The following is a 55,009-nucleotide window of genomic DNA, read 5'->3' as shown; positions in this document are numbered from 1 at the left end:
GAGCATCACCGGCCGCTCGCATTCGGCGACGACCTCGCGCATGATGTGGATGCTCTCCGCCTCCAGCCGATCCAAATGGCCGAGGGGCTTTGCCGCCAGCGCGTTCATTGCGAGCTCTCCGGCGCCGCGCCGCGCGTCAGCCTTCCGTCCGGCCCGACATGCAGGCCGCATTCTTTCTTCTCGTCCTCTTCCCACCACCAGCGGCCGGCGCGCTCGCTCTCGCCGGGCTCCAGCGCGCGCGTGCAGGGCGCGCAGCCGATGGAGAGAAAGCCCTTCTCGTGCAGCTCGTTCACCGGCACGCTGAATTCCTCCGTCGCGGCGACGATGGCCTCGCGCGTGTAATCGGCGAGCGGATTGAGCTTGACCAGCCGACGCTCGGCGTCGCTCTCGATGAGATGCACGCCCTCGCGCGCCTGCGATTGATCGGCGCGCAGGCCCGTCACCCAGGCGGAGGCGCCGGCGAGCAGGCGCGACAGCGGCTCCACCTTGCGAATATGGCAGCAGCCCTTGCGATTCTCGACCGAGCGATAGAAGCCGTTGACGCCATGCTCGGCGACATAATCGGCGAGCGGCAGCGCCTGCGGATAGGCGGCGTGAATGCGCCGCGCATAGCGCGCCTCGGTCTTCTCCCAAAGCGCGATCGTCTCCTCGAAGAGACGGCCCGTGTCGATCGTCACCACATCGATCTCGAGGCCTTGGGTGAAGATGGAATGGGTGACGAGCTGATCCTCTATGCCGAAGCTCGTCGTGAAGACGATGCGGCCGGGAATGACCTCGCGCGTGAGCTTCAGGCGATGATCGAGATCGAGCGGCGCGAGGCGCGGCGCGAGCGTTTCGACGATCGACGTCTTCATGCCACGCCCTTTCGCCGGCGTTCGAGTATAGATGCGCCGCCCGCGACGCCGCGCTGATAGGAGAGGCTGCGCGCCTGACGCGCCTTGGCCCAATTGGCCTCGCCGTGATGCGCGGCGAGTTCGTCGGGAATCTCGATCGTGTTGAAGCCGCCGCCGATCGCGTGCAAATATTGATCCGGCGTCAGCCGGCCGCTCGCCCGCAATTCGCCCGCGAAACCTTCGCGGCGCAGCAGCCGCGCGAGCGAGAAGCCGCGCCCATCGGTGAAGGCCGGAAAGGCGATGTCGATGAGCGCGAGACGCGCGAAATGAGGCGCGAGCGCCTTGGGATCCGTCGTATTGGCGACATAGACGCCGAGCGCCGTCAGCCGCGCATCTTCCAGCGCGGCGGGCAGCCGCTCGAGCGACACGATCACCTTGCCGGAGCCGGGCAGGGATTCCTCATCGGCGAGCCGGCGCCACTCGTCCGCGATGAAAGCGCCGTCAGATACCAGAGCCATCCTCGCCCTCCCGGCGCGCAGATTCCTTGAAACGCTTATGGCCCAAGCGCCGCCATGTGTCGATGAAAGCCTCGCCGTCGCGCCGCTCGGCGAGATAGAATTGCACCAGGCTCTCGATCACGTCGGGAACCTCTTCCGCCGACACGCCGGGACCGAGCAATTCGCCGATCGAGGCCGAGAGCGTCGGATCGCCGCCGAGCGTGATCTGATAGGATTCGACGCCTTTCTTCTCGAGGCCGAGAATGCCGATCGCGCCGATGTGATGATGTCCGCAGGCGTTGATGCAGCCGGAAATCTTGATCCCCAGCTTGCCGATGAGGCGCTGACGCTCGAGATCGGCGAAACGCTCCGAGATCGCCTGAGCGATCGGAATGGAGCGCGCCGTCGCGAGCGAGCAATAGTCGAGCCCCGGGCAGGAGATGATGTCGCTGATGAGCCCGGCGTTGGCGGTCGAAAGGCCCGCCGCCGAGAGATCGCGCCACAGAGCGAGGAGATCATCCTGCTTCACATGCGGAAGAATGATGTTCTGCTCATGGCTGACGCGCAACTCGCCGAAACCATATGTGTCCGCCGCATCGGCCAGCGCGCGCATCTGCGCAGAGGTGGCGTCGCCGGGAATGCCGCCGATCGGCTTCAGCGAGACAGTGACGATGGCGTAGCCGGGAGCCTTGTGCGACGCGACATTCACCGCGGCGAAGGCGGCGAATTCGGCGTTCTCCGCCTGGGCCTTTTCAAAGCCGTCCGAATGCGCCGGCAAGGTCTCGTAATCCGGCGGCGCGAAAGCGGCGACGACGCGCTCCAGCTCCTGCGCGTCATAGGCGAAAGGCGCGCGATCCATGGCGGAATATTCCGCCTCCACCTGAGCGCGAATTTCGTCGAGCCCGGTCTCGTGCACGAGAATTTTGATGCGCGCTTTGTATTTGTTGTCGCGACGGCCGAAGCGATTATAGACGCGCAGAATCGCCTCGAGATAGGCGAGCAGATCGGCGCGCGGCAGAAACTCCCGCAGCAGCTTGCCGACGAAAGGCGTGCGGCCGAGACCGCCGCCGACGATCACCTCATAGCCGATCGCGCCTTCCGCATTCTTCACGATGCGCAGGCCGATATCGTGAATCTTGATCGCGGCGCGGTCATGCTCGGCGCCGCTCACCGCGATCTTGAACTTGCGCGGCAGGAAGCTGAATTCGGCATGGGCGCTCGACCATTGGCGCAGAAACTCGGCCGTTGGCCGCGGGTCCTCCAGCTCATCGGCGGCGACGCCGGCGAAATGATCGGCGGTCACATTGCGAATGCAATTGCCGGAGGTCTGAATGGCGTGCATGTCGACGTCGGCGAGCGCCTCGAGAATATCCGGCACATCGACGAGCTTGGGCCAATTATATTGCAGGTTCTGCCGCGTGGTGAAATGGCCGTAGCCCTTGTCCCATTTGTCGGCGATATAGGCGAGCTGGCGCATTTGCCGCGAGGTGAGCGAGCCATAGGGAATGGCGACGCGCAGCATATAGGCGTGCAGCTGCAGATAGAGCCCGTTCATCAGGCGGAACGGACGGAATTCCTCCTCCGTCAGCGCGCCGGCGAGGCGCCGCTCCACCTGCCCACGGAATTCCGCCACGCGCTCGCGCACGAAGGCGCGGTCATATTCGTCATAGGCGTAGATCGTCGGCGCGGAATTGGGGCGCGGCGGCAGGGCCGGATCATGCGCAGTCATCTGTTCCCCGCTCCTTGCAGCCATGCCTGCTTGCCGAGATCGCGCCGCACGCTCGGGCCGGCGGCGCGGAACTTCTCGCGAAAATGCGACGGCGTCGGCGCGCCGGCGGCATCCACCGAAACATCGACCAGATAGGCGTCGACGACGCGATTGGCGGCGACCGCCGCCTTGCCCGCCGCGTCCAGCGTCGCCGCCGCGGCTTCGTCATAAGCAATTTTCGCGCGCAGGAGATCGCGCTCCCAGCCGTCCGGCCCCCAGAACACGACGTCGCCCTCGGCGAGATCGGAGGCGAGCAGAATCTTGGGCGAGAATTTCGGATCGACGGCCCGCGTCATGTCGGCTCCTTGACCAGAGTGATCTTCAGCCCGTCGAGCTCGTCCGACCAGATGATCTGGCAGGATAGCCGCGAGGTCTCGTGCAGGAAGGGCAGCTCGTCGAGCTTGTCGATCTCGTCCTCGCGCGGCGGCGCGACCTTGTCGGCCCATTCGGGATCGAGCACGATATGGCAGGAGGCGCAGGCGACCGCGCCGCCGCATGTGCCCTCCATGCCCATCCCATAATCCCGCAGAATCTCCATCAATCGCCAGCCTTCCACAGGCTCCAGCTCGTGGGTGACGCCGTCTGCGTCCTCGACACGGATCACGCTCATCCTTTTCTCCGAACAGGCCCCTTCGCCGCAGAGGCGCCCTTCCTTCGGCTTTCGGCCCGGCGCGAGCGTCTCGCGCCGGACGATGTGGCCACGCCGATCGCCGTATCATCCGGCGACAGCGTGAAAAACCGCAAATCTTCGAAAATGTGCGACCTAATTATTCGACGTCGCGAGAATGTCAATTCACTATAATAGGCAGCGCCTTTCGGATAAACTACAAACGAGTTTCGTGGTATTATCCGGAATGGTTTCGATCGCGCCCGCCGCGGCGAGAAAATTCTCGGCGTGCGCAATGCATAAATGGTAAGGGATTTAGGTTCCTGCCGCCCGAACGCGGGCGCGAGCGATATAGGTGCTAGGCCATGGCTCAAAGACCGACCAAAGAAACCAAGCAGAGTTCGGCTCGCGAGGAGCGGCCGCCGGTCGTGCGGGAGAAAGCTCCTGCGCTCGCGCCTCAGAGAGGTCGGCCGACGCTCATTCTGGTGGGCGCCGACAAGGGCGGCGTGGGCAAGACGACGATCGCCCGCGTGCTGCTCGACTATCTCGCCGCCAATAATGTCTTGACCCGGGCCTTCGATACGGAGACCCCGCGCGGCACGCTCTATCGCTTTCATCCCGATCAGACCAGCGTCGTCGATTTGACCTCGACTTCGGATCAAATGAAGATCATCGACACTCTGGCCACGGCTCAGGTGAGGGTCAGCGTCGTCGACGTCCGCGCCGGCGGGCTGGAGCCCGCCTTGCAGGCGCTGCAGGACACCGGCTTTCTCGACGCCGTGGCGGAAGGGGAAGTCGGCTTCATCCTGTTCCATGTGCTCGGCTCGTCGATCGCCTCGCTGGACGAGATCGCCGAAGTCGCCCCTTATGTCGATGACGCCGATTATTTCCTCGTCAAGAACCATGTCAACGACACCACATTTTTCGAGTGGGACCCTGTGACGAACCGCAAATATTTCGAGAAGGTGGAGACGGCGGGCGAGATCACCATCCCCAAGCTCAACGAATTGTCCTATGAACAGGTGGAGATCGCCGGCGCGCCTTTTTCCACCTTCGTCGCCAATCGGACGGCGGAAGGGGAGCCGGCGGACCATTCCTTCGTCCTTCGCGGCTATGTCCGCACCTGGCAGAACAGGATCGCCGACGAATTCGATCGCATCCGTCTGCTGGATCGCATCGCCGGCAGGGAGGGCGCATAGCGCCGAGCTCGTGTGGTTGGTGGCAGAGCGAGCCTCGGGCGGCGCCGAGAGAGTGAAAAATGAGTCGACGCACTTTGGTGTTCGTCGCCTGTTCCCCGCATCCGCGATCGGGCGTTTCGACGACCGCGCGGCTGCTGACGGACTTCTATCTCTCGCGCCTCGCCGACGTCGAAGGCTTCGACACCGATCCTCACGCGCCGCGCTATCACGAATTGTTTCCCGATCGCACGCAGGTCATCGACATCGCCGCCATACGCGGCCAGATTTCCTTGTTCGACAGGCTGCTGGTCGACGACGGCGTTCCCAAGATCGTCGATGTCTGGCAGCGCAGCTACGACCGCTTCTTCAAGACGGTGAAAGAAATCGGCTTTGTTGAGGAAGCGCATTTGCGCGGCGTCGAGCCGATCGTCCTCTTCCATGCGGACTCGTCGGAATCGGCGCTGGCCAGCGCGCAATCGCTCAGCGCGTCATGGCGCGATCTTCCCATGGTGGTGGTGCAGAACGAAGGCGCCGCGCCGCTCGGGGCCTATGCGCATGAGACGCTCGGCCATTATCCATCGACGCGCCGATTTGTCATCGGCCCGCTGGACGGCGCCGTCGCGAAAACGCTGGAACAGCCGGATGTTTCGCTGAGCCGGCTGCTGGTGGCGCCGCCGCCGGAAATGTCGATCGTCATTCGAGCGGCGCTGAAAGCGTGGATCGCGCCCATCTTCACGCAATTCCACAGTTTCGAGCTGCGGCGCCGGCTGGAAGGCGCGCAATTCCTGAAATGAGCCGCGGCTCGTGCGCTCGCGCAGCCACGCCGTCGCCGGAGTGCGGCGCCGGGCCGCGCCCCTGTTCGGAACCTTTCTCAGCGGGGCGGATTAGCGCTGTGCCGAGTCCCACACAGGAGACTGCTATGCACTGCGGAGATTGCCGTTTTTGGCACCAACCGGCCGCTCAATGCCGGCGCAACGCCCCGCTGCCGATGCGCGGCGCGGGTCAGCAGGGAAACACAGACACTGCATGGCCGGCCGTCGCCGCCGATGAATGGTGCGGCGAATATCAGCCGGGCTATATCGACCGCACCAGCCTGCCGGCGGGAGCTCAGTCGCACGCCCGCAGTCGGGCCGGCCGTCAGGAATCCGCCCAGCATTGAGCGCGCTTTCGAGCCTTTCCGCCGAAACGGTGTGCGCTTCGGCCGGAAACGCTCTCGTGAGCTGCTTCATCGCAGCCGAAGATTTTTGAGCGCGCCCAAAGGCTCGCGGTCCAGGGGCGCGCCGACCCACGGGCGCGCCGGTCCGAGCCGCGCCCAGAAACAGAGCGAGCGCTATCCGATCCAATAGGATCGGATAGCGCTCGCTTTTCTTTGCGGCATATGATCGGAGAGCCTTCGGCGGAGAGGCTCTGGAACCGTGAGACGACGCGTCTTTTACAGAGCGAGAGCCGTCTTCAGCTCCTGCAGCTGAGCGAGCTTTTCGGCCGCGATGCGGCGCGCCTCGTCGCCCTTGGCGTCGGCGACATCCTCGCTCGCATTTTTGATGTCCGCGTCGAGCTTGGCGGCGTCGAGCTCGGCGACCGGAATGGCGTATTCGGCCAGAATGGTGAAGCCGCCGAGGCCGACATCGGCGAAGCCGCCGCGCACGAACAGCTTTTCTTTCTTGCCGCCCTCGTCGATCTCGACGACGCCCGGCTTCAGCACCGTCATCACCGGCGCATGGTCTTTGAGAACGGTGAACACGCCCTCGGCGCCGGGAGCGACGACGGCGTCCACTTCTCCCGAGAACAGAAGCTTCTCGGGAGAGACGAGTTCGAAGTGGAAAGCGGTCATTTTCGTCTACCTCTAAAAGCTCGGTTCAGCATTTGCGCGATCTGGCCGCCCGCCACGCACAGCATGACTCCGGCCATCATTCCGACGACCGCCCCGACCCGCTGCTCGCCATCGCAACGAAGCTCCGGACAGGCCTTGGGACCATAGGGAAGCGTGTAAAAGCAGTCGAAAGCGCAACGCGCTCCGCCCACCGCCACGCCCAGATAGACGCAAAGCGAGACGATCGCGCCCCAGGCCACATAAATGGCGAGGCGCGACATGTGTCGTTACGCCGCTTCCTTGGCGAGCTTGGCGGCCTTCTCGACCGCTTCCTCGATCGTGCCGACCATGTAGAAGGCGGCCTCGGGGAGATGGTCGTATTGGCCTTCGACGAGGCCCTTGAAGCCCTTGATCGTGTCGGCGAGCGCGACGAGCTTGCCCGGCGCGCCGGTGAACACTTCGGCGACGTGGAAAGGCTGCGACAGGAAGCGCTCGATCTTGCGGGCGCGCGCCACGGTCAGCTTGTCCTCTTCCGAGAGCTCGTCCATGCCCAGGATCGCGATGATGTCCTGCAGCGACTTATAGCGCTGCAGCGTCGACTGCACCTTGCGGGCGACCTCGTAATGCTCTTCGCCGACGATCGCCGGGGACAGCATACGTGAGGTCGAGTCGAGCGGATCGACGGCCGGATAGATGCCCTTTTCCGCGATCGAGCGGTTGAGCACGGTCGTCGCGTCGAGATGGGCGAAGGAGGCGGCCGGGGCCGGATCGGTCAGATCGTCGGCCGGCACGTAAATGGCCTGCACCGAGGTGATCGAGCCCTTGGTCGTCGTGGTGATGCGCTCCTGCAGCGCGCCCATGTCGGTGGCGAGCGTCGGCTGATAGCCCACCGCCGAAGGAATGCGGCCGAGCAGAGCCGACACTTCCGAGCCCGCCTGGGTGAAGCGGAAGATGTTGTCGACGAAGAAGAGCACGTCCTGGCCCTTGTCGCGGAAGTCCTCGGCGACGGTGAGGCCGGTCAGCGCGACGCGGGCGCGGGCTCCCGGGGGCTCGTTCATCTGGCCATAGACCAGCGCGGCCTTGGAGCCGGCGGCGGAGCCGTTCTCGGGCTTCTTGTTGACGCCGCCCTCGATCATCTCGTGATAGAGGTCGTTGCCCTCACGGGTGCGCTCGCCGACGCCGGCGAAGACCGAATAGCCGCCGTGCGCCTTGGCGATATTGTTGATGAGCTCCATGATGATGACGGTCTTGCCGACGCCCGCGCCGCCGAACAGTCCGACCTTGCCGCCCTTGGCGTAGGGCGCGAGCAGGTCGACGACCTTGATGCCCGTCTCGAGGATCTGCGCCTCGGTCGCTTGCTCGGCGTAGGACGGAGCCGGCTGGTGAATGGCGCGCTTGGTCGCCGTCACGATGGGGCCGGCCTCGTCGACCGGCTCGCCGATGACATTGATGATGCGGCCGAGCATCTCGTCGCCGACCGGCACCGAGATGGGGGCGCCCGTGTCGGTCACGGGCGTGCCGCGCACGAGGCCTTCCGTCGAGTCCATGGCGATGGTGCGCACGGAATTCTCGCCGAGATGCTGCGCAACTTCGAGGACGAGGCGCGCGCCCTGATTGCTGGTCTCCAGCGCGTTCAGGATTTCCGGCAAATGATCGTCGAACTTCACGTCGACGACAGCGCCGATCACCTGCGTGATGTGACCCGTGGTCGTGGGGGTAGCCATTGTCTCGTCCTCTCGGCTGTTGTTCTGGTCAGAGCGCCTCGGCGCCCGAGATGATTTCGATGAGTTCCTTGGTGATGATCGCCTGACGTGACCGATTGTAGAGCGTCGTCTGCTTCTTGATCATGTCGCCGGCGTTGCGCGTGGCGTTGTCCATCGCGCTCATGCGCGCGCCCTGCTCGGAAGCGGCGTTCTCGAGCAATGCGCGGAAAATCTGCACCGATATGTTGCGGGGCAGCAGCGTGGCCAGAATCTCGTCCTGGCCGGGCTCATATTCATAGATCGCCAGGGCGCCGCCCGCGGCCGCCTCGTTCTCATTGGCGGAAATCTGCGCCGGAATGAGCTGCAGCGCCGTCGGAAACTGCTGAATCACAGATTTGAAGCGCGAGAAGAACAGCGTCGCCACATCGAACTCGCCACGCTCGAACAGATCGATGACCTTGCGGCCGATCGCGTCGCCCTGATCGAAGCCGATCTGGCGCACGCCGCGAAGCTCGACGAGCTCGATGATGTTCTTCTCGTAATTGCGGCGGAGCTGGTCGTAGCCCTTCTTGCCGACGCAGAGAATCTTGACCGTCTTGCCCTGGCCCTGCAGGCGCTGGATGTGCTCGCGGGCGAGCCGGACGATCGAAGAATTGAAGGCGCCGCAGAGGCCGCGCTCGGCGGTCGCCACGACGAGAAGATGCGTCTCGTCCCGGCCATTGCCAGAGAGCAGCACGGGCGCGCCGGTGGAGACGCCCCCGGCGAGATTGGCGAGCACTTTCTCGATGCGCTCGGCATAGGGACGCGCCGCCTCGGCCGCCGCCTGGGCGCGGCGCAGCTTGGCCGCCGCGACCATCTGCATGGCCTTGGTGATCTTCTGCGTCGCCTTGACGGAAGATATGCGGTTTCGAAGATCCTTCAACGAGGGCATGAGAGAACCCGTCTCATTGCGACCGGAGCCGGCCTGTCGTCATTGCGAGAAGCGAAGCCGCGATGCGATCGCAGAGCCGCCGAGCGGCTCTGGATCGTTTCGCTGCGCTCGCAATGACGGGCCATTGCTTCCGATCCTTGGTTGCGCGCGTCAGGCGAAGGATTTCGTGAAGGCGTCGAGGACGCCCTTCAGCTCGGCGGCCGTCGCATCCGGCAGATCCTTGGTCGTGCGGATCGTCTCGAGGATGTTCGGATGCTGCGTGCGCAGCAGCGCCAGCAGACCGTCCTCGAAAGCGCGCACACGGTTCACCGGCAGCGGATCGAGATAGCCGTTGACGCCGGCGTAGATCACCACCGTCTGCTCTTCCATCTTCAGCGGCGAGAATTGCGGCTGCTTCAACAGCTCGGTCAGGCGCGCGCCACGATTGAGGAGGCGCTGCGTCACCGCGTCGAGATCGGAGCCGAACTGAGCGAAGGCGGCCATCTCGCGATATTGAGCGAGCTCGCCCTTGATCTTGCCGGCGACCTTCTTCGTCGCCTTGGTCTGGGCGGCGGAGCCGACGCGCGACACGGAGAGGCCGACGTTCACCGCCGGGCGGACGCCCTGGTAGAAGAGGTCCGTCTCCAGGAAGATCTGACCGTCGGTGATCGAGATGACATTCGTCGGAATATAGGCCGACACGTCGTTGGCCTGCGTCTCGATGACCGGCAGAGCGGTGAGCGAGCCGGCGCCGCGCTCGTCATTGAGCTTGGCGGCGCGCTCGAGCAGGCGGGAGTGCAGATAGAACACGTCGCCCGGATAGGCCTCGCGTCCCGGAGGACGGCGCAGCAGCAGCGACATCTGGCGATAGGCGACGGCCTGCTTCGAAAGATCGTCATAGACGATCACGGCGTGCAGGCCATTGTCGCGGAAATACTCGCCCATGGCGCAGCCGGCGAAGGGCGCCAGGAACTGCATCGGCGCCGGATCGGAGGCGGTGGCCGCCACGACGATCGAATAGTCGAGCGCGCCGCGCTCCTCCAGCACCTTCACGAATTGCGCGACGGTGGAGCGCTTCTGACCCACCGCGACATAGACGCAGTAGAGCTTGGCCTTCTCGTCGGTTCCGTCGTTCAGCGACTTCTGGTTCAGGATGGTGTCGAGCGCCACGGCGGTCTTGCCGGTCTGGCGGTCGCCGATGATCAGCTCGCGCTGGCCGCGGCCGATCGGGATCAGCGCGTCGATGGCCTTGAGGCCGGTCGCCATCGGCTCATGCACCGACTTGCGCGGAATGATGCCGGGAGCCTTCACGTCGACGCGCGAGCGGCTCTCGTAGAAGATCGGGCCTTTGCCGTCGATCGGATTGCCGAGCGCGTCGACGACGCGGCCGAGCAGGCCCTTGCCGACCGGAACGTCGACGATGGCGCCGGTGCGCTTGACGGTCTGGCCTTCCTTGATGTCGCGGTCGGAGCCGAAGATCACGACGCCGACATTGTCGCTCTCGAGATTGAGCGCCATGCCGGTGATGCCGTTCTCGAACAGCACCGTCTCGCCGGCCTGGACATTGTCCAGACCATAGACGCGGGCGATGCCGTCGCCGACGGACAGAACCTGACCGACCTCTGCGACTTCGGCCTCATTGCCGAAATTAGCGATCTCATTCTTGAGGATCGCGGAAATCTCTGCGGCGCGGATAGCCATCAGCCGACCTCTTTCATGCGTGTTCGAATGGAATTGAGCTTGGTCTTCAGCGACGCGTCGAGCATACGCGAGCCGATTTTGACGACGAGACCCCCGATGATCGCCGGATCGACCTTCACCTCGAGGTCGATCGTCTTGCCGCTGGCGACGCCGAGGAGCGCATCGCGCAGCGCGCTCTCGTGATGAGAGGCGAGCGGCGCGGCCACCGTGACGTCGGCGCGCACGACGCCCTTGGCGGCGTCATGCAGCTTGCCATAGGCCTCGATGATGGCGGGGAGAGCGAAGAGGCGACGTTTTGTCGCGACGAGCTTCACGAAATTGGCCGCGACGCCCGTGACGCCGGCGGCGTCGAGAATGGGAGAGAGAGCCTTGATCTGCGTTTCGGCAGAATAGACCGGGCTCTTGATCAGGCGCTCGAGATCCGCGCTCTCTTGGATCAGCGCGGCAAAGCCGCGCAGCGCCGTCGCGATCTCGTCCGTGGAGCCTTTCTCCACCGCGAGATCATAAAGGGCCGAGGCGTATCGCCCCGCTACTCCGGATAGATCGTCTCCGCCTGAAGCCACTTGCGTATCGCTCTCGGATCGCCGTCACTCGAGGCGCCTCGCGCGCAACGCAGGTCTGCGTGCGACGAAATCCGCAATGGCCTCGAACAACGTATTGTCGGGGGAAGGAGCCAAGGGCGACGCCCCAGCTCCAAGGCGATCGTCCCCTAACACAGCATATTTTGCGGCGCAACCCTGCGAAGGCTGCGAAGAGGGCAGTTTCGACGATCGCCCAAAAAAGCGCCATTCCCATTTCGTCGCGCGCAGAGCCTCGGCTTGGCCTTTGACTACGTTGAATTTTTAGGCGCTTCGCAATTTTTCGGAACAGGCCGGCGGCGTATCGCCGCTTGCGCCGGTCGCGCGAGCGTGGCACTGCGAAATCCTATCCACAGTCGGAGACGAAAGATGACGCGAGCGGTTGTCGGCATCATCGGAGGATCGGGCGTCTATCACCTGCCAGGCTTGCAGGATTTGCGCGAGGAGCGCGTCACGACGCCCTGGGGCGATCCGTCGGACGCGCTGCATTTCGGCCGCATCGGCGAGACGCAGGTCGTGTTTCTGCCGCGGCATGGGCGCGGTCATGTGTTCTCGCCCTCGGGCATAAATTATCGCGCCAATATTTTCGCGCTGAAGCAGGCGGGCGTCACCGATCTCGTGTCCGTCTCCGCCTGCGGCTCGTTCAAATCGGAGCTCTATCCGGGACTCTTCGTGCTGCCGGATCAATTCGTCGATCGCACCTTCGGCCGGCAATCCTCCTTTTTCGGCAATGGCTGCGTCGCGCATGTGTCAATGGCGCATCCGGTGGCGCCGCTGCTGGCCAAGCGCATCGCCGCCGCGGCGAAGATTGAAGGCATGGAGCATTCCGTCGGCGGAACCTATGTGTGCATGGAAGGTCCGCAATTTTCGTCTTACGCGGAATCGCTGACCTACAAGGCCGCGGGCTATGACGTCATCGGCATGACCGCCATGCCGGAGGCGAAGCTCGCGCGCGAAGCGGAACTCTCTTACGCGACCATCGCAATGGTCACGGATTTCGATTGCTGGCATCCAGAGCACGACAATGTCGATGTCGCCTCGGTCATCGCCGTCGTGCGCGACAACGCCGACAAGGCGAGCCGTCTGCTCGCGCGCCTGCTCGCCGATTTTCCACATGAGCACGAGCCCTGCCCGATCGGCTCCGACCGCGCGCTCGACACCGCCATTCTGACGGCGCCCGAGGCGCGCGATCCGGCGCTGATGGAGAAGCTCGGCGTCATTGTCGCGCGGGCGAGCGGCGCGGCGACGTAAAGCGAAGAGCGCCTCAATCCCCGCAATCGTCCAGCCAGACGTCGGAAGAGCCGCGCCGCTCGCAGAGCCCGGCGAGATGTTTCTCGATGCGGCGCACGCGCTCGGCGTTGGCTTGCGTGCCCGGCGCGAAGTCTTTGGGATCATCGACGGCGACGACGAGCGCGAGAAACTCGCCGTCGTCCAATTCCGCCAGCGGCTTGCCGAACCATTTGCGCGCCGCCGGATCGAAGCCGTTCACATCGATGAAGGCGGCGATCTGCGCGCTCTTCGAAGTCAGCGCGCCGACGGCGAATTGCGCGATCAGCGTCTGGCGAATCCTGCCGAAGCCCGGCTTGAAATCGACGAAATAGAGCTTTTTCGTCACCGATTGCGCGAGCGTGCCGCCGAGCGGCGCGCTCCAATCGACGCCGCCATGCGTCCAGAAGCGTGGGTCTCGCACGCGCAGCAGCGTCTCGATGCGCTCGCGCGAGAAGCCGGGCGGCAGTTTGGCGCCGTGATCGGTTTCCGCCTCATAACGCGCGAACAGCGCCGGCGTGGCGAAGCGGGCGAGCGCGACCGAGACGGCCTCATAACCGACGAGCGCCGCGAAAGCCGCGCCGGCGAAGGCGGCCAGCGCCGAGCCCGCTGTCGCCGCTGCGAATGAGCGCGCCCGTCTTTTCGCATCTCGCATAAAACACACTCCCGCCGACGCTCGCCTCGCATTTTCGGTCGGGAGATTTACGAGCAAAATGGGCGGCGGCGCGACCGGCGCATGACCATCTCGCGGAGCGATTGCGGCGAGACGCGACTAATCAGCGCAATTCGACTACTCGGCGCAACTCTCCAGCCACACATCGGAAAATCCGCGCCGCTCGCAGAGGCCGGCGAGGTATTTCTCGATGCGCCGCACGCGCTCGGCGTTGGCTCGCGTTCCCGGCGCATGATCCTTCGGGCTGTTGTTGGTGGCGACGAGCGCGAGAAATTCGTCGTCGTTCAATGCCGCCAGTCTTTTGCCGAACCATTTTTGCGCCGCGGGCTCCCATCCGTTCACATCGATGAAGGCGGCGAGCTGGGCGTTCTTGGAGGTCAGCGGCCCCACCGCGAATTGCGCGATCAGCGTCTGGCGGATCTTCGCGAAGCCCTTTTGGAAATTCTCGAAATAGAGCCGTTTGACCACGGATTGCGTGACGGTAGTGGTGGTGAGCGGCGCGCTCCAATCGACGCCGCCATGCGTCCAGAAGCTCGGGTCCTGCACTTTGATCAGCGTCTCGATTCGCTCGCTGGACAGGCCGGCAGGCAGTTTCGCGCCATTGTCGGTCGCCGCCTCGTAGCGCGCGAAAATCTCCGGCGTCTCGGAACGGGCGAGCGCGACCGAGACCGCCTCATAGCCGACGAGGCCGAGACTCGCCGCGGCCGCCGCAATCAGGATGGCAGGAATGATACGTCGTTTGAAATCAGCCATATGAATTTCTCCTCGCAGGGAAATCGGGTGAACGAGAAATGGCGCCTGAAGCAGCGTTTCTACCTCCCCCTTCGCGGGGGAGGTAGAGCGCCGAAGGCGATCGGGAGGGGGTGACGCCCCGAGTCTTTGCAGTAGAACCCCACCCCGGACCGCGTAATACTGCTTCACCCGATATACTGATCTTTGCGGTGAAAATCGGTCGTCTGTCGGCGCTCCTGCGGCCGGAATGCGGCGGTCGCGTGAGATGCCTTTCGGCCGAGAATGCGCTATGAACCGACGAGCCGAACAAATCCGACGAGATTTCGCAACATGACCCTCGCTTCCGCAATCCGCACGATTCCCGACTATCCCAAGCCCGGCATCATGTTCCGCGACATCACGACGCTGCTCGGCGACGCCAGGGCGTTTCGCCGCGCGGTGGACGAATTGGTGCAGCCCTGGGCCGGCACGAAGATCGACAAGGTGGCGGGCATGGAGGCGCGCGGCTTCATTCTGGGCGGCGCGGTGGCGCATCAATTGTCGGCCGGCTTCGTGCCCGTGCGCAAGAAGGGCAAGCTGCCGCATACGACCGTCTCCATCGCCTATTCGCTGGAATATGGCGTGGACGAGATGGAGGTTCACGAGGATGCGGTGGTGAAGGGCGAGCGCGTCATTCTCGTCGACGATCTCATCGCCACCGGCGGCACGGCGGAAGGCGCCGTCAAGCTGCTGCAGAAGATCGGCGCCGAGGTCATCGCCGCCTGTTTCGTCATCGATCTGCCGGAGCTCGGCGGCGCGCAGAAGATCGAATCGCTCGGCGTGCCGGTGCGCCGGCTCGTCACCTTCGAGGGGCATTGATTTACATGGCCGGGCGCGCTTTTGGCCGCGCCTCGGCCGTTCCTTCGCCAATATCGCGTTTCGTAATGCATTTTTGCTGATTCCCTGACGATCGCCATGCCGTCGAAACCGTCGCGCCCTCTTCTGCTCGCCATGGCGCTCGCGCTCAGCGCCGTCGAGATCGGCGTTTTTGCGACCTTCGCCTGGCGCGGTCCCGCGCTGCGGGAGGAGGCGCCGCGTCGACCCGACGTCGATTCGCGCGCAAATCCCTTCGGCCCCATGCTGCAAAACCTGCGCGGCGCGATCGTCGAGACCGCTCGGCTCGCCGAGCCGGCCGCGCCGGCCGAGATCGAGGAGGCGCCGACCTCCGCGCCGCGCGCGCGGCCGCCCTCCTTCCTCGCGGCGCTGCCGCCGCTGGCGCCGCTGGAGCCGACGCTCGACATTCCCGTCGCGCCCGGCGAGGCGCCGCTGCCGCCGGCGCGGCCGCGCAATCTCCCCGCCGAGCCCTCGGCGGCGACCGCTCTCCCGCCCGTCGCCGTCTCGCCGCCCGCCGCCACGCAGGCGCTCGCTCTGGCCGAGACCCCGCCGGCCCACGAGCAGCCCACGCCGCTACGCCGCGACGACGGCAATTTCCGCCTGGGCGCGGCGGTCTATGTCCGCATCTTCAAGAAGGAGGGCGAGCTCGAGCTATGGCGCAAGCAGGGCGAGCGTTACGCGCTCTATCGGACCTATCCGATCTGCAAATGGTCCGGCCGTCTCGGGCCCAAGCTGAAATCCGGGGATTATCAATCGCCCGAGGGCTTCTACAGCGTCTCGGCGCGCCAGCTCAATCCGAACTCGCATTATCACCGCGCCTTCGACATCGGCTTTCCCAACGCCTTCGACAAGCAGAACGGCCGCACCGGCGCCGCGCTGATGGTCCATGGCGCCTGCAAATCGGTCGGCTGTTTCGCCATGACCGACAAGGTGATCGAGGAAATCTACGGCCTGGTGGAAGCCGCGCTGCGCGACGGGCAGCACGAGGTGCCGGTCCACATCTTCCCCTTTCGCATGACCGATTTGGCCTTGGCCAAGGAGACGCAGGGCGACTGGACCAATCTCTGGGCGGCGCCGCCGGAGCACCAGCAATGGAGCGGCTTCTGGCAAAATTTGAAGGAAGGCTACGACCTCTTCGAGCAGACCGGCGAGCCGCCGACCGCCTATGCCTGCGGATCGCGCTACGCCTTCGGGGCCGCCGGCGGCTCCTGCCGCCGCATCGCCGGCTGGTGATCGATCGAATGGCCTGCGGCAGTGCGTCGACGCGCAGATCGCGCGCCGACGCACTGCCGCTCGGACTCTTCCCGGCGTCCGGCGGTCAACGGAACAATTGCGACAATTGGTGCATCACAATGAGGAAGAAGGCGAGCACTCCGCCAATTCCCATCAAAGCTTTCACGACGCCCGCGCTGCTCGTCTGCATGGCTCCCGCTCCTTGTTCGGTTGCGACAAAAGCGAGGCTAGCGGAGCGAAAGCGGCGTTAAACCGCCAAGATTCGCACGCCGACGGGTCCAAAGATGCGAGGCGGCCCCGTGACTTGACAGAGCCGGCGCGCCCGGAGGAAGCTGCCCGCGGCCCTGAGAAAAGAGCAATAATGCCGAGTGGAGGGGTCCAATGTCGCGACCCTTCGCCTATAGCCTGTCGCGCGAGATCGATCCGCGCCGCGGCGCGCCCCTCTATCTGCAGATCGTCCATGCGCTCATTCACGATGTGCGGAGCGGGCGGCTCACGCCGGGGGCGGCGCTGCCCAGCAGCCGCGAGCTCGCAGAATCGCTCGGCGTCAATCGCAAGACCATCGTGCTCGCCTATGACGAGCTGGTCGCCCAGGGCTGGTTCGCCACCCATGGCACGCGCGGCACTTTCGTCTCCGCCGAGCTGCCCGAGACGCTTCCGGCGCCGCGCAAAGCCTCCGCCGATCCGCGCACGCCCGGCTTTCCCTTCCGCGCGACGCCCGACCCCGCCTTTGTGCCGGCCGGCGAGGGACTGGCCATAGACGACGGGCTTCCCGATGCGCGGCTCTTCTCGATCGACACTCTGCTCGGCGCCTATCGCGACGCCGGACGGCGCGCGGCGCGCTGCGGCGGGCTCGGCTACGGCGATCCGCGCGGAACCGGCGAGCTGCGCCGCGCCATAGCGGCGATGCTGGCCTCGCATCGCGGGCTCATCGTGGACGCGGAGGATGTCTGCATCACGCGCGGTAGCCAGATGGGCATATTCCTCGCCGCGCGCATTCTCGTCGCGCCGGGCGACGTCGTGCTGGTGGAAGGCCTCGGCTATTCGGCGGCGCGCGCGGCCTTCGCCGGCGCCGGCGCCGAGGTGATCGGCGTCCGCCTGGACGAGGACGGCGTCGATGTGGAGGATGTCGAGCGTCTGTGCCGCGGGCGGCCCGTGCGCGCGATCTATGTGACGCCGCACCATCAGTTTCCGACCACTGTTCCGCTGACCCCGGAACGGCGGCTGCGCCTCTTGGACCTTTCCGCCAAATATGAGTTCGCGATCATCGAGGATGATTACGATCACGAATATCATTTCGAGCGGCAGCCGCTGCTGCCCATGGCGAGCTATGCGCCCGGACGGGTGATCTATGTCGGCTCCATGTCCAAGCTGCTGCTGCCGGGATTGCGCATCGGCTATGTCGTCGCGCCGCCGCCGGTGGTGAGATCCATGGCCAACGCCGCCGCCGGCGTCGATCGCCAGGGCAATGCGCTGACCGAGCTCGCCGTGGCCGCTCTCGTCGATTCCGGCGAGTTGCGCCGCCATGTGCGCAAGGCGCGCCAAATCTATGCGCAGAGGCGCGACGCTTTCGGCGCATCCCTCGCCCGCGCCTTCGGCGACGCGATCCGCTTCCGCACCCCTGCGGGCGGCCTCGCCTTTTGGACGACCTTCCGCGACGAGGCGACGCTCGACGTGCTGGAGCGCGACGCCGCCGCCAATGGTCTGCGCTTCCTGCCCTCCAGCTGCTTCGCGGCGCCGCCGCAGCGCGGGCGCGGGCTGCGGCTCGGCTTCGGCAGCCTCGACGCCGGCGAGGCGGAGCGCGTCATCGGGCGCCTGCGCCGCGCGGCCGGCGCCGGCATCGCCGAAACCGCGCTACCCTGTTGATCGTTCGGCCGATCTGGACGAAGACGGCCGCTCGAGCCACATTGAGGATCTTCGAATGAGGAGACGCCCGATGGGAGCGACGCAGGAACATAGCCGCGCGATCGTCGCCGACGCCACGGGTCGCGACGCGCTCTGGGAGCATATCCTCCGCGAGGCCGAAGACATGCTGGCGCGCGAGCCGGCGATGGCGAGCCTGGCGCTGACCTTCGTCCTCAATCGCCGCTCCTTCGAGGATGCGGTGGCGCGACGCTGCGCGGCGCGGCTCGGCGGCGCGGTGACGGAAGATCTGCTCTTCGACGCCTTCGCCCGCGCGCTGGACGCCGATCCCGCGATCGGCGACGCTTTTCGCGCCGACATAAAGGCCGTCGTCGAGCGCGACGCCGCCTGCGGACGGCTGATCGAGCCGCTGCTCTTCTTCAAAGGCTTTCACGCGATACAGACCCATCGGCTGGCGCATTGGCTATGGACCAATGGCCAGACCGATCTGGCGCTCTATCTGCAGAGCCGCTCGTCGGACGCGTTCCAGACCGACATTCATCCCGCGGCGCGTTTCGGCCGCGGCATTTTTCTCGATCACGCGACGGGACTCGTCGTCGGCGCGACGGCGGTGGTGGAGGACGATGTCTCCATTCTGCAGAGCGTGACGCTCGGCGGCACCGGCAAGGAGAGCGGCGACCGCCATCCCAAGGTGCGGCGCGGCGTGATGATCGCCGCCGGCGCGAAGATTCTCGGCAATATAGAAATCGGCGCCTGCTCCCGCGTCGCGGCCGGCTCTGTCGTTCTGCATCCCGTGCCGCGCAACGCCACTGTGGCGGGCGTTCCGGCCAAAGTTGTGGGAACCGCCGGCTGCGCCGAGCCGGCGCGCGACATGGATCAGTTTCTGAACGGCCTCTCTTACGATTCGTTCAGCTATTCCATTTGACCGGCGCGCATTCACCCTCCCCTGTAGGGGGAGGGTCGGCCGGCGATAGCCGGACGGGGTGGGGTTCGCCGGCAAAGACTCGGGGTTTCACCCCCTCCCGAGCGCATTCGCGCTCGACCTCCCCCCTCGAGGGGGAGGTAGAAACGCCTCACTGCGGCGGCGTCTCTCCTCACGGCGTCTCTCGTCACGGCGTCTCTTGGCCGACGCGCCCGGCGAGCTGCGCGAAGGAGAAGCTTTCTCCAGACGCCGATTCGCGCAGAGCGAGACGCAGCAGCCGCGCGGGAAAGCAGATGGCTTCGACATTGGAGTCGCGCATGTCGCGCGGCCGCAACGGATCATTGGCGAGCGAGAGCTCGACATCGACGAGCAGAGCATCGATCTCCTCCTGTCCGAGCGCGCCCTTGTCGCGCAATGCGCCGAACAGCGCCGCGAGTATGGCGTAGACGCCTTCGAGCTGAAGATTGGCCGTGTTCATTCATCGCCTCCGCGCAGAGCCCCTCGAGCGGAACCGATGGCGCGGAGATTCGATCCATCGGCGCTTTAAAATTATTCCCGCCGGATCACGAAGCCGTCGCCATGGCTTTGCGCCGCTTCACTTCCGCGCGCATCAGATCGAGGCATTCCTTGGTCGAGGCCATGTCCAGCGCGGTGAGGCCGAGGTCGGTCTCGAATAACGGATCGGCGCCCGCCGCCATCAATTGCGCCACGGCGCGGGCGCGGCCGGAGGAGGCGGCGAACATCAGCGGCGTCGCGGCGTTCACATTTATGTGCTGAATGTCGATTCCGGCGCGGATCAGCAGCGCGATATTCTCCTCTCTCTCGCCGACGCAAGCGAGCCACAGCGCCTGATTGCCGTCCACATTGGTCGCGTGAATATCCGCGCCCGCCTGCAGCAGCTCGGCGACGAGGGCCGGCGGGGCGAGGCGCGCGGCGACCATCAGCGGCGTCACATTGTCCTTGTTGCGGCCATTGGCGTCGCCGGGCGCAAAGCCGTGCTCGGCGAGAAAAGCCTCGAGCTCCGGGCCGAGCGCCACGGAAGCCGGCGCGGAGCGCTCGGCGATCGCCCAGGCCTCATAGCCGCCGTCGAGGCTGTAGACGTCCGAAAACCCCTGCTCGGCGAAATATTTGGCGTAGGCCTGGCTGGAATTGCCGTGATAGCAGCAAAAGACCACGGCCCGATCCTTCGGCGTCAGCGTGACGAAGGAAGAGATATTCTCCCGCGTCGCCAGCTCCGCGCCGTCTATATGGCCGCGCGCGAAAGACTCCGGATCGCGCACATCGATGACGAGCGCGCGCCCGCGCCCGATGATGTCGCGCGCCGCCGTGACGTCGATCCTGCGAAAGCTCGCTTGCATTGCCGCATCTCTCCCCTTCGATCGCCACGCGACATGCGAAGACGGGGCCAACAGCTCGCGCCACGGCTCAGGGACCGCGCGCGCTGGTTTTCGGCGTTCTCGTCGGCTAGGCTCGCCGAAGGAGGGCCGATATGCGGGATGTGGCGGAGACTTTCGAGGACAGGGCGCGGCTCGACGGCCGCATCGCGCTGGCGATCGTCACTTTCGCCACGGCCTATGGGCTCGTCGCTCTGCTCGATCGCGTCGGCGCGCCGGAGCGGCTGGTGGCGCTGGTCTCGCCCTATTTCACCGTGGTCGCTCTCGCCGCGCTCGGCTTTCTGCTGCATTCCATGAGCGTCTCCTTCTATTACGCGGCGGGGCGGGCGGCGCCTGCCGCCTATGCCGGCTTTGCGCAGGCGGCCCTCGTCACCGGCCTCGCGGCGCCTTTCGCGGCGCGGCTCACCGGGGCCGGCTCGCCGCTCGGCGTGACGCTCGGCCTGCTGCTGGGGGTCGCGCTCATCGGCGCGACAACCGGCCCGATGCTGCGCAAGACCGGGGCTTTTTCGCTGTCCGATCTGCTGGCGGCGCGCTTTTCCCGCATGGAGCCGCGGCTCGGCATGATCGCCGTCGCCGCGCTCACCTCGGGGATCGTCGCTCTGGCCGGCTATCAGACGGCGGTGGACGCTCTCGTCGGCTTCACCGGCGCGGGCCGTCCTTTCGCGGCTTTCTTCATCGGCGCGGCGATATTGCTGATCGCCGGGCCGGGCGGCGTCGGCGGCGTGCTGTGGAGCGCCTGCGCGGCGGCCGGCGTGCTGATCGCCGGCTTCGCCCTGCCGCAGATCGCGCTGTCGCTCCAAGGCTATCCGACGCCTCTGCCGCTCATCGGCGATCAGACCGCCTGGAGCGACGCCGTCCGCGTCATCGAGAATTGGCGGCTCGCGCGGCCGGCGCCGGCGGCGCTCGAGATCACGACCATGCTCGGCCTCGCCCTCGGGCTGGCGACGCTCGCGCCGGCGCTGGAGCCCGCCGTGACGACGAAAGACGCGGCGGCGGCGCGCCGGGCCGGCGTCGCGGCCCTGTTCTGGACCCTGGCGGCGGCGGCGCTGATCACGGCGACGGTCGCCTCCTCGGCGCTGATCGTCTCCAATGTCGCCGTCGGCCAGACGCCCGAGCGGCTGCCGGAATCGATCTATTCGGCGAGCGCGCGCGGCCTGGTGCAGATTTGCGGCGCGCGGGTCGACGGGCCGGCGCAGGCGCGCGCGGCCTGCCTCGCCCGCAAGCTGCCGCCGGCCGCGCCCTTGCGGCCCGAGGATATTTCCGTGCGCGCGGAATATCTCATCGGCGGCCTGCCGCAATTGGCCAAGCTCGGCGCGGCGCTCACCGGCCTTCTCGCCTCGGGGATCATCGCCGCCGGCCTCGCTCTGGCGGCGGCCAGCCTGCACGCCTGCGCCGCCGCCGTCGGCCATGACGCGCTCTATCGGCTGCGCGCCGAATCCGCGCTGACGAGCCGGCGCCTCGCCATCACGCGGCTGGCGCTGGTGGGCGTCACCGCGCTCGGCTCGGCGACCAGCGCCGCCAATGCGATCGACGCGCGCACGCTGGTCGGCATGGCGCTCGCGCTGTCGGCGGCGGTCTTCGTCCCGCTCGTCGGCCTCGCGCTCTTCGCGCGCGCTCAGGACCGGGACGCGATGATCGGCCAAATTGGCGGCCTCGCGACAATGGCGGCGACGCTCGTGCTCGACAGCGCGCCGCCGGACATAGAACAGCTCGCCTGGGCGGGACTCTGCGGCGCGGTCGCGGGCCTGCTCGCCGGCGGCTTTTCCGCGCAGGCTTTTTCGCAGGCGACGCCGGAGTCGCGCGGTTTCGTCGAGGAGATTTGGCGGGGCGACGGAAATGCGCTGCGTGAGGACAAGGGCGTGTGAGGCGCCCGGCCGATATCTGAGCGCCCTATCCTTCCCGGCCTTTTCTGCTATAAGCCCCTCGTGCGCTCGGGTCTGCCCGGGCGGCTCCGCTCGCGGCGACCCTCGCTGGACGACATCCCGGCCCCGGCCGCGGCTTGCGGATCCACACCAGAAAAGAAAAGGACCGACCGATGTCGATCACCGCCGAGCGCAAGCAGTCGCTCATCAAAGAATATGCGATCAAGCCGGACGACACCGGCTCGCCCGAGGTTCAGGTTGCGATCCTCACCGAGCGCATCACCAATCTGACCGAGCACTTCAAGACCCATGTGAAGGACAATCATTCGCGTCGCGGTCTCTTGAAGCTCGTGTCGCAGCGTCGCCAGCTGCTCGACTATGTGAAGTCGAGAGACGAGCCGCGCTATCGCTCCATCATCGAGCGTCTCGGCATCCGTCGCTGAGCCTGGGTCGCTGCGCTTTCGCACGGCCGCTGGACGGCCCTCGAAAGCGCATTAGAGAATGCGAGATCGCGGTCCGCCGCGATTTCGCGTATGAGAAGAGAATTCGGCCGAACGATTCGGCCTTAATTGCCGGAAGGGATGCGCGAAAGGGCGGCCCTTCCCTCCTTCGGCGGGCGGCATGGGTCGCGCCGCCACCCTCGGCAGGATCGTCATGGCAGGATCGCCGGACGCTGCGGCGAGGACTTTCGAAGCGTTCGCGGCTTCGCGTCTTTGAAAATCCCCGCCCCGCAGCCTCTCGCCGTCTTGCCCATGACGCCTCGCCAGCAGCCGACGCGCAATGGGGCGCGTCATGAGAGGAAGACGAAAGACATGTTCCAAATCCATCGCGAAGAACTCGACTGGGCGGGCCGCACGCTGGTGCTCGAGACCGGCAAGATCGCCCGCCAGGCGGACGGCGCCGTTTTCGCCAGCTGGGGCGAGACCACTGTGCTCGCGACCGTCGTCTCGGCCAAGGCGCCCAAGCCCGGCCAGGACTTCTTCCCGCTGACCGTCAATTACCAGGAGAAAGCTTTCGCCGCCGGCCGCATTCCGGGCGGCTATTTCAAGCGCGAAGGCCGCCCGAGCGAGCGCGAGACGCTGGTTTCCCGCCTCATCGACCGGCCGATCCGCCCCTTGTTCCCGGACGGCTATCGCAATGACACGCAGGTCATCGTGACCGTGCTGAGCCATGATCTCGAGAACGACCCGGATATTCTCGCCATGGTCGCGGCTTCGGCGGCGCTGACGCTCTCCGGCATTCCCTTCATGGGGCCGATCGGCGGCGCCCGCGTCGGCTATATCAACGGCCAGCTCAAGCTCAATCCGACCATCGAGGAGATGAAGCTCTCGGCGCTCGACCTCGTCGTCGCCGGCACGTCGGACGCCGTGCTGATGGTGGAATCGGAGGCGCAGGAGCTCTCCGAGGATCTGATGCTCGAGGCGGTGATGACCGGCCATCGCGGCTTCCAGCCGGTGATCGACGCGATCATCCGTCTCGCCGAGCGCGCCGCCAAGGACCCGCGCGATCTCGACGTCGTCGACAAGACCGAGGTCAACGCCGCCGTCGCCGCCATCGCCGAGGCGGAGCTGCGCGCCGCCTATAAGATCACGGTGAAGCAGGACCGCTACGCCGCCGTCGACGCGGTGAAGGCCAAGGTCTACGCCGGCCTGCTGCCGGAAGGCGGCGAGGCGAAATTCTCCAAGGAGCATGTCGCCGAGGCCTTCCACGATCTGCAGGCCAAGGTCGTGCGCTGGAACATTCTCGACGACGGCATTCGCATCGACGGCCGCGACGTCAAGACCGTGCGCCCGATCGTCGCCGAAGTGGGCGTGCTGCCGCGCACCCATGGCTCTGCCCTGTTCACCCGCGGCGAGACGCAGGCGCTGGTCGTCGCGACGCTGGGCACGGGCGAGGACGAGCAATTCGTCGACTCGCTCGAGGGAACCTATAAGGAGCGCTTCCTGCTCCACTACAACTTCCCTCCCTACTCCGTCGGCGAGACGGGCCGCATGGGCTCGCCCGGCCGCCGCGAGATCGGCCATGGCAAGCTCGCCTGGCGCGCCATTCGCCCGATGCTGCCGGCCGCCGCCGAATTCCCCTATACGCTGCGCGTCGTCTCGGAGATCACCGAGTCCAACGGCTCCTCGTCCATGGCCACCGTCTGCGGCTCGTCGCTGGCGCTGATGGATGCGGGCGTGCCGCTGAAGAAGCCGACGGCGGGCATCGCCATGGGCCTCATCCTCGAAGGTGAGCGCTTCGCGGTTCTGTCCGACATTCTCGGCGACGAGGATCATCTCGGCGACATGGACTTCAAAGTGGCGGGCACGTCGGACGGCGTGACCTCGCTGCAGATGGACATCAAGATCGCCGGCATCACGGAAGAGATCATGCGCGTGGCGCTGGGCCAGGCGCGTGAGGGCCGTCTGCATATTCTCGGCGAGATGGCCAAGGCGCTCACCACCTCGCGCGCCGAGCTCGGCGAGTTCGCGCCGCGCATCGAGACGCTGAAGATCGCCACCGACAAGATCCGCGAAGTGATCGGCACCGGCGGCAAGGTCATTCGCGAGATCGTCGAGAAGACCGGCGCCAAGATCAATATCGAGGACGACGGCACGGTGAAGGTCGCCTCCTCGGACGGCAACTCCATCAAGGCGGCAATCAATTGGATCAAGTCGATCGCCTCCGATCCGGAGGTCGGTCAGATCTATGAGGGAACCGTGGTGAAGACCGCCGACTTCGGCGCTTTCGTCAATTTCTTCGGCGCCAAGGACGGCCTCGTCCACATTTCGCAGCTCTCCAAGCAGCGCGTGAACAAGACCACCGACGTCGTCAAGGAAGGCGACAAGGTGAAGGTGAAGCTGCTCGGCTTCGACGATCGCGGCAAGGTGCGCCTCTCGATGCGCGTCGTCGATCAGCAGACCGGCGAGGACCTCGAGGCCAAGGAAAAGGCCGAAGCCGCCAACGCCGGCGAGTGACACGACAGATGGGGCTCGCCCGGCGCGGGCCCTCATCCGACCCGGCTGCGCCGGGCCACCTTCTCCCGCGAGCGGGAGAAGGACGCGCCTTTTTCTTCGAATAGGCGCAATATCGAAAAAAGCGGGCGCCGCGTTCGACGCCGCATCCATTCTCCCGCTCGCGGGAGAATGGAGCCCGGCAAAGCCGGGTCGGATGAGCGCCTCGCGATCCGTTTCGCAGGAGCTTTTTCCAATGCGATTGCATCTCGCATTTCTCGCCGCCCTTCTCTCCTCCGCCTCCCCCGTCGTCGCCGAGACCGCGCCGCTCGAGCGCATTCTCTCCGCGACGCCGATCTATCTCTCCGATGGCGGCGGCCGTGATCTCGCCGTGCTCGTCGACAATCTCGACGATGGCGCCGATCTCTATGTCTATCTCGGGCTCGATCAGGACGCTCTGCGCGCCGGCGCCAAGCCCGCCTTGGTCAAAAAGAACGCCGCCTGGAATGGCGGCATGGCCGGCCAGCGGCCTTCGCTGGCGGTGAGCGACAAGGGCTCGCTGCTGATCAAATCCGAGAATGATTCGATCGGCCGCGACCGCTGGAGCGAGACTTTGACGGTGATCCGCCGCAATGGCGCGCTCATCGTCGCCGGCTTCACCTATGCGGCGCGCGACACGATCGACCCCAACGCCGGCAAGAGCTGCGACCTCAATTTCCTGGCCGGCAAGGGAACGCGCAACGGCAAGAAGGTGGAGATAAAGGCGCAGACCATTTCCCTCGCCGATTGGTCGGAGGACAAGCTTCCGAAAGAGTGCAAATTCTAGAGCCGACCCCTATCGCCTCGCGCCATCTGCGAAGGCCGAGCGTGAAGGCCAAACATGCTCGTCGACGAGAAATACTTTGCTCCGAAAACGCCGGCCTCAGTCATCGCCGTGGGCGATGCTTTCGAAGCGCTGCTGATTCGGTCGATGCTCGAAAGCCTCGGCGCGGCTGTGCTCTTGCACCTCGTCGGGACGCCGGAAGATTTCCTGCTCACGCTCGAGCGGAAAGAACATGATCCGAAACTCGTCGTCATCTGCGGACACGGCGACAAAAACGGCTTGGTGTTCGGCGATTATGGCGATGGCGTAGACGTCGGCGCGCTCGTCGACGGCTCGCTGCCGGCGGCCGCCATCGCAAAGCGCGCCCGAATGCCGGGAGCGATCGTCGTCAGCACGGCCTGCCTGACCGGCGATGCGGCTTTTGCGAAGGCCTTCCTCGAAGCGGGCGCCGCCGCGTATATCGCGCCAGCGGACTGTCCCGACGCCTCGGACGCCGCGCTCTTCGTTCACTATTTGCTTCATTCTCTGCTGAGGCGAGGCCTGTCCCCGGAACGGGCCTTCGACCGAGCGCGCCACGCCGATCCGGCCTTGGACATGTTCCGGCTGCACAAGCCCTGATCCGAGGCGGCTACCGCCGCCCGCTTCATTCACCCTCCCTCCGGAAAGCGGATGCGAATGTCATCCGCCCTTGCTAAGGAAGGGCCGCAAAAGAGGGACTAAAGGCGTGAACGAGGCGGCGAAAACCGATTTTTCGAGCGGCGACGCTCTCGGCGCGATATTGGCGTCGTTTCAGCGCGCGGGCTTTGCCCGCTGCGAGCCGAAGATATTGCAGCCGGCCGGCGTCTTCCTCGACCGCTCGGGCGAGGATTTCCGCGGCCGTCTCTATCTCACCAGCGACGCCGCCGGCGACGACGTCTGCCTGCGGCCGGAATATACGATCCCCGTCTGCCGCGCCTATCTCGCTTCGGCCACGGCGGGGGCGCCCGCCTCCTTCGCCTATGGCGGCACTGTGTTCCGCTTCCCCGCCGAGGGCGAGACGGGCAGCGGCGAGCTGTTGCAGGCCGGACTCGAAAGCTTCGGCCGCGACGATCGCGAGGCCGCCGACGCCGAGATTCTCGCCGCCGCCCTCGAGGCCGCCTCCGCGGCCGATGGCGGCGCGCTGCATGTGGAGACCGGCGACGCCGGCCTCGTCTCCACCTTTCTGGATCGGCTGGACCTGCCGCCCGCCTGGCGCCGGCGTCTCGAGACGGGACACGCCCGCGGCGAGTCGCTCTCTGAGATTTTCGCCCCGCCCGCCAATGGCAAGGAGCACGCGGGCGTGCTCGCCGCGCTCGAGAAGGTGGACGCCAAGGAGGCGCGCGCCCTCGTCGAGGATCTTCTGTCCATCGCCGGCATTTCGCCGGTCGGCGGCCGCAGCGCCGGGGAGATCGCCGAGCGCTTTCTAGATCAGGCCGCCCTCGCCGGCGGCGCCGGAGTGAGCGCTGAAAAACATGCGCTGGTCGATGCTTTTTTCGCCGTGCAGGGGCAGATCGACGAGGCCGCCGCCGCGCTGCGCGAGCTGGCGAAGGACGCCGCGCTCGATCTGACCGCGGCGCTCGACTCGCTCGACACGCGCTCGGGCTTTCTCGCGGCGCGCGGCGTCGATCTCGATCGCGTGCGCTTCTCCGCGAGCTTCGCCCGCAGGCTCGATTATTACTCGGGCTTCGTCTTCGAGGCGCGGCGCGAGCCCGCCGGCCCGGCGCTCATCGGCGGCGGGCGCTACGACCGCCTGCTGAAGACGCTGGGCGCAAAACAGGACATCCCCGCTGTCGGCGCGGCCATATGGGTCGATCGGCTGACGGCGCGCAAAGGAAGCGCGGCATGACCGCAACGACGACCGACAGACTCATCGTCGCCGTTCCCTCCAAGGGCCGGCTGCAGGAGAACGCCAACGCCTTTTTCGCCCGCGCGGGCATAGAGGTGACGCAGGGGCGCGGGGCGCGCGACTATCGCGGCCAGTTGGCCGGAGTGGAGGACGCCGAGGCGGCCTTTCTCTCCGCCTCCGAGATCACCGCGCGGCTCGCCAGCGGCGACGTCCATCTCGGCGTGACCGGGGAGGACCTCGTGCGCGAGACGATTCCCGACGCGGCGAGCAAGGTGGAGATTCTGGCGCCGCTCGGCTTCGGCAAGGCCAATGTGGTGGTCGCCGTTCCGCAGGCCTGGATCGACGTGCGAACCATGGCCGATCTCGCCGATGTCTCGGCCGGCTTTCGCGCGCGCCATGGCCGCGGCCTGCGCGTCGCCACCAAATATATTCACACGACGCGGCGTTTCTTCGCCAAGCACGCCATCGGCGATTATCGCATCGTCGAGAGCTCCGGCGCCACGGAAGGCGCGCCGGCGGCGGGCTCGGCCGATCTCATCGTGGACATCACCACCACCGGCGCGACGCTCGTCGCCAATGCGCTGAAGACTTTGGACGATGGCGTGATCCTGCGCTCGCAGGCCAATCTCGTCGCCTCGCTTTCCGCGCCCTGGACGCCGCGAGCGCGGGAGGCGGCGCGCATCATCCTCTCGCGCATAGCGGCCGAGGAGCAGGCCCGCACGACGCGCGAGATCCGCACGCGCCTGACGCTGGACGACGCCCTGCTCGCCGAAGCTGCGGAGAAATTTTCTGTGGAGCTGCGCGAGCGCGGCGACGGCGGCTTCGTCACCTTCTCCGCCCCGGCGGATGGCGCGCCGCAATTCGCCGATTGGCTGATCGCCAAAGGCGCGCGCACGGTGACGAGCGCCAAGCTGGATTATGTGTTCAGCGCGGAGAATGCGCTGTGGAGCCGGCTGCAAGGGCGGATTTGACGCGGTTTGGCTTGATCCCCGAAACACCAGCCCCTCACCCTGAGGAGCCGGCGCAGCCGGCGTCTCGAAGGGTCGTCGAAGCGCCGCCTGCTGGAGCATCCTTCGAGGCTTTTTGCGTTCCGCAAAAAGCGCCTCAGGATGAGGGGATTGAATTTGCGGCCCATTCGGGCTCGCTTTTCCCATTATGAGAATTCGCCGTTCGATCGGCGTCGTCCCCGGCGCTGGCGGAGTGGCGCGGCGCGCCGGGGACCCGAAGCCGAACTCGTTACACTGCGGCTTCGGACGCCCGCCGGCCTTCGACGCGCCGGCGGAGGTGCGAGAACGGTCAATGCGTTTGACGCAATAGCAGCAGCAACGCGATCGGATTGGTCGTCACATAGCGCAAGAACAGCCGGCGCGGCTCGAGCCGAAGACGGAAGGCCCATTCGAGGCCCGCCTTCTGCATCCACATAGGGGCGCGCTTCTTGGCGCCGGCCAGAAAATCGAACAGACCGCCAGATGTCTTGATCACTTTGACGTTTCGAAGGCGATCACTCCATTTTCGCACGAATTCCTGCTCGCGCGGCACGCCGAGCGCGAGCCAGACGATATCGGGCGCGAGGTCGTTTATTTCGTCGATTTTGCGCTCGAGCTCCTCGCCGGTGAGATAGCCGTGCGAGCGGCCGATGATGCGAAGGCCCGGAAAGCGACGCCTCGTGACCTCATAAGTCTCGCGATTGATCTCCTCCGTCGCGCCATAGAGGTAGAAGGTGACGCCCTCGCGCTCGGCCATTTCGGCGACCAGCGGATAGAGATCGGTGGTGGCGACGCGCTCCGGCAGCGCGCGCGCGCCGAGTAGGCGCGAGGCGAAGACGAGCGGCTGGCCGTCGGCGCTGACGAGATCGGCCGCGTCGACGAGCTCGGCGAATTCGCGGCTGGCGCGGCGCCGCGCCAGCACCTCGCCATTGACTGAGGTGAGATAGAGAGGCCCGTTCTCCCGCGCTGGGCGGAGAGCCGCCTCGATCATCAGCCGCGCGGTGCCGGCGAGATCGAGACGGGCGACCTGCGCGCCGCCGACTGTAACCTCTTCGATGTTCCGAAACGCCCGTGTACGCTCGAACGCCATGAATACTCTACCCTTTTTTCGCCTGCCGTCCCGATTCGGAACGTGGACGGCAATGTCGATGGGTAGGCTGAGAGATGCGTGCCAGAAAGAATCGCGGCTCGGTTGTGCGGATTCGAAACGCGGGGCTGCAGAGGCCCTCCGCTCAGAGCGACCGGCGCGTCGGCGAAGGATCGCTGTCGAGCCGCGCGAAGAGGAGATGGTCGCGCCACTGGCCGTTGATGTTGAGATAAGCCCGCGCGAAGCCCTCCTGGTGGAAGCCATTGCGCTCCAGCAGCCGGATGGAGGCGGCGTTGGACGGCAGGCAGGCGGCCTCGACGCGATGCAGGCGCTGGCGGCTGAAGGCGTAATCGAGCGCCGCCCGCACGGCGCGGGACATATAGCCCTTGCCGGCATAGGGCTCGCCCATCCAATAGCCGAGCGTCGCCGCCTGCGACACGCCGCGCCGCACATGGCCGAGCGTCAAGCCGCCGACGAGAACGTCGTCCGCCTCGCGGAAGACGAAGAAGGAATAGGCCTCGTCGCGCGCTATTTCCTCGGCGTGGCGGCGCACGCGATAACGAAAGCTGGCGCGGGTGAGATCATCCGAGGGCCAGGTCGGCTCCCAGGGCGTCAGAAAGGCGCGGCTGCGCTCCCTGAGCGAGGCCCAGGCGACGAAATCCCGCATCTCCGAGCTGCGCAGATAGACGCCGTCGCCGCGCAGCGGCAGATCGCGATAGGCGGGAACGAGGCCGAAGAGCGCCATGACAGCCCTCTCAGACCGTGGCGCGCGCTGCGCGGGCGCGCTCGGAAATAAAGGCCGCGACCTTGCCCGCATCATTGTCGAGCACGGTGAAGCGCTCGCGCGCGTCCAGAATATGCGCGAGATGCTCGGGCAGTGGCGGGCGCTTGCCGATAGCGCGCTCCACAGCATCCGGGAATTTCGCCGGATGGGCGGTGGCGAGCGAGACGATCGGCGTCGCAGGATCGACCGCGAGGCGCTTTCTCGCCGCATGAACGCCGGTGGCGGCGTGCGGATCGAGAATATAGCCGGTCTCGCGATAGGTGCGGGCGATCTCTTCCGTGGTGTCGGCCTCATAGGCCGCGCTCGCCTCGAATTCCGCGCGGATCGCTTCGAGCGGCGCGGGGGCGACGGTAAAGCCCTTGGACTGATCCAGCGCGCCCATCAGCCCGCGAATCTGCGCGGCGTCACGGCCATAAACGTCGAACAGCAGACGCTCGAAATTGGACGAGATCTGAATATCCATCGACGGCGATTGCGTCGGCGTCACGCCACGCAGCTCATAGCGCCCGCTCGCCAGCGTGCGCGCGAGAATATCGTTGGAATTCGTGCCGATGACGAGCTTGCCAACCGGCAGACCCATGCGCTCGGCCACATAGCCCGCCAGCACATCGCCGAAATTGCCAGTGGGCACGGAAAAGCTCACCTCGCGGTGCGGCGCGCCGAGCGCGACGGCGCTCGTGAAATAATAGGCCGTCTGCGCGACGACGCGCGCCCAATTGATGGAATTGACGCCGGCGAGGCCGACGCTCTCGCGGAAGCGCGCGTCGCGGAACAGCGATTTCAGAATCGATTGCGCATCGTCGAAGGAGCCGCGCAGCGCAATGGTGTGGATGTTGGCGGCCTCGACCGTCGTCATCTGCCGGCGCTGCACGTCCGAGACGCGCTCATGCGGATAGAGGATGAAGACATCGACCCGATCGAGCCCGGCGAAGGCCTCGATCGCCGCCGCCCCCGTGTCGCCCGAGGTGGCGCCGACGATGGTCGCGCGCAAATCGCGGCGGGCGAGGACGGCGTCCATCATGCGCCCGAGCAATTGCATGGCGACGTCCTTGAACGCCAGCGTCGGGCCATGGAACAGCTCGAGGACGAAGAGATTATCGGCGATCTGCGTCAGCGGCGCGATGGCGCTGTGACGGAAGCTCGAATAGGCGCACTGCGTCAGCGCGCGCAGCTCGGCGCCGTCGAACGCCTCGCCGAGGAAAGGCGCGATGATGCGCGCGCTGGCCTCGGCATAGGGGAGGCCGGCGAGAGAAGCGATATCGCCGCGCGCTAGTCCCGGATAGGCGACGGGCGCATAGAGCCCGCCGTCGGAGGCGAGGCCGGCGAGAAGGACGTCTTCGAAGGCGAGCTCTGGAGCTTCGCCGCGTGTGGAAATGTAGCGCACGGCGTCTCTTCTAACCCGCGGAGCCGGCGTCGGCAAAGTCCGAAGACGCCGAAATCGTCGTGAGATTCGGCGCCGCTCGAGAATCAGCGGCCGCGTCAGCGCTGCTTCAGCCGGCCGAATGCGTAGAAGGCGAAGCCTCCGGCGACCGCCGCCGACAGCGCGAACCAGGTGATGGCGTAGGAGAGATGATTATTGGAAAGCTCGATATTGTGATCATAGACGCGCGGCAGGCCGGGCGCCGGCGCTGCGGGATCGAGCTCGAGCAGAAAAGGCGCGGCGTCGGCGATTTTCAAATGCGCGGCAAGCGCCCGCGCGTCGCTCGTATAGAACAGCCCGTCCTGCGGCGAATCGGCGGGCGTGAAGAGATTGCGCGCCTGCGGGCCGCGCAGCAGGCCGGTGAGCATGACAGCACCCGAGGGCGTGCGCTTGCGCGTCTCGTCGGCGCGCTGCGAGAGCGGCAGAAAGCCGCGATCGACGAGAATGGCGCCGCCGTCGTCGAGCAGCAGAGGCGCGATGACGCGGAAACCCGGCTCCACCCCCGCTCCCGACGGCGGCGGCGAGAAGATCAGCGCCTCGCGCGAAAGATCGAAATGGCCGAAGACGCGGACATGGGTGAAATCATAATCCTGCGGCGCGAGCGCGTCCCATTGCGCGCGGGGCGGCGGCGCGACCGGAGCGGCGGTCGCGCGCGTCTCCACGCGCTCGATCAGCGCCTCCTTCCAGGCGAGGCGGCGGAGCTGCCAGACGCCGAGCCCGGCGAGCAGCGCCACCATGAAGAACGAAAAGATCGCCGGCCCGATGAGGGCGCGCGCTTCAGCCCTCATCGGCGCGCTGCCCCTCCTCCGCCTTGTTGAAATATTGCAGGGCGATCAAGAGGCTCTTGGCCGGCCGCAGCAGGCCGGCGCAGACGATGACGGTGAGTGGGAGGAAGATGAGCCCATGCACCCAATAGGGCGGCGCATAGGCGACCTCGACATAGAGCGCCGCGCCGACGACGATGAAGCCGGCGATGGTCATCACGAAAACGGCCGGCCCGTCGCCCGAATCGGCGAAGGCGAGATCGAGCCCGCAGACCTCACAGCTCGGCGCGAGCGCGAGGAAGCCGCGGAACAAATGTCCTTTGCCGCAACGCGGGCAGCGGCCGAGCAGGCCGGCGACATAAGGATTGACGGTGGAGCGTTCGTCCGCGGCCATAGTGTTCCTATCCCTTTGCGAGGGCGAGAGATCGACGAAACGAAAGAAGCGCCGACGAGACCCCGCCGGCGCTTCTCTCAAAAGAAGCCGAAATGGGCTCGTCCCGTCACTCCATATGGCCGCCCCAGTTGCCCCACACATAGATGGAGGCGAACAGGAACAGCCAGACGACGTCGACGAAATGCCAATACCACGCGGCGAACTCGAAGCCGAGATGCTGCTCCGGCTTGAACTGGCCGGCATAGGCGCGCGCGAGGCAGACGATCAGGAAGATGGAGCCGACGATCACATGGAAGCCGTGAAAGCCGGTCGCCATGAAGAAGCTCGCGCCATAGATGGAGCCTTTGAAGGCGAAAGGCGCATGGGCGTATTCATAGGCCTGGACGCAGGTGAAGATCAGGCCGAGCGCGATGGTGGCGATGAGGCCCTTTTTCAGCTTGTCGCGATCATTGTGCAGCAGGCCGTGATGCGCATAGGTGAGCGTCGCGCCCGAAGTGAGCAGGATCACCGTGTTGAGCAGCGGCAGATGCCAGGGATTGAGCACTTCGATCCCATGCGGCGGCCACACGCCCTGAAACAGCTCGGTGCGGGCGAATTGCTGCGGATCGGCCGGAAAGATCGCCGAATTGAAGAAGGCCCAGAACCAGGCGACGAAGAACATCACCTCGGAGAGGATGAAGAGAATGACGCCATAGCGATGATGCAGCTGCACGACCGCCGTGTGATGGCCCTCGTGCTCCGCCTCGCGGATGATGTCGCTCCACCAGGACCACATTGTGAAGAGAATGGCGGCGAAGCCCGCGCTGAACAGAACCGGGCCGCCGACCTTGACGCCCAGCAGCGGCAGACCCTTCATCCAATAAATGGCGCCGATCGCGGTGAACAATGCGGCGAGTGAGCCGACGAGCGGCCACGGGCTCGGATCGACGAGATGGTAATCGTGATTTGGTTTCGCGTGTCCGTCCGACATTTCATTTTCCTCGAGATTTCGCCGGCCGGGCCGGTCTCGTTCACTAAGGCTCCATTCGCTCGGGATGGTTCGCCCCGCCGCGGACGCCCCCCGTCGCATTCTTTTTCCATCACGTCTTCGGCTTCGCGCCCTCTCCGCTCGCCGCCTCCTTGGGCTTCGCTTCCTTTGCCTTTTTGGAGGAGAAGAAGGAATAGGACAGGGTGATCTCCTCGACGCGGCTCATCGTCTCGTCGGATTCGAGCGCCGGATCGAGGAAGAAGACCACCGGCCATTCGGCGCTCTCATGCGGCGCGAGCTTCTGCTCCGAGAAGCAGAAGCAGGCGAGCTTGTCGAAATAGGCGCCGGCCTGGTCCGGACTGACATTGTAGGCGGCGACGCCGCTCGTCTCCTGATCGGAGAGATTGACGACCTTGTAATAGATCGTCGCGGTCTCGCCGGTGCGCACCACGATGCGGGGCGTCTCCGGCTCGAAGCGCCAGGGCAGATCGCGCGCGACATTGGCGTCGAAGCGCACGCCGATGCTGCGCTCGCCGGGCTTGGCCGGCGCGACCTTGGCGACCTGCGTCGTGCCGCCGAAGCCGGTCGCCGAGCAGAAGGCGCGATAGAGCGGAACCGAGGCGAAGGACAGGATCAGCATGGCCACGGAGCCGCCGATCAGCAGCCAGGCGCCCCTGCCGGCGTGGCTTTTCTCTTTGCGATCCGCGCCCATCACGACCTCACTCGGCCCGTGGCACGACGTTGCCGCCGAGCTTCACTATGGTGACGAAATAGAAGAGCGCCACGAACAGCGCGACGGCGACGCCGATCGCAATGTTGCGGGCGCGGCGGCTCTTCGCCTGCTCCGGCGTGAGGACAACGCCCTCTCGCCGCTCAGTGTCCTCATGTCGGCCGATCGTCATGCGCTCCTCCGCTCAAGCGAGCCAGGACGAGAGGGCGAGAAGCCTCTCGATCACCAGAACCATGAACAACAGCGTCAAATAGACGATGGAGAAGAAGAAGAGGCGCATCGCCGCGCGGCGCGCCTTGTCGCCCTCGCGGCGCAGATAGACCTCCACCGCGCAGGCGACCAGCGCCGCGCCCAGCAGCAGCGCGACGGCGCCATAGACCGGCGAGGCGAAGCCGAGCAGATAGGGCGCGACGCCAATGGGCGCGAGAAGGATGGAATAGACGAGGATCTCGAGGCGGGTGCGCGTCTCGCCATGCACGTTGGGAAGCATGGGGATGCCGGCGGCGCCATATTCCGCGCGCTTGACCAGCGCCAGCGCCCAGAAATGCGGCGGCGTCCACATGAAGATGACGCCGAAGAGAATGACGCTGGAGAGATCGACGGCGCCGGTCGCCGCGGCGAAGCCGACGACGGGCGGCAGCGCGCCGGCCGCGCCGCCGATGACGATGTTCATCGGCGTCGTGCGCTTCAGCCACATCGTATAGACGACGACATAGAAGAAGATGGTGAAGGCGAGCAGACCGGCGGCCAGCCAATTGGCGACCAGGCCGAGCGTGAACACCGCCATTATGGAGAGGAAGAGGCCGAAGGCGAGCGCCTCCTCGCGGCCGAGCCGGCCGGCGGGAATGGGACGGCCGCGCGTGCGCGTCATCAGCCGGTCGATATCGGCGTCATACCACATGTTGAGCGCGCCCGACGCGCCCGCGCCGACGGCTATGGCCAGCAGCGAGGCGAAGGCGAGGAAAGGATGCGGCGCGACAGGAGCCAGCAGAATGCCGGCGAGCGCCGTGAACACGACGAGCGACATCACGCGCGGCTTCAGCAGGGCGAAATAATCGCCAGGGGCGGCGACAGGCGCACGCGGGGCCGAAGCTTCGTCGATGATGAAGGAGGCGTCGCTCATGCTCTCACTCTTTTTATCGGCGATCGTTCTCGATCTTTCGACGATCGTCGTCGCTCGTCCGAGGGTCTCGCGGGGCGTCCGTCCCGGGAGAAGAGCCGGATCGCTCCGGCCGCGACAGCTCAGCGCCGCGGCCGGAGGAATTGCCTCAGTGGTGGCCCGAGCCGGTGATGCGCGGCAGGGTCTCGAACTGATGGAAGGGCGGCGGCGAGGGCAGCGTCCACTCGAGCGTCGTCGCGCCGACGCCCCAGGGATTGGCGCCCGCCTCACGCTTGCGCATGAAGGCCTCGGCCACAGTGTAGAAGAACAGCAGGACGCTGACCGCGGCGATGGCGGCGCCGACCGACGACCAATAGTTCCACAGCGCGAAAGCGTCCGGATAGTCGATATAGCGGCGCGGCATTCCGGCGAGGCCGAGGAAGTGCTGCGGGAAGAAGACGAGATTGATGCCGACGAAGAGCAGCAGGAAATGCGCCTTCGACAGAGTCTCGTTGTACATGTAGCCCGTCATCTTCGGGAACCAGTAGTAGAAGCCCGCGAAGACGCCGAACACCGCGCCGAGCGACATCGTGTAGTGGAAATGCGCGACGACGTAATAGGTCTCGTGCAACTGGCGGTCGGCGGAGGCGTTGGCCAGCACGACGCCGGTGACGCCGCCGAGGGTGAACACGAAGATGAAGCCGATCGCCCACCACATCGGCGCGCGGAAGGAGATCGAACCGCCCCACATGGTCGCGATCCAGGAGAAGATCTTGATGCCGGTCGGCACCGCGATGACCATTGTGGCGAAGACGAAATAGCGCTGCGCGTTGAGCGACAGGCCGACCGTATACATGTGGTGCGCCCACACGATGCAGCCGAGGAAGCCGATCGACACCATGGCGTAGGCCATGCCGAGATAGCCGAACACGGGCTTGCGCGAGAAGGTGGAGACGATGTGGCTGATGATGCCGAAAGCCGGCAGGATCAGAACATAGACTTCCGGATGGCCGAAGAACCAGAACAGATGCTGGAACAGGATCGGATCGCCGCCGCCGGCCGGATCATAGAAGGTGGTGCCGAAATTGCGGTCCGTCAGCAGCATGGTGATGGCGCCGGCGAGCACCGGCAGGGTCAGCACCAGCAGGAAGGCCGTCACCAACATGCCCCAGGCGAACAGCGGCATTTTGTGCAGCGTCATGCCCGGCGCGCGCATGTTGAAGATAGTGGTGATGAAGTTGATCGAGCCGAGGATCGACGAGGCGCCGGCCAGATGCAGCGACAGGATCACATAATCCATCGCCGGCCCGGGATGGCCCGTGTTGGACGACAGAGGCGGGTAGAACACCCAGCCGCCGCCGAAGCCGAGCGAGCCCGGCGCGCCCTCCGCGAAGGTCGACAGCACCACCAGCACCAGCGCCACGGCGAGCAGCCAGAAGGAGATGTTGTTGAGGCGCGGGAAGGCCATGTCCGGCGCGCCGATCATGATCGGCACGAACCAATTGGCGAAGCCGCCCATCAGCGCCGGCATGACGAAGAAGAAGATCATCAGCACGCCATGGGCGGTGATGAACACATTGTAGAGATTTTTGGCCGCGTCGATATTGGTCGGATCAGTGCCATGAAGCAGCGCGGAAATGCCCGGGAACACCGAAATGCCCGGATGCGCGAGCTCGGCGCGAATCGCCATCGACATCAGAAAGCCGATGAGGCCGCCGACGACGGCGAGAATCAAATAGAGCGTGCCGATGTCTTTATGGTTGGTCGAGAAGAGATAGCGGCGCAGGCCGGTGGGGTGGTCGTGGTGGGCCCCCGCCTCGGTCGAGATGGCGTCCATGGTCGTGATCCTCGAAGAATGCTCGGTTTGTTCGGTTCGACTTTGCGAAAAGATGTCGCGCGGCGACGAAGCGTCAGCGCGCGTCGGCCTCGGCGGCCACGCGCACGCGGCCGTCGTCGACCTTGGCGAACTTCTTCTTCGCCTCGACCAGCCATTCGGCGTATTTCTCCTTGGAGACGACGCGGATGGCGGCCGGCATGAACGCATGATCCTTGCCGCAGATCTTCGAGCATTGGCCGTAGAAAATGCCTTCCTTCTCGGCCTTGAACCAGGTCTCGTTGAGGCGGCCGGGCACCGCGTCGATGCGGACGGTGAAGGCCGGAATCGTGTAGGAGTGGATCACGTCCGAGGCGACCACCTGGAGCTTGATGACCTCGCCGACCGGCACCACCGCCTCATTGTCCACCGAGAGCAGGCGCACGTCGCCATTCTCCGGCTTCAGATCGGCGTCGGTCTTCATGAACTGGTCGAAGGAGAAGCCGCCGCCCTGATCCTCGGGATAGGCGTAGGACCAGTACCACTGATTGCCGGTGACCTTGATCGTCACCTTCGGCTCGGGGATTTCCACCTGATGCGCCAGCAGGCGGAAGGAGGGAATGGCGATGAACACCAGGATCAGCACCGGAACCAGCGTCCAGACGACCTCGAGGCCGGTGTGATGGGTGAGCTTGGAGGGAACGGGATTGGCGTGCTCGTTGAACCGCCAGCAGACATAAATCAGAAGACCGAGAACGAAGAGACCGATGAAGCTGATGATGGGAAGCAGAATGACATTGTAGAAAAATTGCGTCTCGGCGCCGACTTCCGTCACGGTCGCCGGGAGACCGAGGCCTCCCGGAGTGGGCTGGCCCAACACCTCCGCGGACGCCACGCCCGCGAGAAGGAGGAGGGAAAAAACGGCGCCGGCCGTCAAAGCCGCGCGGCGGAGTGTGGGTCGTCTGCCGATGAGCATGAAGATCGCCTCTCGGACCTCAGGAACAAGGTCGTTATGATTTTGTTATCCGGTTGTTTTGATCGAGCCGAACCCGCCACAAATCCAGCCCGTCAGGTATTCCCACGCGGGTTCAACCACAAACGGCTGCGCCGCGCAATCGCTGCGGCGCCACACTGTGCCTGACAAAAAGTCGCGCCATCGCGCCCTGCGCAAAAATGCGGCGTCGGCGCCCTTCCGCTTGACAGCGGGCGGCCATTTGCTACGCAGAGCTTCACCCTCGTAACTTTTTCGTAACGCCCCGTTTCGGCCCGCTTTTGATCCTAAGGGCCATTGGAATCCGCAGCGAAAGAAACATGGAGCGAAAATGAGGCCGCACGCCGCCGTTCTCCGGCTCGCGAGGTTGCGACATGTGGTCGCGGGGCTGTTTTTCGCAATCGCAGCATGGGGGGCCGCGTCGCCCGCCGCCGCGCAAGGCGCGGTGAAGTCCAAATATGGCGATTGGGAGATTCGCTGCGAGACGCCGGCCGGCGCCGCCGCCGAGCAATGCGCTTTGATTCAGAGCGTGGCGGCGGAGGACAAGGCCAATGTCAATCTCGTCGTCGTCGTGCTGAAGACCAGCGACGGCAAGAGCCGGCTGCTGCGCGTCATCGCGCCGCTGAATGTCTTGCTGATCAAAGGCCTCGGCCTCACCATCGACAAGACGCGCATCGGCGACACCGGCTTCGTGCGCTGCCTGCCCTCCGGCTGCGTCGCCGATGTGGTGATGGACGATGCGCTCGTCGATCAGCTCAAGAACGGAAAAACGGCGACTTTCGTCATTTATCTCACGCCCGACGAGGGCGTCGGCCTGCCGCTGTCGCTGGCCGGCTTCAAGGAGGGATTCGCCAAACTGCCGTGATGGCGGTAAGGCGTGCGCCTCGGATGACGCACCGAATCCGCTCCCTCTCCCGCGCAGCGGGGGAGGTTGGGGAGGGGCGGCGGAGCAAAGGGTGAAAGGCCGATGGACACGGGACGGATGATGCGGCGCTATTTCGCGATTCTCTCGATTTCCGCGCTGATGGCGAGCGGCGCCCGCGCTTTCGACTTACCAAACCCTCTCTCCGTCTTCGGCGGCGGCGAGAAGGAGCCGCAAAAATCCGACCGGCCCGCGCAGGCCGCGCCGGGCGCGGCGGTCGACTGCCCCGAGATTCTCGTCGACACCGGCGCCGCCACGCTGCGCGTTCCGCCGGGGGCGGATAATTCCTCGGTGCGCTATCAGCTCTCGCTGTCGCATCTCGCGCGCGAATGCTCGGTTTCCGGCGATCAGATTCTGATCAAGGTCGGCGTCGAGGGCGCGGCCGTGCTCGGCCCCGCCGGCCAGCCTGGGTCTTTCTCGGGCACGCTGAAAATCGCCGCGCGGCGGCAGAAGGACGAATCGATCCTCGCCTCCAAGAGCTATCACGTCACCGCGAGCGTGCCCGCGGGCGCCGCGCGCGGCGAGTTCCGCGTGATCTCGGAGCCTTTGTCGGTGCCCTATCTCGGCGCGCAAGCGGCCGATGATTACGAGATTCTCGTGGGCTTCGAAGGCGGCGCCGCCGACCGCGCCGCGCCCGCGCAAAAGCGCCGCAAGCGCCAAGCTCGCACGCCTACAGAAGCTTCCCCGGATTGAGGATGCCCTTCGGGTCGAGCGCGGATTTGATCGCGCGCATCAGCTCGAGCGCCACAGGGTCCTTCACTTTTCGCAAAAGATCGCGCTTGAGCGCGCCGATTCCATGCTCGGCGGAGACCGAGCCCGCATATTTCGTCACCAGCCCATGGACGAGCGCGTTGATCTCCTCGCGGCGGGCGAGAAAGACGACGCGATCGGCGCCTTCGGGCTGCGAGATGTTGTAGTGAATATTGCCGTCGCCCATATGGCCGAAGGGCGTCGGCCGCGCGCCCGGCGCATGGACGGCGACGAGGGCGCTCGCCTCCGCGAGAAAATCGGGAATCGACTCGAGCGGCACGGAGACGTCATGCTTGATCGAGACGCCCTCGGGCTTTTGCGCCTCCGGCATCGTCTCGCGCAGCTTCCATAGGCCGGCGCGCTGCTCCAGCGTCGCGGCGAGGGCGGCGTCCTCGGCTATGCCCTGCTCCATCGCCTCGCCGAGCAATTCGGTCAGCTGATCCTCGACGCCGCTCTCGGCGGGCGAGGCCAACTCCATCAGCACATACCAGCCATGCGCGCCGGCGAGCGGATCGCGAACCCCGGCGATATGGCGCGTCGTGAATTCGACGCCGATGCGCGGAATCAGCTCGAAGGCGACCAGCGCCGAGCCGGCGCGCGCCTTGGCGAGCGTCAGCAGCTTCAAAGCCGCGCGCGGATCGGCAAGGCCGACGAAAGCGGTGGCGCGTGACCTTGGCAAGGGGAAGAGCTTCAGCGTCGCGGCGGTGATGATTCCGAGCGTTCCCTCCGAGCCGATGAACAAATGGGCGAGGTCATAGCCCGTATTGTCCTTGCGCAGCTTGGAGAGGCCGGACAGCAGCCGCCCGTCGGCGAGCGCCACCTCGAGCCCGAGCGCGAGATCGCGCGTCGCGCCATAGGCGATCACATGCACGCCGCCGGCATTGGTGGCGAGATTGCCGCCTATGGTGCAGCTGCCTTCGGCGGCGAGCGAAAGAGGAAAGTAGCGGCCGACGGCTTCCGCGGCGGCCTGGACATTGGCGAGAATGGCGCCGGCCTCGACCGTCATCGTGTCGGAAGCAGGATCGATCTCGCGAATCTTGTCGAGCTTTTGCAGCGACAGCACGATCTGCGCGCCGCTTTCGTCGGGCGTCTGGCCGCCGACGAGGCCTGTATTGCCGCCCTGCGGAACGACGCCGACGCCGGCCTCATTGCAGAGGGCGAGAACGGAAGCGACCTCGCGGGCGCTCCGCGGCTTGACGACGCAAGGAGCGCGTCCGAAGAACGCCTCGCGCGGCTCGCGGAGATAGGCCGCCATATCGCCGGGGTCGACGATGACGCCGGCGGTTCCCACGATCGCGCTCAGGCGATCGAGCAGCCCCGTGTCATCGCGTCCTTTTTCGACGGCGGTCAGCGAAGATCACCTCGATTACCAATGGCGGCGACGATGCGCTTCATCGTTGCGACGGACCCGCACGTAAGCGGCGGCGGCGACAGGAAGTCCGCCGAGGATGATACTGCACAATGTTGCGGCGAGAAGCGCATTCATGTGACCATCTCCTTCCAGATTCGAGCCGGCCCCTAGGGGGGAGCCGGCGCCCACGCTGGACATGGACGCAAATCCTATGCCCAACTCGGCGGGGCTGGCAAGACAATTCCCCGCTGCGCCGCGAAAGGCTTATTTGAAAATTCGCCTTTGTCACATGAAACGCATCGAGAGAATGTAAGATTTGCGCGACGTTTCGCCATAAGTAGACCTACGTAGCGGATCGCTCCCCGCCCGCCGCGTCAGCGCGACAGCAGCCGCCGGCGCGGCGCCGCTTCCGCCGCGCGCTCGAAGAGAGCGACCAGCTCGAGATGCGGCGAATGCCGAAATTGATCGATCGGCGTGATGAATTTCGCGGCATAGCCGCCTTTGCTCAGAATTGCGGCGTCGCGGGCGAAGCTCTGCGGATCGCAGGAGACGGCGACGATGCGGCGCACGGTCGACGCCGCCAGCGCCTGCGCCTGCGCCATAGAGCCGGCGCGGGGCGGATCGAAGACGACGGCGTCGAAAGCGTTCAGTTCTTGAACATCGAGCGGACGGCGGAAGAGATCGCGCGCCTGCGCCGATATCGGCCGCAGCCCCCGCGCCGTGCGGGCGGCGCGGTCCAGCGCCTCCACCGCGGCCACATCCGAATCGATCGCCGTCACGCGCGCCTGCGCGGCGAGCCGCAGCGCGAAGGCGCCGACGCCGCAGAAGAGATCGGCCACATTCTTGGCCTTGTCGCCTACGCCCTTCGCGACGAGGCGGGCGATAGCGGCCTCGCCCTCCGCGGTCGCCTGGAGAAAGGCGCCCGGCGGCGGAAAGACCTGGATATCGCCGATCATCACGCCGGGCGGCAGGCGCAGCGTCACCAGCCGCCCATGATTGGCGAGACGGGCGAGATCGAGGCTTTCGGCGAGCTCCAGCAGCGCCAGAGTCTCGCGCTCCTCGAGCGCGCCGGCGCCGCGAATGTCGATATCGAGCCCGCCCGTCGCCGCCGTCGCCGCTATGTCGAGCGGCTTGCCGCGCAAGGCGAGCGCCTGCGCCAGAGCGCGCGCCGCCGCCGGCGCGCCGACGAGGCGCGGCTCGAGCAAGGGGCAGACGTCGATTTCGACGAGATCATGCGAGCGCGCGCGCATGAAGCCGACATGCGCAACGCCCCTCTCATAACGAGCATGGAAGGTCACGCGCCGACGCCCGGCGCCATGGGCGTCGATCAGCGGTTCGACCGGCCAGTCGAGCCCGGCGTTGCGCAGCGCCGTCTCGGCGAGGCCGCGCTTCCATTGCGCATAGGCGGGCGCGGCCAATGTCTGCACGGCGCAGCCGCCGCAAACGCCGTAATGCGGGCAGAAAGGCTCGATGCGATCCGGCGAGGGCTCGAGAATATCGACGACACGGGCGCGCTCGCCCTCCACCTCGGCGAGGACGGTCTCGCCGGGCAAAGCGAAAGCGGCGAAGACGAGCCCCTCCTCCGTGCGGGCGACGCCCTCGCCCTTATGGCCGAGACGTTCGATGGTCAGTCTTTGCAACATCAGTCCCGCCGCGCATGGAGAAGAAATTCGCGATTGCCGTCGCCGCCCTCGATCGGCGAGGCGATGACGCCGAGCACACGCCAGGCCAATGTCTCGACCTCCGCGGAAATGCGCGCGCAGACTTGCGCATGAACGGCCTCGTCGCGCACGACGCCCTTCTTTGCCGCCTTGCGGCCGGCCTCGAATTGCGGCTTGACCAGAGCGAGCAGCTCCGCGCCGCCGGCCGCGAGCGGCAGCACCGGAGGCAGCACCAGCGCCAGCGAGATGAAGCTGGCGTCGATCACGATCAGCGACGGCGCCTCGGCCAGATGCTCCCGCGTCAGAGCGCGCGCATCCTGTCCCTCCAGCGAGGTGACGCGCGCATCGGCGCGCAATCTCTCGTGCAATTGATCATGGCCGACGTCCACCGCGACGACATGGCGCGCGCCGGCGCGCAGCAGCGCGTCGGTGAACCCGCCGGTCGAAGCGCCGACATCGAGGCAATAGCGATCCTGCGCATCGACGCCGAAAGCCGCGAGCGCATGGGCGAGCTTGACGCCGCCACGGGAGACGTAAGGGTGCGGCGCCCGCGCCACGATCTCGGCGTCCGGCGGAACGAGCTGCGACGGCTTGGCGATTTTGCGGCCGCCCACCTCGACGAGGCCCGCGAGGATCGCCTCCTGCGCCTTGGCGCGGCTCTCGAAAAAGCCGCGCTCGCACAGCGCCACATCGGCGCGAAGCGGCTCGCTCGCGCTCACCATCGCAACAATCGCGCGCCGAGCGCCGAGCCGGCGAGCGCGACGAAGCCGATCGCCAGCGAATACCACACGGCGACGAAGAGCGGGCTGTCATCCGTGCAATGGGCCGCATAGAAGCTCGCCGCCAGCGCGCCGGCGACGAGGCCGGCCACCGCGCCGGCCAGCGCCGGCCGGCCGGGCGCGCCGCGCCGCAAGGCGAAGAGGAGAACGGCGAGCGGGCCCGCCGCGATGAGCGGGATCGCCATCAGGCAGATGGCCGCGTTTTGTCCGACGAGCCGCGCGTCCCAACTCTCCGCCGGCGCGGCGACGAGCTCGAGCGCCACGGCGACGCCGAGAGCGGCGAGCGCGAGCAGAGGCGCGAAGCGCCACGCGCCGGCCTCGACGCCCGGCGCCGCGAGCCGCCGCAACAGGCCGCCGCCGGTCGCCAGCAAAGTGAGCGTCACCGCGAATTTCGCCAAAAAGCGCGGCTCGTGGACGGCCGCGCCGATGTCCGGCCGGACGCCGATGAAAGCGACGAACAGCAGCGCCGCGACGAGCCCCGCCGCCGCGAGCGACGACGCGAAAATCTGCGCGAAGCGAAAACGCGACGGCGCATGGTCCGCGACCAGAGCGCCGATCAGCTCTTGCGTCTTCATCTCTCGCCTCTCCGATAGAGCGCCGCCAGGCTCTTGATCGCCCGATGCAGCGCCACGCGCACCGCGCCCTCGCTCATGCGATAGCGCTCGGCCGCCTCCTTCACCGAATGTCCCTCGATCGACAGAAACCGCACCAGCTCGCGCGGGCGTTCGCCGAGCTCGCCGAGCATACGGTCGATATCCTGCCGGTCGATCCCATCGTCCGCCGCCTCGGGCGCCGCGAGATCGAAGGCGTCGTCGATCGGCAGCGCCGTTTTGGCGCCGCGCCGGCGGCGCGCGTCGACGAGCTTGTTGCGCGCTATGGTCATGATCCAGGGGCCGATCGGCCGCGCCATATCCCAAGTGTCGCGCTTCAAATGAATGGCGAGCAGGGTCTCCTGCACCACATCCTCCGCCTCGCCGACATCGAGGCCGAGGCGCGCGCAATTGCGACGCGCGATCCCGCGCAGCGCCGGCGTCAGCGAGAGGAGCAGCCTCTCATAGGCGCCCGCATCGCCCGCTATGGCGGCGCGCATCAGCACGGCCCATTCCTCCTCGGGGTTTGGCGCTCCCAAACGTCCACCCTGTCATACGTGAAAAATCGCCCTCTCGTTACGTCATGCGCGGGGGACGTGTCGAGCATTCGTCGATTTTCGCGGCGCGTCACAAAAACGCCGGACTATTCGCGCCTTTTTAACGAAAGAATCGCAAATCTATCGACGCCGCGCGACCGCGGCTCGCCCCTCGTGAGGGCGCAGTCGGATTGGAGCTTCCCCTTGCGTAAGTTTTCGAAGTCCGTCTTTTCGTTGAGCATGATCGCGCTCGCCGGAGCCGCGGCCCCCGCGGCCATCGCCGCGGGCGACGCCTATGACGGCCAGGCCGAATGGGCGCAGCGCTATGACGCCGATCCCCGGCTCACCGTCTCGCGCTCGACGACCCCCATCCTCTCGACGCAGACGGTCGCCGCGACAGAGGCGGCCATCGCGCAGCTTCAGGAGATCGCCGCGCGCGGCGGCTGGCCCCTGGTGCCGGCCGGCCAGCAGCTGCGGCTCGGCTCCAACAGCCCGGCCGTCTCGGCGCTGCGCCGGCGCCTCATCGTCTCCGGCGACATCGGCGCCGAGGCCGGCGTGAGCCCGGTCTTCGACTCTTACGTCGAAGCCGCGGTGCGCCGCTTCCAGGCGCGCCACGGCGTCAACGCCACCGGCGTCGTCTCGACGCAGACCTTCGCCGCGCTCAACGTCTCCGCCGAGTTGCGCCTGCGCCAGCTCGAGACCAATCTGGTGCGGCTGCGCAGCTTCTCGCGCGATCTCGGCAATCGCTATGTCACGGCCAACATCCCCGCCGCCACTGTGGAGACGGTGGAGAACGGCGCCGTCGTCACCCATCACACCGCCGGCGTCGGCAAGATCGACCGCCAGTCCCCGGTGATGCAGACCAAGGCGATCCAGGTCAATTTCAACCCGTTCTGGACCGTGCCCGCCTCAGTCATCCGCAAGGATCTGATCCCCAAGATGCAGGCGGACTCCAACTATCTCTCGGACAATCACATCCGCGTCTACAATAAGGACGGCGTCGAGCTCTCCCCGCAGCAGATCAATTGGAACTCGCTCGAGGCGCTGAACTACAAATTCCGCCAGGACACGGGCGGCGATTTCAATTCGCTCGGCGTGGTGCGCATCGACATCGCCAATCCTTACGGCGTCTATATGCACGACACGCCGGCCAAAGGCATTTTCGGCGACGACTTCCGCTTCGTCTCCTCCGGCTGCATCCGCCTGCAGAATGTGCGCGACTATGTCGCTTGGCTGCTGAAGGAGACGCCCGGCTGGGATCGCGACCATATCGACGAGGCGATCCGCTCCGGCGAGCGCATAGACGTGAAAATATCCCCCGCCGTGCCGGTCTATTGGGTCTATGTCACCGCCTGGGCGACGCCCGACGGGGTGATGCAGTTCCGCGAGGATATTTATCAGCGCGACGGCCTCGGCCTCACCGCCTCCATCCCGCAGCAATCCGCCCCTGGGCCGACGCCGGTCGCCTCGCGTCAGGCCGCGCGCGGATCGCAGCTGCCGCCGGTGTTCGGCGCGGACGAGTATTGAGCGGATGCGCTCGGAGCAGGCGCTCATGATCCTGCTCCCGATCGCATTCTATCTCATTCCATTCGCCTCGACGCTCGCGACGCGCGGATGGCGGTCGCTCGCCGCCGTATCGATCCTCTGGCTCGCCGTCACCGCATTTTTGGGGCGGCCGATCTTCGACCACCCGAGCGGACCACGCTGCGGGCTCGTCGAGATGATCTCATTGATTTTCACGACCCTGGTCGCCGCAGGCTTTGCGACGAGCTTCGTCGGCCGCGTCCTGCTTTTGCGCGATCCGACGATGACGCGCGCGCGAGCGGCGACGATCGTCGTCGCGCTCGGCCTCGCAGGTTTCGCCGGCGTCGCTTGGTTGAACCGAGCCTTTTTCTTCCGCTGAAGGAGCGCGACCCTGTCGCCGAAGAGGCCGCCGGCGTTCGGCGAGGACCGGAACCGAGGCGTGCGGAGCCGGAACGTTTCAGCGTCCCGGCCCTCGTCGATTCGACTTTACAGCGCCGTTCGCCGCGCGCTCGCTACGCCGCCCGAATCCTCACAATTTGCCGACCATCTTGCGAATCCGGCACTTGCCATCGAAATTTTCGATGCGGTCGGTTCCGAAAAATTCGTGGAACGCCATGGCCACCTCGGGCCAAACCTGCATATTCGGATCGTAGTCGTCCCCGATGATATATCCGCCCGGAGCCAGCAGCTTCCACCATAATTCGAGATCAGAGAGGACGGCTTTTCGGTCGTGCCCCGCGTCGATATGGACGATGTCCGGGGAGAAGCCGTAATGTCTCATGATTTCGGCGGCGTTATTGGAATCGATAGGAAGGGGGACGACGTAATCAGCGACGCCACGGGCGATCACATTCGCAGCAAAGGTATAGTATAAAGACGGATATCCATATTTCTGCTTCAGACTGTCGCGCCATTCCTCGATTATCCAATGCTCCCACGCCCCGAGAAAGGTGTCGACGGATACGATAGCGCAATCCAGGCCTAGAGATTTTGCTTTATCGGCCATGTAAATGGTCGAGCCGCCTTTCCACACGCCGACCTCCACGATCAGCGAAGGACGCGCCATCTCGATCGTTTCGCTCAGATACGGATGCTCCGAACGCCAGCCCTGGGGGTCCGTCTCATAAGCTCCTTCCGGGAAGCCGGCGAATGGATCCGCGCCATAGTGAAGAGCGCCGACAAGTCTATCTCGCATCGCAGTCATAAATTCGTCCTTTTGGATATCGAATCACGTTCGCAGTCGGCGCATCGACGCTACGGGCTCGGCGCCCGGCCCTTCGGCAAGCACAAAATATCCGAAATCCGGTGGTCCAGCCGCGCCGGCGCCAAAGTCGTCGGATCATAGGCGACATAGCCGATCTCATCGACGGCCTGGAACAAATCCGCATCGTCCTCGGGAGAGAACCAAGCGAACCATTCGACGAACAGATTCGGTTGGTAGGCGCGAATGAATTCGGCGCTGCCGCGAAGGATGTCCTTATCGTAGCCTTCGCAATCGGTCTTGATGAAGGAAACCGTCGAGAAATCCTCGACGCCACATTCCCTCAGAAGAGTCGGCAGCGTCACGCCACGCGCCTTATAGCGGTTGACGGAAGCGGCTGCGATCTTGCCCGTGCATTCGTCCGAATAATGCGTATTCTCGATGACCCCGCCGTTGCAATGCGCATTGCCGTGATCGGAGAGCTCGATCTCGTCGACATCGCGCTCGGTGATCGCGCAGGGCATGATCTTGAAATCGGCGATGTGCGGGTTCATCGCGAGATTGATGGTCATCACTTTCAGAACTTCGGGATTGGGCTCGACGACGATGACCTTGCCCCGCCGATCGCCCTCCCGATCATAAGCGAAAAGCCCCATCGGCACGGCGGTGTCGCCGGAATGGCCGCCGACGTCGACGACCGTGCTGCCCGGCGCGATGAAACGCCGCCAGTTTTGTCGCTCCAGGTCTTCGACGATCCAGGCGAAGCTCCTCGGCGTTTCGCCCTGGTGATCCCATTCGCACCAGAATGCGCAGCCCGGACGACCGAGCCAGCGATCCGCCTCCAGCGTGTGAAGCGTCCGCACGGGCTTCAAGTCATAAGTGTTTTCGTTCATCTTTCGGTCGCCTGTCTCTCGCGTGACGGGTAGCGTCGCGATAGCTTCGCTGGCGCGGGCGGCGTCGATCGACGTCCCGGACGCCGCAGCGTCGGTTCTCCCCATGCTTTCGCCCGTCTTGTCGACAGCAAAGAGCCAAGCGCCTCCATCTAATTCGAATCGATCGTATTGCGGCCATCGCGCACGCAGATGTCGAAGAATATCCGGCCGCACCGGCGACACATAATTCTCTGTCACGATCGGCCGCAAATCGCGCACGGCGTCGAAATAGGCCGATGCCGGCGCGCGATTGATGTTATCGGAGTCGAGGATGAACTCTACCGCCCGGCCGGCATGATCGCTGTGTATACCGCGATGATCGGAGAGATAGCGCGCGATCGTCTCGCGATCGTAGAGCAGATGCATGTGGCTCGGGAGCTGCCGCAGCGTGAAATCCAGAGCGGGATTGCCGCCGTCGAGGTAGAGGTGATGCCCGGTCGCGCCTGTCCAGAGAGGTCCGAACTCGGAGAAGACGAGGCCGCCATTCTTCGTGATGCGCGCGGATTCTCGACATGCGCTCTCGATGTCGTACAGGTGCTCCCATACGGACATGAAAATAACCGCATCGAATGTGTCGTCGTCGAATGACGTCTTGCCGCATATGTCGCCGATGATCACGGGGAACCCCGATCCATAGGCGTCGATATGGTCCTCCCACAAGGCCAAGCGCTTCGCCGAGCCGATGCCTTCCTGCGCCATCAAAGACTGCGCCTGCGCCTCCGAATAACCGACCAGCAGCACATTCTTGCCGGCGAGGTTCATATGCGACCGAAGCCGCTCGACCGCGTTCGGCGCATAATTCCGCAACGATCCTGGAAACGGCAGCTGCTCGATCGGCGGCAATTCGTCGACAGCGCTGGTCGCGTCGTCGATGGCGTCGGCGAAATAGAACAGAAAGTCGAATTGGCGCGGCGATTTTTTCAGCGCGTCGGGAATGTCGAGCTCGGCGACATCCTTCAATGTCGGCGCGCGCACATGGGTCAGCTCGGGCGTATGCTCGACCAGGAAATTGGAGACGGCGTCTGCGTTGGCGTCGCGGAAGCTGCTTTGATTGTGCTTTCCGAATCGCGTCGGCTTCGCGACGGCCTCGGTGTTGGCGCGCGTGCGCTCGACGATCGACTGCATTTTCAGCGCGAGCGCCTCCATGCCGCCCATGCTGGAAAAATGCCAGCCGCCGTTCGGCACGCGCCGCTCGTAGGAATAGAGTTCCCGATCGTAGCCGAGATTGATGCAAGCGCCGCGCGGGCTGATCGGATCTCCCATCCGCGCGCCTTGCGGCATGATGAATTTCAGCAAGCCGTAGCGGCAAGCGACAGACCCGAGCCAAGGCGTGTTGTTGTAATGACAATTGGAATTGTTGTTCACGAAATATTTTTTCATCGCCATTTCGAAAATGGCGATGTTGCGAGGATTGTCGAGCAGCGCCGGCAGCTCCGCGACGCATTCGGGACGGGGTATCTCGTCGATGTCCGACACGATGATGATGGCGTCGTCGCCGAGTCCCATCGTGGAAAGCGGGCGCAGAATGCAATTGCGCTGCAAATTCTCGACGATCCATCCGAGCTCCGGCGCATTGCCGAAGGCGCCGGGCATGTCGTCGATGACGTAATGCACGATGTCGTAGCCGGCGCCTCGAAGCTCGGAGACCGCATCGGCGAGCAATATCGGCTTGTCCGCGCCGGTGTGCGTCTTGCAAGATTCGACGACGACGAATGAATCGACGACATTGGTCAGTTCGGCGACCCGCAGCATGAGCATGTCGATTTCATTGAACCCGATGACGCAGTCGACAATCTTGGGCATAGGCCACCATTGCTCCGAAGCTGAAGGCCGGCGTTTATCTCACGCCCACATGGGCGCTGTCCAGCAGAGCGCGTCGCCTCGACACGATGCCGCGCGCCTAGAAAAACATGGCGTCGCCGCGACAGCGGCGGTCGAGATCATCCTTCGGTCGAGATCGAAAGAAAGCTTTCGAAACGATGCGCGCGACGCGATCGAAGGTCTCGCGAGGCGTTTGCCGCGCGCTGGTCCGCGATGCGATTTTCGGAAAGCGCGTCGCCGGACATTTCCGGCTGCGCGGCGCGAGACGACGGATTGCGCCGAAAGATCATTTCCCCGCGCGTTGCGCTCCGCCGCGATGGGCGCGCCAGGCGCCGCCGCATTTGTCGGTGGAGGAGGACCACGCCCCCTGCCCGACGTTGCCGCGCAAATGGCCATGGGCGCGCGCCACGCGGCCGCCCTGCGTGGTGAAGCGCGTCATGATCGCGCCGTCGCCCTCCACATAGCCCCAATGCGCCATGCGGCCGGCGGCCAGCGCCGCGGCGCCGGCCTGCGTGCCGACGAGGAGATCGCCGCGAATCTCGATTTGATCGGGCAGCAGCCCCGGGCAGGAGCCGACCGTCGTGCGCGCCTCGAACACCCAGGCGCCGTCATAGCGGCCGGCCTCCGGCGCGGCGCTCGCCGATTCGCGCGGAGCCGCCTGCGCGGCGCCGATCGCCATCATCGCGCCCAATACGAAAATCCCCAGCCCTCGCATCACCCCGCCTCCGCCAACGCACGCTGCAATGTGTCGAACATATCGCCGCCAGCGTAAATAAATTCTGCAACGCCGGCCGCGCGCAGCGCCGTCTCGAGCTCTCCCGGCCGGCCGGCGAGATAGACCCGCGCGCCGGCGGCGGCGAGATCGCGCGCCGCCTGCTCGGCTTTTTCCGCATAGATCGCGTCGGAGGAGCAAATGCAGGCGAGCGTCGCGCCGCTCGCGCGCAAGGCCGCCGCGACATCCGCGCCCTCTTCGCCGAAGACGGCCTCTATGCCGCCGGCCTCGAAGAAATTCTTGGCGAAATTGGCGCGCGCCGTGAACGCCGCCACGGCGCCGAGATTGGCGAGGAAAATCCGCGGCCGCGCGCCCTTCTCGGCGAGCGCGGCGTCGGAACGGTCGCGCAGCGCCTCGAAAGGCTCGGCGAGACGGCGCGGGGGCAGCGGCGGCGATCGCAGCGCGCCGGCGGGCGCGGGCGCCTCGGCGAGCGAGGCGTCGAAGGGCGCGAGCGCAGCGACCGGCGCCTCGCCGATATCGGGAAACGCATTGCAGCCGGTGATCTTGTCGCGCGAGCGCGCGACATTCTGCGCGCGCTTGCCGGCGGTCTCGGCGACGCGGCCCTGGAAGGAGCCATTGTCGAGCGCCGCGGCGAGGCCGCCCTCGGCCTCGAGGCTCTGGAACTCGGCCCAGCCGCGCTCGCAGAGCGCCTCGGTCAGCGCCTCCATGCCGCCGGAGCCGCTCGCCGGATCGTCGACCGCATCGATGTGGGACTCGTCCTGCAGCACCAGCTGCGTGTCGCGGGCGAGGCGGCGGGCGAAATCGTCCGGCGCGCCGAGCGCCTGGGTGAAGGGCAGGACGGTGACGGCGTCGGCGCCGCCGATCGCCGCGCCGAAAGAGGCGAGCGTGGCGCGCAGAAGATTGGTCCAGGGATCGCGCCGCGTCATCATGCGCCAGGCCGTCTCGGCATGGACGAAGATCGGGGCCGGCGCGAGGCCGCAAGCCTCCTCCACACGGGCGAACAGCCGCCGCAGCGCGCGGAACTTGGCGATGGTGACGAATTCATCGGCGTCCGCCGCGAGGCGGAAGGCGATGAGCGCGCGCGCCTCCTCGAGCGGCAGGCCGCCCTCCTCGAGCGCGCGCAGATAGGCGAGCGCGGCGGCGAGCGCGAAGCCGAGCTCCTGCGCCTCGGTTCCGCCGGCGGCGTGGATCACGCGGGCGTCGGCGGCGACGGTCCCGAAACGATAGCCGGCGGCGGCGAGGCTCCTTACGCGCGCCGCGAAGGATTTGCTCTCCTCGCCCCAGGGCGCGGGGGAAAAGCCGTGCAGCGCCTTCGCGCCGAGCGGATCGAGCCCGAAGGAGAGGCGCGTGATGCTCGGCTCTATATGGGCGCGGTCGAGCAGGCGCAGCAGCGTATCCACCGCTTTCGGCGCGCGCGGGGAAAATTCCACAAGCGCGGGAATTCCGTAGTCGAAGCGGATTTTGTCGAAGACATGGGCGAGCGCCTCCTCGCCATCGTCGCAAAGGCCCGTCCCATAGGCGCCCTGGGCGCCGGCGAAGACGATGTGCAAACCATCGGCGCCGCCCTCGAGATCGCCGAGCGCCGAGGCGTTGGCCGCGTCGAGGTCGGAAAGATCGACCCGCGCCAGAATGGACCAGCGGCCGGCCGTAGCGCGCAGCGCGCGCGGGCCCGGCGCGGTCGCGCGCTGGTAGAGCGGGGATATCTCGACCCCGTCGTAGGTCTTGGACAGCAGCCGGTCGAAGGACCCGCCCTTCAGCGCCCGATCGACGATTTTGCGCCAGCCCTCCTCGGTTCCCGGTGGAAAAACGCCAGCCAGCGGCGCATCTTGCAAACTCATGAGCGAGCCTCGAACAATGACGGGGTTGCGGGCGTCTTCTTGCATGAAGCGCCGCGCGCCGCCACCCATATCCGCAGCCTTCGCCCGCGCCGGGCTTTATTTTCGCTTCCGGGCGCCTTAACGAGAACCGGAGCGCCGCCCGCCCCCCGGGGGGCGGCCCGACTGGCTGATTGGACCCTGAACGGAGGTGGACGTGGCTGAAGATCCGCAGGATAAGGCCAAGCTCGTCGAAGAGATCGTCGAGGTCATCGCCAAGGAGGGCATGATCGACCGGACCAAGGTCACGCCCGATGCGACGATCGAGAGCCTCGGCCTCAAATCGGTCGATATCGTCATGATTCTCACGGCGCTCGAGGAAAAATTCAACGTCTATATCCCGATGGATGGCGCATTGCAGGACGCCAAGAATGTCGAGGGCCTCATCGACGCCATCGCGGAATATGTGCTGAAAGAGCGAGAGAACCAATAATATGGCCGCTTCGTCCGCAGGCGTCGGCGAGCGTCGGGTCGTTATTTCGGGAATGGGGACGGTCTCGGCGGCCGGCGTCGGAACCGCGGCGCTGTGGACGGCGGCCAGAGACGGAGTGTCGCAGGTCCGCCCCCTGGTGACCGAATATCCTTATGACGGCCGCATAAAAATCGCCGCGCAGGTTCCGGATTTCGACCCGTCGAAATATCTCGAGAAGGCGCTTCTGACCTTCTGCGATCCGTTCACGCAATTCACGCTGGTCGCCTCCGACGAAGCCGTCGCCCAGGCCGGCTTCGCGCGCGAGGAGCTCTCCGGCCCGCGCGTCGGCGTCATCATCGGCTCCGGCATCGGCGGGATGACGACGATCGACCATGGCTTGCGCCATTACTATCAGGAGCGCATCCGCCCCGATCCGTTCAGCGTGCCGCGCCTCATTCCGAGCGCCGCGCCGACGACGCTCGGAATGCGCTATTCGGCCCATGGCCCCACATTCGCGCTCGGCAGCGCCTGCTCCTCGGCGAGCCAGGCGGTGGGGCTCGCCGCGCAGATGATCCGCTTCGGCCTCATGGACCGCGCCATCGTCGGCGGGGCCGAGGCCTGCGTCATCAACGGCACCATTCGCGCCTGGGAAGGGCTGCGCGTGATGACGCCGGATTTCTGCCGTCCCTTCTCCACCGGCCGCAACGGCATGACGCTCGGCGAAGGCGCCGCGGTCTTCGTGCTGGAGACGCTGGAATCGGCGCAAAAGCGCGGCCATGCGTCGCTCTGCGAGCTCGCCGGCTATGGCACGACGAGCGACGCCAAGGATTTCGTGCGCCCCGACATTGAGGGAATGACCGGCGCG

General features: G+C 66.0%; 56 protein-coding genes and 1 pseudogene (2 of these 57 only partly in view). 21 read left to right on the top strand and 36 right to left on the bottom strand.

Going from position 1 to position 55,009, the window contains the following annotated elements:
- The 6 genes in view from cysD to FMZ75_RS01255 are tightly spaced (each overlapping or abutting the next) and all read right to left on the bottom strand, a layout consistent with a single transcriptional unit that may run on beyond the window.
- Positions 1-108, bottom strand: partial view of a sulfate adenylyltransferase subunit CysD gene (cysD, locus tag FMZ75_RS01280; protein WP_166141009.1) — the 5' end (the start) only. It extends 810 nt beyond the left edge of the window; 108 of the gene's 918 nt are visible here — the first part of the coding sequence; its start codon is at positions 106-108; its stop codon lies beyond the left edge, outside the window.
- The gene (locus tag FMZ75_RS01275) at positions 105-854 is read right to left on the bottom strand and encodes a phosphoadenylyl-sulfate reductase (RefSeq protein WP_142863192.1); all 750 of its coding nucleotides are present in this window, start codon (positions 852-854) and stop codon (positions 105-107) included. The genes cysD and FMZ75_RS01275 overlap by 4 nt, the downstream gene beginning before the upstream one ends.
- The gene (locus FMZ75_RS01270) at positions 851-1,351 is read right to left on the bottom strand and encodes a DUF934 domain-containing protein (protein WP_166141008.1); all 501 of its coding nucleotides are present in this window, start codon (positions 1,349-1,351) and stop codon (positions 851-853) included. Before FMZ75_RS01270 ends, FMZ75_RS01275 begins: the two co-directional genes overlap by 4 nt.
- Positions 1,335-3,059 (bottom strand): nitrite/sulfite reductase, encoded by a 1,725-nt coding sequence (locus FMZ75_RS01265; RefSeq protein WP_166141007.1) that lies wholly within the window; start codon positions 3,057-3,059, stop codon positions 1,335-1,337. The genes FMZ75_RS01270 and FMZ75_RS01265 overlap by 17 nt, the downstream gene beginning before the upstream one ends.
- Entirely contained in the window at positions 3,056-3,394 is a 339-nt protein-coding gene (locus FMZ75_RS01260; protein ID WP_166141006.1) for a DUF2849 domain-containing protein, read from the bottom strand. The genes FMZ75_RS01265 and FMZ75_RS01260 overlap by 4 nt, the downstream gene beginning before the upstream one ends.
- Entirely contained in the window at positions 3,391-3,708 is a 318-nt protein-coding gene (locus FMZ75_RS01255; protein ID WP_108917076.1) for a 2Fe-2S iron-sulfur cluster-binding protein, read from the bottom strand. Before FMZ75_RS01255 ends, FMZ75_RS01260 begins: the two co-directional genes overlap by 4 nt.
- Before the next feature lie 362 nt (positions 3,709-4,070).
- On the opposite strand from FMZ75_RS01255, the gene FMZ75_RS01250 reads away from it, so the two are divergent.
- From FMZ75_RS01250 to FMZ75_RS01240, 3 genes are all read left to right on the top strand, one after another.
- On the top strand, positions 4,071-4,904 hold the full coding sequence (locus FMZ75_RS01250) for a hypothetical protein (RefSeq protein ID WP_207783229.1): 834 nt from the start codon (positions 4,071-4,073) through the stop codon (positions 4,902-4,904).
- Positions 4,905-4,963: 59 nt separating this feature from the next.
- Positions 4,964-5,677 (top strand): hypothetical protein, encoded by a 714-nt coding sequence (locus FMZ75_RS01245; protein WP_166141005.1) that lies wholly within the window; start codon positions 4,964-4,966, stop codon positions 5,675-5,677.
- A 194-nt stretch (positions 5,678-5,871) separates the two neighbouring features.
- The gene (locus FMZ75_RS01240; RefSeq protein WP_159288969.1) at positions 5,872-6,042 is read left to right on the top strand and encodes a hypothetical protein; all 171 of its coding nucleotides are present in this window, start codon (positions 5,872-5,874) and stop codon (positions 6,040-6,042) included.
- 273 nt (positions 6,043-6,315) lie between these two features.
- On the opposite strand, the gene FMZ75_RS01235 is transcribed toward FMZ75_RS01240, so the two are convergent.
- From FMZ75_RS01235 to FMZ75_RS01210, 6 genes and pseudogenes are all read right to left on the bottom strand, one after another.
- Complete coding sequence (locus tag FMZ75_RS01235; RefSeq protein WP_166141004.1) at positions 6,316-6,714, bottom strand: F0F1 ATP synthase subunit epsilon; 399 nt, start codon at positions 6,712-6,714, stop codon at positions 6,316-6,318.
- Positions 6,711-6,974, bottom strand: a complete 264-nt coding sequence (locus FMZ75_RS01230; RefSeq protein WP_166141003.1) for a hypothetical protein — start codon at positions 6,972-6,974, stop codon at positions 6,711-6,713. Before FMZ75_RS01230 ends, FMZ75_RS01235 begins: the two co-directional genes overlap by 4 nt.
- A gap of 6 nt (positions 6,975-6,980) precedes the next feature.
- A pseudogene (gene atpD / locus FMZ75_RS01225) lies at positions 6,981-8,396 on the bottom strand (F0F1 ATP synthase subunit beta); the annotation flags it as partial.
- 49 nt (positions 8,397-8,445) lie between these two features.
- The gene (locus tag FMZ75_RS01220; RefSeq protein ID WP_166141002.1) at positions 8,446-9,327 is read right to left on the bottom strand and encodes a F0F1 ATP synthase subunit gamma; all 882 of its coding nucleotides are present in this window, start codon (positions 9,325-9,327) and stop codon (positions 8,446-8,448) included.
- A 150-nt stretch (positions 9,328-9,477) separates the two neighbouring features.
- Positions 9,478-11,007, bottom strand: a complete 1,530-nt coding sequence (atpA, locus tag FMZ75_RS01215) for a F0F1 ATP synthase subunit alpha (RefSeq protein ID WP_166141001.1) — start codon at positions 11,005-11,007, stop codon at positions 9,478-9,480.
- Positions 11,007-11,570, bottom strand: a complete 564-nt coding sequence (locus tag FMZ75_RS01210; protein WP_108917082.1) for a F0F1 ATP synthase subunit delta — start codon at positions 11,568-11,570, stop codon at positions 11,007-11,009. Before FMZ75_RS01210 ends, atpA begins: the two co-directional genes overlap by 1 nt.
- Positions 11,571-11,954: 384 nt before the next feature.
- Between FMZ75_RS01210 and FMZ75_RS01205 the strand changes: the two genes are divergently transcribed.
- A complete protein-coding gene (locus FMZ75_RS01205; protein WP_166141000.1) occupies positions 11,955-12,836 on the top strand; it encodes an S-methyl-5'-thioadenosine phosphorylase in 882 nt (293 codons plus the stop codon).
- Between the two features lie 13 nt (positions 12,837-12,849).
- Here the strand turns inward: FMZ75_RS01205 and FMZ75_RS01200 are convergent, their stop codons facing one another.
- Both FMZ75_RS01200 and FMZ75_RS01195 read right to left on the bottom strand, forming a co-directional pair.
- On the bottom strand, positions 12,850-13,506 hold the full coding sequence (locus tag FMZ75_RS01200; protein ID WP_166140999.1) for a transglycosylase domain-containing protein: 657 nt from the start codon (positions 13,504-13,506) through the stop codon (positions 12,850-12,852).
- Between the two features lie 135 nt (positions 13,507-13,641).
- Positions 13,642-14,277, bottom strand: coding sequence for a transglycosylase domain-containing protein (locus tag FMZ75_RS01195; protein WP_166140998.1), 636 nt, complete (start codon positions 14,275-14,277; stop codon positions 13,642-13,644).
- A gap of 309 nt (positions 14,278-14,586) precedes the next feature.
- Here FMZ75_RS01195 and FMZ75_RS01190 point away from each other — a divergent pair, with 309 nt between their 5' ends.
- The 4 genes from FMZ75_RS01190 to cysE all read left to right on the top strand — a co-directional run bounded on the left by FMZ75_RS01190 (position 14,587) and on the right by cysE (position 19,150).
- Complete coding sequence (locus FMZ75_RS01190) at positions 14,587-15,114, top strand: adenine phosphoribosyltransferase (protein ID WP_166140997.1); 528 nt, start codon at positions 14,587-14,589, stop codon at positions 15,112-15,114.
- Positions 15,115-15,210: 96 nt separating this feature from the next.
- Positions 15,211-16,362, top strand: coding sequence for a murein L,D-transpeptidase family protein (locus FMZ75_RS01185; RefSeq protein ID WP_166140996.1), 1,152 nt, complete (start codon positions 15,211-15,213; stop codon positions 16,360-16,362).
- A gap of 381 nt (positions 16,363-16,743) precedes the next feature.
- Positions 16,744-18,228, top strand: a complete 1,485-nt coding sequence (locus tag FMZ75_RS01180; protein WP_166140995.1) for a PLP-dependent aminotransferase family protein — start codon at positions 16,744-16,746, stop codon at positions 18,226-18,228.
- Positions 18,229-18,298: 70 nt separating this feature from the next.
- Positions 18,299-19,150, top strand: a complete 852-nt coding sequence (gene cysE, locus FMZ75_RS01175; protein ID WP_166141029.1) for a serine O-acetyltransferase — start codon at positions 18,299-18,301, stop codon at positions 19,148-19,150.
- 184 nt (positions 19,151-19,334) lie between these two features.
- On the opposite strand, the gene FMZ75_RS01170 is transcribed toward cysE, so the two are convergent.
- Both FMZ75_RS01170 and glpE read right to left on the bottom strand, forming a co-directional pair.
- Positions 19,335-19,625 (bottom strand): hypothetical protein, encoded by a 291-nt coding sequence (locus FMZ75_RS01170; RefSeq protein ID WP_166140994.1) that lies wholly within the window; start codon positions 19,623-19,625, stop codon positions 19,335-19,337.
- An 85-nt stretch (positions 19,626-19,710) separates the two neighbouring features.
- Positions 19,711-20,505, bottom strand: a complete 795-nt coding sequence (gene glpE, locus FMZ75_RS01165) for a thiosulfate sulfurtransferase GlpE (protein ID WP_166140993.1) — start codon at positions 20,503-20,505, stop codon at positions 19,711-19,713.
- Between the two features lie 131 nt (positions 20,506-20,636).
- On the opposite strand from glpE, the gene FMZ75_RS01160 reads away from it, so the two are divergent.
- The 7 genes from FMZ75_RS01160 to hisG all read left to right on the top strand — a co-directional run bounded on the left by FMZ75_RS01160 (position 20,637) and on the right by hisG (position 28,994).
- Positions 20,637-22,406 carry a symporter-like protein gene (locus tag FMZ75_RS01160; RefSeq protein ID WP_166140992.1) on the top strand — a complete coding sequence of 590 codons (1,770 nt, stop codon included), beginning with the start codon at positions 20,637-20,639 and terminating at the stop codon, positions 22,404-22,406.
- Between the two features lie 170 nt (positions 22,407-22,576).
- A complete protein-coding gene (rpsO, locus tag FMZ75_RS01155) occupies positions 22,577-22,846 on the top strand; it encodes a 30S ribosomal protein S15 (protein WP_108917093.1) in 270 nt (89 codons plus the stop codon).
- Positions 22,847-23,215: 369 nt separating this feature from the next.
- Complete coding sequence (gene pnp, locus FMZ75_RS01150) at positions 23,216-25,360, top strand: polyribonucleotide nucleotidyltransferase (protein ID WP_166140991.1); 2,145 nt, start codon at positions 23,216-23,218, stop codon at positions 25,358-25,360.
- 232 nt (positions 25,361-25,592) lie between these two features.
- Complete coding sequence (locus FMZ75_RS01145; protein ID WP_166140990.1) at positions 25,593-26,162, top strand: hypothetical protein; 570 nt, start codon at positions 25,593-25,595, stop codon at positions 26,160-26,162.
- A 54-nt stretch (positions 26,163-26,216) separates the two neighbouring features.
- A complete protein-coding gene (locus FMZ75_RS22085) occupies positions 26,217-26,777 on the top strand; it encodes a CHAT domain-containing protein (protein ID WP_370464655.1) in 561 nt (186 codons plus the stop codon).
- Between the two features lie 106 nt (positions 26,778-26,883).
- Positions 26,884-28,023, top strand: coding sequence for an ATP phosphoribosyltransferase regulatory subunit (locus FMZ75_RS01135; RefSeq protein ID WP_166140988.1), 1,140 nt, complete (start codon positions 26,884-26,886; stop codon positions 28,021-28,023).
- Positions 28,020-28,994, top strand: a complete 975-nt coding sequence (gene hisG, locus FMZ75_RS01130) for an ATP phosphoribosyltransferase (RefSeq protein WP_166140987.1) — start codon at positions 28,020-28,022, stop codon at positions 28,992-28,994. The genes FMZ75_RS01135 and hisG overlap by 4 nt, the downstream gene beginning before the upstream one ends.
- A 325-nt stretch (positions 28,995-29,319) precedes the next feature.
- Here hisG and FMZ75_RS01125 read toward each other — a convergent pair whose 3' ends face one another.
- The 11 genes from FMZ75_RS01125 to coxB form a co-directional block, all read right to left on the bottom strand.
- Positions 29,320-30,099, bottom strand: coding sequence for a WecB/TagA/CpsF family glycosyltransferase (locus FMZ75_RS01125; RefSeq protein ID WP_166140986.1), 780 nt, complete (start codon positions 30,097-30,099; stop codon positions 29,320-29,322).
- 142 nt (positions 30,100-30,241) lie between these two features.
- A complete protein-coding gene (locus FMZ75_RS01120) occupies positions 30,242-30,841 on the bottom strand; it encodes a GNAT family N-acetyltransferase (protein WP_108917097.1) in 600 nt (199 codons plus the stop codon).
- 10 nt (positions 30,842-30,851) lie between these two features.
- Positions 30,852-32,264 carry a threonine synthase gene (gene thrC / locus FMZ75_RS01115; RefSeq protein WP_166140985.1) on the bottom strand — a complete coding sequence of 471 codons (1,413 nt, stop codon included), beginning with the start codon at positions 32,262-32,264 and terminating at the stop codon, positions 30,852-30,854.
- Between the two features lie 95 nt (positions 32,265-32,359).
- A complete protein-coding gene (locus FMZ75_RS01110; protein ID WP_142863217.1) occupies positions 32,360-33,088 on the bottom strand; it encodes an SURF1 family protein in 729 nt (242 codons plus the stop codon).
- Positions 33,078-33,458 carry a DUF983 domain-containing protein gene (locus tag FMZ75_RS01105; RefSeq protein WP_108917100.1) on the bottom strand — a complete coding sequence of 127 codons (381 nt, stop codon included), beginning with the start codon at positions 33,456-33,458 and terminating at the stop codon, positions 33,078-33,080. Before FMZ75_RS01105 ends, FMZ75_RS01110 begins: the two co-directional genes overlap by 11 nt.
- 106 nt (positions 33,459-33,564) lie before the next feature.
- Positions 33,565-34,428 carry a cytochrome c oxidase subunit 3 gene (locus FMZ75_RS01100; protein WP_166140984.1) on the bottom strand — a complete coding sequence of 288 codons (864 nt, stop codon included), beginning with the start codon at positions 34,426-34,428 and terminating at the stop codon, positions 33,565-33,567.
- A gap of 109 nt (positions 34,429-34,537) precedes the next feature.
- Complete coding sequence (locus FMZ75_RS01095; RefSeq protein ID WP_142863273.1) at positions 34,538-35,137, bottom strand: cytochrome c oxidase assembly protein; 600 nt, start codon at positions 35,135-35,137, stop codon at positions 34,538-34,540.
- A 7-nt stretch (positions 35,138-35,144) separates the two neighbouring features.
- Positions 35,145-35,327 carry a hypothetical protein gene (locus tag FMZ75_RS01090; RefSeq protein WP_108917103.1) on the bottom strand — a complete coding sequence of 61 codons (183 nt, stop codon included), beginning with the start codon at positions 35,325-35,327 and terminating at the stop codon, positions 35,145-35,147.
- Positions 35,328-35,339: 12 nt separating this feature from the next.
- Positions 35,340-36,278 (bottom strand): heme o synthase, encoded by a 939-nt coding sequence (locus FMZ75_RS01085; protein ID WP_166140983.1) that lies wholly within the window; start codon positions 36,276-36,278, stop codon positions 35,340-35,342.
- Positions 36,279-36,423: 145 nt separating this feature from the next.
- Positions 36,424-38,091 carry a cytochrome c oxidase subunit I gene (gene ctaD, locus FMZ75_RS01080; protein WP_108917105.1) on the bottom strand — a complete coding sequence of 556 codons (1,668 nt, stop codon included), beginning with the start codon at positions 38,089-38,091 and terminating at the stop codon, positions 36,424-36,426.
- Between the two features lie 73 nt (positions 38,092-38,164).
- Positions 38,165-39,043 carry a cytochrome c oxidase subunit II gene (gene coxB, locus FMZ75_RS01075; RefSeq protein ID WP_108917106.1) on the bottom strand — a complete coding sequence of 293 codons (879 nt, stop codon included), beginning with the start codon at positions 39,041-39,043 and terminating at the stop codon, positions 38,165-38,167.
- Between the two features lie 346 nt (positions 39,044-39,389).
- Here coxB and FMZ75_RS01070 point away from each other — a divergent pair, with 346 nt between their 5' ends.
- Both FMZ75_RS01070 and FMZ75_RS01065 read left to right on the top strand, forming a co-directional pair.
- A complete protein-coding gene (locus tag FMZ75_RS01070; RefSeq protein WP_108917107.1) occupies positions 39,390-39,923 on the top strand; it encodes an invasion associated locus B family protein in 534 nt (177 codons plus the stop codon).
- Positions 39,924-40,040: 117 nt separating this feature from the next.
- Complete coding sequence (locus FMZ75_RS01065) at positions 40,041-40,673, top strand: hypothetical protein (protein WP_246728702.1); 633 nt, start codon at positions 40,041-40,043, stop codon at positions 40,671-40,673.
- Here the strand turns inward: FMZ75_RS01065 and FMZ75_RS01060 are convergent.
- The 5 genes from FMZ75_RS01060 to FMZ75_RS01040 form a co-directional block, all read right to left on the bottom strand.
- Positions 40,651-42,021, bottom strand: coding sequence for an FAD-binding oxidoreductase (locus FMZ75_RS01060; protein WP_108917109.1), 1,371 nt, complete (start codon positions 42,019-42,021; stop codon positions 40,651-40,653). The genes FMZ75_RS01065 and FMZ75_RS01060 overlap by 23 nt on opposite strands.
- Before the next feature lie 434 nt (positions 42,022-42,455).
- A complete protein-coding gene (locus FMZ75_RS01055) occupies positions 42,456-43,724 on the bottom strand; it encodes a class I SAM-dependent RNA methyltransferase (RefSeq protein ID WP_207783226.1) in 1,269 nt (422 codons plus the stop codon).
- On the bottom strand, positions 43,724-44,464 hold the full coding sequence (locus FMZ75_RS01050) for a TlyA family RNA methyltransferase (RefSeq protein WP_166140981.1): 741 nt from the start codon (positions 44,462-44,464) through the stop codon (positions 43,724-43,726). The genes FMZ75_RS01055 and FMZ75_RS01050 overlap by 1 nt, the downstream gene beginning before the upstream one ends.
- On the bottom strand, positions 44,458-45,096 hold the full coding sequence (locus FMZ75_RS01045) for an NrsF family protein (RefSeq protein ID WP_166140980.1): 639 nt from the start codon (positions 45,094-45,096) through the stop codon (positions 44,458-44,460). The genes FMZ75_RS01050 and FMZ75_RS01045 overlap by 7 nt, the downstream gene beginning before the upstream one ends.
- Positions 45,093-45,611, bottom strand: coding sequence for a sigma-70 family RNA polymerase sigma factor (locus tag FMZ75_RS01040; protein WP_246728713.1), 519 nt, complete (start codon positions 45,609-45,611; stop codon positions 45,093-45,095). Before FMZ75_RS01040 ends, FMZ75_RS01045 begins: the two co-directional genes overlap by 4 nt.
- Before the next feature lie 276 nt (positions 45,612-45,887).
- Here FMZ75_RS01040 and FMZ75_RS01035 point away from each other — a divergent pair, with 276 nt between their 5' ends.
- Positions 45,888-47,174 carry a murein L,D-transpeptidase gene (locus tag FMZ75_RS01035; RefSeq protein ID WP_166141026.1) on the top strand — a complete coding sequence of 429 codons (1,287 nt, stop codon included), beginning with the start codon at positions 45,888-45,890 and terminating at the stop codon, positions 47,172-47,174.
- 25 nt (positions 47,175-47,199) lie between these two features.
- Positions 47,200-47,550 carry a hypothetical protein gene (locus FMZ75_RS01030; protein WP_166140978.1) on the top strand — a complete coding sequence of 117 codons (351 nt, stop codon included), beginning with the start codon at positions 47,200-47,202 and terminating at the stop codon, positions 47,548-47,550.
- Between the two features lie 150 nt (positions 47,551-47,700).
- Here the strand turns inward: FMZ75_RS01030 and FMZ75_RS01025 are convergent, their stop codons facing one another.
- From FMZ75_RS01025 to FMZ75_RS01010, 4 genes are all read right to left on the bottom strand, one after another.
- Positions 47,701-48,375: a class I SAM-dependent methyltransferase gene (locus FMZ75_RS01025; protein WP_166140977.1), complete on the bottom strand. Its 675-nt coding sequence runs from the start codon at positions 48,373-48,375 to the stop codon at positions 47,701-47,703.
- Between the two features lie 50 nt (positions 48,376-48,425).
- Entirely contained in the window at positions 48,426-51,107 is a 2,682-nt protein-coding gene (locus tag FMZ75_RS01020; protein ID WP_166140976.1) for an FkbM family methyltransferase, read from the bottom strand.
- A 304-nt stretch (positions 51,108-51,411) separates the two neighbouring features.
- Positions 51,412-51,840 carry a hypothetical protein gene (locus FMZ75_RS01015; protein WP_166140975.1) on the bottom strand — a complete coding sequence of 143 codons (429 nt, stop codon included), beginning with the start codon at positions 51,838-51,840 and terminating at the stop codon, positions 51,412-51,414.
- On the bottom strand, positions 51,840-53,696 hold the full coding sequence (locus tag FMZ75_RS01010) for a methylmalonyl-CoA mutase family protein (RefSeq protein WP_166140974.1): 1,857 nt from the start codon (positions 53,694-53,696) through the stop codon (positions 51,840-51,842). The genes FMZ75_RS01015 and FMZ75_RS01010 overlap by 1 nt, the downstream gene beginning before the upstream one ends.
- Positions 53,697-53,889: 193 nt before the next feature.
- Here FMZ75_RS01010 and FMZ75_RS01005 point away from each other — a divergent pair, with 193 nt between their 5' ends.
- Positions 53,890-54,165: an acyl carrier protein gene (locus tag FMZ75_RS01005; RefSeq protein WP_108917152.1), complete on the top strand. Its 276-nt coding sequence runs from the start codon at positions 53,890-53,892 to the stop codon at positions 54,163-54,165.
- 1 nt (position 54,166) lies between these two features.
- On the top strand, positions 54,167-55,009 hold the 5' portion of the coding sequence (locus FMZ75_RS01000) for a beta-ketoacyl synthase (protein ID WP_166140973.1). It continues 402 nt past the right edge of the window; the window shows 843 of its 1,245 coding nt (coding positions 1-843); its start codon is at positions 54,167-54,169; its stop codon lies beyond the right edge, outside the window.

It is taken from the genome of Methylosinus sp. RM1 (assembly GCF_011378635.1).
Classification (GTDB): Bacteria; Pseudomonadota; Alphaproteobacteria; order Rhizobiales; family Beijerinckiaceae; genus Methylosinus; species Methylosinus sporium.
Note: the sequence above shows the minus strand (reverse complement) of the source record. Positions and strands in the feature narration are given on the sequence as shown.

Excerpts from the sequence above, each read along its gene's own strand:
- FMZ75_RS01275 (WP_142863192.1), bottom strand. The coding sequence starts at position 854 with ATGAAGACGTCGATCGTCGAAACGCTCGCGCCGCGCCTCGCGCCGCTC.
- FMZ75_RS01270 (WP_166141008.1), bottom strand. The coding sequence starts at position 1,351 with ATGGCTCTGGTATCTGACGGCGCTTTCATCGCGGACGAGTGGCGCCGG.
- FMZ75_RS01265 (WP_166141007.1), bottom strand. The coding sequence starts at position 3,059 with ATGACTGCGCATGATCCGGCCCTGCCGCCGCGCCCCAATTCCGCGCCG.
- FMZ75_RS01260 (WP_166141006.1), bottom strand. The coding sequence starts at position 3,394 with ATGACGCGGGCCGTCGATCCGAAATTCTCGCCCAAGATTCTGCTCGCC.
- FMZ75_RS01255 (WP_108917076.1), bottom strand. The coding sequence starts at position 3,708 with ATGAGCGTGATCCGTGTCGAGGACGCAGACGGCGTCACCCACGAGCTG.
- FMZ75_RS01250 (WP_207783229.1), top strand. The coding sequence starts at position 4,071 with ATGGCTCAAAGACCGACCAAAGAAACCAAGCAGAGTTCGGCTCGCGAG.
- FMZ75_RS01245 (WP_166141005.1), top strand. The coding sequence starts at position 4,964 with ATGAGTCGACGCACTTTGGTGTTCGTCGCCTGTTCCCCGCATCCGCGA.
- FMZ75_RS01240 (WP_159288969.1), top strand. The coding sequence starts at position 5,872 with ATGCGCGGCGCGGGTCAGCAGGGAAACACAGACACTGCATGGCCGGCC.
- FMZ75_RS01235 (WP_166141004.1), bottom strand. The coding sequence starts at position 6,714 with ATGACCGCTTTCCACTTCGAACTCGTCTCTCCCGAGAAGCTTCTGTTC.
- FMZ75_RS01230 (WP_166141003.1), bottom strand. The coding sequence starts at position 6,974 with ATGTCGCGCCTCGCCATTTATGTGGCCTGGGGCGCGATCGTCTCGCTT.
- FMZ75_RS01220 (WP_166141002.1), bottom strand. The coding sequence starts at position 9,327 with ATGCCCTCGTTGAAGGATCTTCGAAACCGCATATCTTCCGTCAAGGCG.
- atpA (WP_166141001.1), bottom strand. The coding sequence starts at position 11,007 with ATGGCTATCCGCGCCGCAGAGATTTCCGCGATCCTCAAGAATGAGATC.
- FMZ75_RS01205 (WP_166141000.1), top strand. The coding sequence starts at position 11,955 with ATGACGCGAGCGGTTGTCGGCATCATCGGAGGATCGGGCGTCTATCAC.
- FMZ75_RS01200 (WP_166140999.1), bottom strand. The coding sequence starts at position 13,506 with ATGCGAGATGCGAAAAGACGGGCGCGCTCATTCGCAGCGGCGACAGCG.
- FMZ75_RS01195 (WP_166140998.1), bottom strand. The coding sequence starts at position 14,277 with ATGGCTGATTTCAAACGACGTATCATTCCTGCCATCCTGATTGCGGCG.
- FMZ75_RS01190 (WP_166140997.1), top strand. The coding sequence starts at position 14,587 with ATGACCCTCGCTTCCGCAATCCGCACGATTCCCGACTATCCCAAGCCC.
- FMZ75_RS01185 (WP_166140996.1), top strand. The coding sequence starts at position 15,211 with ATGCCGTCGAAACCGTCGCGCCCTCTTCTGCTCGCCATGGCGCTCGCG.
- FMZ75_RS01180 (WP_166140995.1), top strand. The coding sequence starts at position 16,744 with ATGTCGCGACCCTTCGCCTATAGCCTGTCGCGCGAGATCGATCCGCGC.
- cysE (WP_166141029.1), top strand. The coding sequence starts at position 18,299 with ATGGGAGCGACGCAGGAACATAGCCGCGCGATCGTCGCCGACGCCACG.
- FMZ75_RS01170 (WP_166140994.1), bottom strand. The coding sequence starts at position 19,625 with ATGAACACGGCCAATCTTCAGCTCGAAGGCGTCTACGCCATACTCGCG.
- glpE (WP_166140993.1), bottom strand. The coding sequence starts at position 20,505 with ATGCAAGCGAGCTTTCGCAGGATCGACGTCACGGCGGCGCGCGACATC.
- FMZ75_RS01160 (WP_166140992.1), top strand. The coding sequence starts at position 20,637 with ATGCGGGATGTGGCGGAGACTTTCGAGGACAGGGCGCGGCTCGACGGC.
- rpsO (WP_108917093.1), top strand. The coding sequence starts at position 22,577 with ATGTCGATCACCGCCGAGCGCAAGCAGTCGCTCATCAAAGAATATGCG.
- pnp (WP_166140991.1), top strand. The coding sequence starts at position 23,216 with ATGTTCCAAATCCATCGCGAAGAACTCGACTGGGCGGGCCGCACGCTG.
- FMZ75_RS01145 (WP_166140990.1), top strand. The coding sequence starts at position 25,593 with ATGCGATTGCATCTCGCATTTCTCGCCGCCCTTCTCTCCTCCGCCTCC.
- FMZ75_RS22085 (WP_370464655.1), top strand. The coding sequence starts at position 26,217 with ATGCTCGTCGACGAGAAATACTTTGCTCCGAAAACGCCGGCCTCAGTC.
- hisG (WP_166140987.1), top strand. The coding sequence starts at position 28,020 with ATGACCGCAACGACGACCGACAGACTCATCGTCGCCGTTCCCTCCAAG.
- FMZ75_RS01125 (WP_166140986.1), bottom strand. The coding sequence starts at position 30,099 with ATGGCGTTCGAGCGTACACGGGCGTTTCGGAACATCGAAGAGGTTACA.
- FMZ75_RS01120 (WP_108917097.1), bottom strand. The coding sequence starts at position 30,841 with ATGGCGCTCTTCGGCCTCGTTCCCGCCTATCGCGATCTGCCGCTGCGC.
- FMZ75_RS01110 (WP_142863217.1), bottom strand. The coding sequence starts at position 33,088 with ATGAGGGCTGAAGCGCGCGCCCTCATCGGGCCGGCGATCTTTTCGTTC.
- FMZ75_RS01105 (WP_108917100.1), bottom strand. The coding sequence starts at position 33,458 with ATGGCCGCGGACGAACGCTCCACCGTCAATCCTTATGTCGCCGGCCTG.
- FMZ75_RS01100 (WP_166140984.1), bottom strand. The coding sequence starts at position 34,428 with ATGTCGGACGGACACGCGAAACCAAATCACGATTACCATCTCGTCGAT.
- FMZ75_RS01095 (WP_142863273.1), bottom strand. The coding sequence starts at position 35,137 with ATGGGCGCGGATCGCAAAGAGAAAAGCCACGCCGGCAGGGGCGCCTGG.
- FMZ75_RS01090 (WP_108917103.1), bottom strand. The coding sequence starts at position 35,327 with ATGACGATCGGCCGACATGAGGACACTGAGCGGCGAGAGGGCGTTGTC.
- FMZ75_RS01085 (WP_166140983.1), bottom strand. The coding sequence starts at position 36,278 with ATGAGCGACGCCTCCTTCATCATCGACGAAGCTTCGGCCCCGCGTGCG.
- ctaD (WP_108917105.1), bottom strand. The coding sequence starts at position 38,091 with ATGGACGCCATCTCGACCGAGGCGGGGGCCCACCACGACCACCCCACC.
- coxB (WP_108917106.1), bottom strand. The coding sequence starts at position 39,043 with ATGCTCATCGGCAGACGACCCACACTCCGCCGCGCGGCTTTGACGGCC.
- FMZ75_RS01070 (WP_108917107.1), top strand. The coding sequence starts at position 39,390 with ATGAGGCCGCACGCCGCCGTTCTCCGGCTCGCGAGGTTGCGACATGTG.
- FMZ75_RS01065 (WP_246728702.1), top strand. The coding sequence starts at position 40,041 with ATGATGCGGCGCTATTTCGCGATTCTCTCGATTTCCGCGCTGATGGCG.
- FMZ75_RS01055 (WP_207783226.1), bottom strand. The coding sequence starts at position 43,724 with ATGTTGCAAAGACTGACCATCGAACGTCTCGGCCATAAGGGCGAGGGC.
- FMZ75_RS01050 (WP_166140981.1), bottom strand. The coding sequence starts at position 44,464 with ATGGTGAGCGCGAGCGAGCCGCTTCGCGCCGATGTGGCGCTGTGCGAG.
- FMZ75_RS01045 (WP_166140980.1), bottom strand. The coding sequence starts at position 45,096 with ATGAAGACGCAAGAGCTGATCGGCGCTCTGGTCGCGGACCATGCGCCG.
- FMZ75_RS01040 (WP_246728713.1), bottom strand. The coding sequence starts at position 45,611 with ATGCGCGCCGCCATAGCGGGCGATGCGGGCGCCTATGAGAGGCTGCTC.
- FMZ75_RS01035 (WP_166141026.1), top strand. The coding sequence starts at position 45,888 with ATGATCGCGCTCGCCGGAGCCGCGGCCCCCGCGGCCATCGCCGCGGGC.
- FMZ75_RS01030 (WP_166140978.1), top strand. The coding sequence starts at position 47,200 with ATGATCCTGCTCCCGATCGCATTCTATCTCATTCCATTCGCCTCGACG.
- FMZ75_RS01025 (WP_166140977.1), bottom strand. The coding sequence starts at position 48,375 with ATGACTGCGATGCGAGATAGACTTGTCGGCGCTCTTCACTATGGCGCG.
- FMZ75_RS01020 (WP_166140976.1), bottom strand. The coding sequence starts at position 51,107 with ATGCCCAAGATTGTCGACTGCGTCATCGGGTTCAATGAAATCGACATG.
- FMZ75_RS01015 (WP_166140975.1), bottom strand. The coding sequence starts at position 51,840 with ATGCGAGGGCTGGGGATTTTCGTATTGGGCGCGATGATGGCGATCGGC.
- FMZ75_RS01010 (WP_166140974.1), bottom strand. The coding sequence starts at position 53,696 with ATGAGTTTGCAAGATGCGCCGCTGGCTGGCGTTTTTCCACCGGGAACC.